Below are 57,671 nucleotides of genomic sequence, written 5' to 3' on the forward strand. Positions count from 1 at the left end.
GTTCACCAAGGCGGGCAGGAACTGGGTGTAGTAGCTGTCCAGGGCGTCCAGGCCCCGGGTGGCCAGCACCGCCAGGCCGCCGTCGGCCGGGCCGGTTCCCCTGGCGCCGTTCCGCAGGGCGCGTTCCAGGAGCCCCGAGCGCAGCTCCTCCTTGATGCCCAGGGCAGCCCGGCGGGCGGCGACGGCCTGCCCCCAGACGGCGAGCGACCGGAGGACGACGCCGGCCAGTCCCGGCACGATCTGTCCGGCCAGGATGCCTGCGCTCAAGTCCGGCTCCCCGCCGGCCAGCCCCGCCAAAACGGAGGCCACGGCTTGGCCGATGAGGACCAGCGACAGCGCCTTGAGCGCCGCCATCAGGCCGAGCCAGTACAGGGCGGAACGGGTTGCCGGACCGGAGGGGAACGTTGGCCGCACGTCAGCCCTTTGTGGTGAACGCCTTGGCGGCGACTGCGGGCAGGAAGCTGTGGGCTTCCGGTATGGAGGCGGCGCTCACCCTGCGGCGGAACACCCAGTAGGTCCACGCCTGGTAGGCGATCACCAGGGGCAGGCCGAACGCGGCGACGATGCTCATAAGGCCCAGAGTGTAGTCCGAGGAGGAAGCGTTTGAAATGGTGAGGTCAAAGGCCCCGTCCAGGGTGGACGGCAGCACCACGGGGTAGACCGCTCCGAAGATGGACACCGTGCCGAGCACCAGGAAAGCGCCCAGCGCCAGGAACGCTTTGCCTTCGGCGCCGGTGCGGGCCTGTGCCCAGGCAACCGCTGCCGCGGCAACGGCGAGCACCACCGCGGCCCAGGTCCATGGCTTGCCCTCCATGAACTGGATGCTGAGCGCCCAGGCGGCGATGGGCAGCAGCAGGACCGGAAGCAGCCGGACGAACCATTGGCGGGCACGGTGCCGGATGTCGCCGTCGGTCTTCAGTGCCAGGAAGGCCAAGGCGTGGACCAGCGAGAACCCCACGACGGCGAGCCCGCCCAGCACTGCGTAGCCGCTGAACCAGGCCAGGGGCCCGCCCTCGCGGTCGCCGTTGGCATTCAGGGGCAGGCCGGTGGTGGTGAGGGCAAGGGCAGCACCAATGCCAAAGGCTGCGAAGAACGATCCCAGGGCGATGGCCCAGTCCCAGCGGGCGCGCCAGCGGTCGGTGTCCACCTTGCCGCGGTACTCGAAGGCCACGGCACGGAAGATCAGGGCGACCAGGACCACCAGCAGGGGAAGATAGAGCGCGGAGAACAACGAGGCGTACCAAAGCGGGAAGGCAGCGAACGTGGCACCGCCGGCCGTGAGGAGCCACACTTCGTTGCCGTCCCAGACGGGACCGATGGTGTTCAGCAGCACGCGGCGTTCGGTGTTGTTGCGGGCAAAGGTCTTCATCAGCATTCCGACGCCCAGGTCGAAGCCCTCAAGGAAGAGGTACCCGGTCCACAGCACCGCAATGGCGATGAACCAGATGGTTGGCAGCAGTTCCATTCTTCGTTTCCTCTTGCTCTTCCGGTGCGCGGGTCAGTAGGCGAAGGCGAGGACGTCGTCGGCGGGCTTTCCGCCGCCCTGTCCTCCCGGTCCGGGGGTGGCGTCCTCGTTTTCGTCCGCGGGGACGTGGGCGAGTTCGGGCATCGCCGAGACCACACCGCCGCGGATGTACTTCACCAGCAGCTTCACCTCCACCACCAGCAGGACGGCGTATACCGCGGTCAGGGTGATGAGCGATGCCAGCAGTTCCCCGGCCGAGACCCCCGGGGAGACGGCGGCGGCGGTGAACATGAACACCTGGTCGATGCCGTTGGGGTCCGGGTTGGGTGCCACCACGAACGGCTGGCGGCCCATCTCGGTGAAGATCCAGCCGGCGGCGTTGGCACCGAACGGGGCCATGATGCCCAGGACGGCCAGGCGCATGAGCCACGGCGACCGGGGAACGGTGCCGCTCCGGGTGAGCCACAGCGCCACGAGGGCGGCAAGGGCGGCAAGCCCGCCGAAACCGATCATCATGCGGAAGCCCCAGTAGGTAACCTCCATGACGGGCAGGTAGTCGATTTCCTGGCCGGCGCGTTCGCCGTAGATGGGGTTGTCCGGCAGGTTGGTCCCGTACTTTTCCTGGTACTCGGGCAGCAGGGTGTTGACGCCCTTGACCTCGGTGGTGAAATCGCCCTTGGCCAGGTAGGAGAGGATGCCGGGGACTTCAATCAGGGCCACGATGTCATTGCAGTTCTGCGATCCCAGGTTGCCGATGCTGAGGACGGAGAAGCCGGTGCCGTCATGGCAGGCTGCTTCCGCCGCTGCCATCTTCATGGGCTGCTGCTCGAACATCAGCTTGCCCTGGAGATCGCCGGTGAGGGCGGTGCCGGCGAAGGAGATCATGGCCACCACCGCGCCGATCCGCAGGGACCGGATCCAGACGGTGTGGTCTGCCTTGTCACGGCCGGGAATGGTTGCGGACTCGCCCGGGACCACCTTGCCGTCGGCACCCAGGGTGTCCACGCCGTCGCGGCGCCTGCGCCAGAGGTGGTACCAGGCGATGCCCAGCAGGAAGCCGCCTGCCACGGCCAGCGCACCGAACAGGGTGTGCGGCACGGCAACCAGCGCCGTGTTGTTCGTGAAGACCGCCCAGGCGTCCGTCATGACCGGCCTGCCGTCCACCATCTCCACGCCCACGGGGTGCTGCATCCAGCTGTTGGCCACGATGATGAAGTACGCAGAGAAGACCGAGCCGATGACTGCCACCCACAGGCAGGCGAGGTGGATGCCGGGCTTGAGCTGCTTCCAGCCGAAGATCCACAGGCCCAGGAAGGTGGACTCCACGAAGAACGCCAGGAGGGCTTCAAGGGCGAGCGGAGCGCCGAAGACATCACCGACGAAGCGGCTGTACTCGCTCCAGGCCATGCCGAACTGGAATTCCTGCACGATGCCGGTGGCCACGCCCATGATGAAGTTGATGAGGAACAGCTTTCCCCAAAACTTGGTCATACGGAGGTACTCGGGCTTGCCCGTGCGGTGCCAGGCTGTCTGGATGAGGGCCACCACCAGGCCAAGGCCGATGGTCAGCGGCACCATCATGAAGTGGTAAACGGTGGTGATACCGAATTGCCAGCGTGCGATTTCCAAGGCGTCCAAGGCAGTCCCTACTGTTAGCCAACGCAGTTTTCTACGTTTCGTAGAACTTCAACTTCTACAAAGTGTAGAACAACTGCCGTGACGGTGTAAACCGACCTTTCCTTTGCAGTACGCCGGCAGGGGGTGCGGCGCGCCCCATGTTCTACCCAACGTAGAAAGTACGGCGGATTCGGGGTAAATTTGATTCCGTAGTTGAAATCGCGTGAAGTCACCGACGCCGCCAGGCGCACGGTGCGGGGAAACAAAGGAAAAGTGCAATGGCTAGTCTTGGTGAACTGGAACGGGCAGTGATGGACCTGCTCTGGGCGGGCCAGGAAGCGGCCACCGCGAACACCTTGCGGGACCGGCTCGCGCAGACGTCAGCAGGACAGGGCGGAGCAGCCGGCCACGAAGGCAAGGAACTCGCCGTCACCACCGTCCTCACGGTGCTGTCCCGGCTGGAAAAGAAGGGGCTCGTGGAGCGCGAACGCGGCATGCGGCCGCACCGCTACCAGGCCGTGTCCAGCCGCGAGGAACACACGGCTGAGCTCATGCATGAAGTCCTGGGGTCAGCGCCGGACCGTGAAGCCGTCCTGGCACGCTTCATTGGATCGGTCTCCGAAGGTGAAGCCGAAACGCTGCGCAAACTGCTTGGCCACCTCTAGCAAACCATGTTCTGGGCCTCATACCTGCTGGCGGTCCTGGCGATAATACTGGCGTGGCCAGTGCCCATCCTCCTCTCGCGCGCCCAGTGGCCCGCGCGCTCGCCGTTTACCGCCATGCTCCTGTGGCAGGCCATCGCCCTCGCCGGCGGGCTGTCCATGATCGGCGCCATGCTGGTGTACGGCCTGGAACCCATCGGGGACAACCTGATCGCCGGCCTCCGCGCGCTGGCGGGCATGGTGCTGTTCAACGCCCCCACCACGGCCCTGGGGTTCTGGCATATCTTCGCGTTGTCTGCAGCAGCGCTGCTCACCGCGCACCTTGTCTTCACCCTCCTGCTGACCTATTACAAGATTGAACGCCAGCGGCGGCGCCACCGCGAGCTGCTGGCCCTGCTGGCATCGCCGTCAGGCCAGGACGCCGCAACCCTGGTGATCAGCCACGACTCCCCCGTCGCATACTGCCTGCCCGGCGGAGCCCGCTCGGTGACGGTCTTATCGGATGGCCTGATGGCGGCCCTTGAACCGGCGGAACTGCGCGCCGTCCTGATCCACGAGAACGCCCACCTCAGCCAGCGGCACCACCTGCTCCTGTGGGCCTTCGCGGCGTGGCGGCAGGCGCTGCCGTGGCTTCCCACCACCCGGCTGGCCCAGGAATCCGTCAACTCGCTGATCGAAATGCTGGCGGACGACGTCGCGCTCAAGACCGAGAGCAAAGCCACCCTCATCAAGGCGATCGCCATTGTGGCCAGCGGGTCAGCCCCGGCCGCCGGCAGCCCCGAGATCCAACCGGCCGCCTCCGGTCTCGCCCTGTCCGGGCTTGAGGCCGGGATGGGCGGCTCCGACTCGGCCCGCACCACGGCTTCCCGCGTCAGCCGCCTGCTGTCGCCGCAGCCGCAGCTCCCGGGCGCAGTCCGCAACCTGGTCCTGGCCTGCTGCATCCTTTTGCTGGCGCTGCCCACGGCCCTGCTGATGGTTCCCGGCCTGCTGGGCTGAACCTCCCGCCGTCGTACGTCCTGCCCTTAGGCGTCGATGCGCTCCCGGTCGAGGCTGGCGGCGCCGGCGATAATGAAGTCCTTGCGCGGCGACACGTCCGAGCCCATCAGCAGGTCGAAAATCTCCTCCGCCTGCTTGGCGTTTTCGATGCCCACCTTGCGGAGCGTGCGGTGCCGCGGGTCCATGGTGGTCTCGGCCAGCTGTTCGGCGTCCATCTCGCCCAGCCCCTTATAGCGCTGGATGGGCTCCTTGTACCGCTTGCCCTCCTTGGCCAGCCGTGCCAGCAGCACGTGCAGCTCGGCCTCGGAGTAGGTGTAGATCATCTCATTGGCCTTCTGGCCCGCGTTGATCACTTCCACGCGGTGCAGCGGAGGCACCGCGGCAAAAACCCGGCCTTCGTCGATCATCGGCCGCATGTACCGGAAGAAGAGGGTCAGCAGGAGTGTCCGGATGTGCGCGCCGTCCACGTCGGCGTCGGTCATGAGGATGACTTTGCCGTAGCGGGCGGCGCTGATGTCGAAGCTGCGGCCCGAGCCGGCGCCCACCACCTGGATGAGTGCAGCGCACTCCGCGTTGGACAGCATGTCCCCCACCGAGGCTTTCTGGACGTTCAAAATCTTGCCGCGGATGGGCAGGAGCGCCTGGAAGTCGGAGGACCTGGCGAGTTTGGCGGTTCCCAGCGCCGAGTCGCCTTCCACGATGAAGAGTTCGGAGCGGTCGACGTCGTCCGTGCGGCAGTCAGCCAGCTTGGTGGGCATCGACGACGTTTCCAGCGCGTTCTTGCGCCGCTGCGTTTCCTTGTGCACGCGGGCCGAGATGCGTGACTTCATCTCGTTGACGATCTTCTCAAGCAGCAGCGCGGACTGTGCCTTGTCGTTCTTGTTGGAAGAGGTGAGCTTTGCCGAGATTTCGCGCTCCACCACCCTGGCCACGATGGCGCGCACAGCGGAGGTGCCCAGGATCTCCTTGGTCTGGCCCTCGAACTGCGGCTCCGCGAGACGGACGGTCAGGACCGCCGTCAGGCCGGCGAAGATGTCGTCCTTTTCGATTTTGTCGTTGCCGGCCTTGAGCTTGCGGGCGTTGGTCTCCACGGCTTTGCGGAAGGTCTTCACCAGGGCCTGCTCGAAACCCGACTGGTGGGTTCCGCCCTTGGGGGTGGAGATGATGTTGACGAAACTGCGGACCGTGCTCTCATAGCCAATGCCCCAGCGCAGTGCCACGTCCACCTCGCAGTCCCGTTCAACTTCGGCCAGCTGGCTGTGGCCGCGCTCGTCCAGCACGGGGACGGTCTCCTTGAACTTCCCTGAGCCGTGCAGCCGCCACACGTCGGTGACGGCTGGATCGGCGGCCAGGAAGTCGACGAACTCCGAGATGCCGCCGTCGTGGTGGAACACCTCTTCGTGCGGGCCGGCCTCGCCGGGCGTGCCGGCGATCCTGCGCTCGTCCCGGACGGTGAGCTTGAGGCCGGGGACCAGGAAGGAGGTCTGCCGGGCGCGGGCCGCGAGTTCTTCATAGGAGAACTTCGCGTCCGGGGTGAAGATTTGGCGGTCGGCCCAATAGCGGATGCGGGTACCGGTGACGCCGCGCTTGGCCTTGCCCACGACGTCGAGGACGGAGTCGTCCACGAATGGGGTGAAGGGTGCAGCAGGATCGGTCCGGGAGCCGGTGTCCTGGAAGCGCCCGGGCTCGCCGCGGCGGAAGGACATCTTGTAGGTCTTTCCCCCGCGGTCCACCTCCACGTCCAGGCGGGCGGACAGGGCGTTGACCACCGAAGCGCCGACACCATGCAGGCCGCCGGAGGCCGTGTAGGAGCCACCGCCGAACTTGCCGCCCGCGTGAAGCTTGGTGAAGACCACTTCAACGCCGGTGAGCCCGGTCTTCGGTTCCTTGTCGATCGGGATGCCGCGGCCGTCGTCGTGGATTTCCACGGAGTTGTCCGCGTGGAGGATGATCTTGATGTCGTGGCCGAACCCGGCCAGTGCTTCGTCCACTGAGTTGTCGATGATTTCCCAGAGGCAGTGCATGAGGCCTCGGGAATCGGTGGAACCGATGTACATGCCCGGGCGCTTGCGGACGGCCTCAAGGCCCTCCAGCACAGACAGGTGCCGGGCAGTGTAATCAGAACTTGGTGCCACTGGTGTTGAACTCCTTCAGGGACGGATGAAACAGGCGCCGAAAGCGCTCCCTCTAGGGTAGTCGGCCCCGGCGCGGACAGCCGCCTGCCACACCTGGCGGCCAGTGTGGACCCCGCCACTCGTGCTTTCCGGCGGCCCTCCGGGAAAAACTTGACCCAACCTTGCGGATACGCGCACAGCGAACTTGCCCCATCCTTGCGATGGTTTTGTTACGAATACTGGTTATATAGATGTACTGATCTACTAAGGAGGCCGACATGACAACAGCAGTGGCAGACCGCACACTCAATGCACTCGACCGGTGCGATCGTTGCGGAGCTCAGGCATATGTGCGGGTTGTACTCGAGTCCTCCGGCGGTGAGCTGCTGTTCTGCGGCCACCATGCGCGTGCAGTCGAGGCGACGCTCAAGCCGTTGAGCTCCGACTGGCACGATGAGACGGGCAAGCTTCACGAAAAGGCCGCCGTCGAAATCGACTAGGTGCACCAGGACCAACACAAGGATGGGATTCCTCCACTCGGAGGGGTCCCATCCTTCGTTTAACCCCTGCTGTCCGGACGGTGGCCCTTAACGCAGCAACGCGGGGTGATTCCCGCCGTCATCCGTGGATGACAGGGCGCGAATGACCCCGCGTTGCTTGGACCCGACTTAGTCCAGGTAGTCCCGCAGCACCTGCGACCGTGAGGGGTGGCGGAGCTTGGACATGGTCTTGGATTCGATCTGGCGGATGCGCTCACGCGTGACGCCGTAGACCTTGCCGATTTCGTCTAAAGTCTTCGGCTGGCCGTCGGTCAGGCCGAAGCGCATGGCCACGACGCCGGCTTCGCGTTCGGAAAGGGTGTCCAGGACCGAGTGCAGCTGCTCCTGGAGCAGCGTGAAGCTCACGGCGTCTGCCGGAACCACGGCCTCGGAGTCCTCGATCAGGTCGCCGAACTCCGAGTCGCCGTCCTCGCCCAGCGGCGTGTGGAGCGAGATGGGTTCGCGGCCGTACTTCTGGACCTCAACAACCTTCTCTGGGGTCATGTCCAGTTCCAGCGCCAGCTCTTCCGGCGTGGGTTCGCGGCCGAGGTCCTGAAGCATCTGGCGCTGGACACGGGCCAGCTTGTTGATGACTTCAACCATGTGCACCGGGATACGGATGGTGCGCGCCTGGTCGGCCATGGCACGCGTGATTGCCTGGCGGATCCACCAGGTGGCGTAGGTGGAGAACTTGAAGCCCTTGGTGTAGTCGAACTTCTCCACAGCGCGGATCAGGCCCAGGTTGCCTTCCTGGATGAGGTCCAGGAACAGCATGCCGCGGCCGGTGTAGCGCTTTGCCAGCGAGACCACAAGGCGGAGGTTGGCCTCCAGCAGGTGGTTCTTGGCGCGCTTTCCGTCATGGATGATGAATTCAAGCTCGCGCTTGTACTTCGGGTCCATGGAGCCGTCGTCAGCGGCGATCTTCTCTTCGGCAAACAGGCCGGCTTCGATCCGGAGCGCAAGGTCCACTTCCTGCTCGGCGTTGAGCAGTGCGACCTTTCCGATCTGCTTCAGGTAGTCCTTGACGGGGTCGGCCGTGGCGCCGGCGGACATGACCTGCTGCACCGGGGCGTCATCGTCGTCGGCGTCGGAGTAGACGAAGCCCTTGCCGCTGCCGGCGACAGCCTTGGCGGGATCAGCCTCGGCGTCGTCAACCACGTCAGGTCCTTCGAGGATGATGTCGTCGAGGTCCTCCTCGACGTCGTCTGCTTCGTCGGCGTCAACGTCACCGGAGGCCTTGTTGGCGGCCTCGGCAGCTGCCTTGGCACCAGGCTTGGGGCCGCGCTTCTTCGGCCCGGGCTTGCCGTCAGCCGCACCGTCACCGGCGGAAGCCTTGTTGGCTGCCCGCGTAGCTGCCCGCTTGGCGTTGGTCGCAGCCTGCTTCTCGTCTGCGGACAAGTCGTCCTGGGCGGCGGGGTCCTTCTTCGTGGAAGACGGGGTCACAGAAAACCTTTCTAGCGGTGGTCTGTGGAATCGCCATACGGGCAACACCACTATGACCCTGTCAAGTCCGTGGTGGAAACCAAGCGCCACCACGGCCGGCAGAGTCTGTTAAGACAACTGCCGGAGCGGCCGTATTGTTCCCCGAAGGGCTCAACAACAAGCACTCGATACACGGACCCAACCGGGTCTCGGCATCCATTGTCTCATGTTTTCGCCGAATCGGACCTCCCGCCCTTATGGCACGGTTAAGGACACGCCCTGCCCGCAGCCGGGTGCAACAGAGGCCTACCTCCCACCGCCGGGGTCCGTCCCGGCGGAAGCATCATCCGGGCCGAATTTCTGCCAGGCAGCGTCCTTCCGTGCTGCCCAGCCGCAGATTGCTCCGCGCCCCACCAACTCCAGCAGCAGTTCGGCGAGCCGGTAGCCCGGTTCGGTTTCCAGTGCTTCCGCCAAGTACGCGGCAGCGTAGGATCCCCGCCCACGGCACCACGCGATCCAGCCGCGGATTGTCAGTGACGCCGCCGCGGCCGGCCCGCCCAGCACAACGAGCTGTTCGAGGATCCGGTCCAGTGCCTCAAGGCGGGCCCAGTCCGGCACCGCGGGTACGACGCCCATCAGCACGTCGGCATATCCGGCGCTGGTACAGCCGGAGGCACTCCACTCCGCCGGAATGCCGCGGGTTAATTGGGGATCCGGGTCCGGCCACTGCACGGGAGGGGACACCGGGTCTGGCTGGGCTGCGTCATCGAGGATGCCGAACTGGTCTGCACCGGCCTCGGCAGCAGCTTTCCCCGCAACGGTCATGACCAGGATGGCGTCCCGCCACGCCGGAAACATCAGGGACGCACGCAAAAACCCGTCGCGCTCCGCCTCGGGGAGCCACGGCACCCCATCCCGCCGGGCCAGCAGGGCATCCCAGACGTCAAGGACGGCACGGAACTGTGCCCTGCTTCTGCGGCGGAGATCCAGCTCCGGGGCCCATGCTGCCTGCGCCTCCAGGACGGCGGCCTGGTGCAGGCTGGGAACAGGGCGGACGGCTGCAGGTCGCCGCTCCGGCGCCGGGCCGATGCTGCTGCCCCGGTAGACCATCTCGGCATTCAGCGCGCTGTCCCGGATGTCCTGCACCGGCCGGCCCGGCAGCGGGCAGCACGAAACATCCATGCACCAGGCTTCCCGCCAGTAGTCATTCCCGACGTACCACGCTTCCCGGACGGGCATTCCGGCCCGTTCGAGAACGGAGTCCAGGCCAGCGAGCAAACTGTCGTACCGGGACGGTGACAACGCGCCGCCGTTGCTGGTGAAGACCGCCAGCAACGTGCCGTCGGCGTCTTTGTCCGCCTCAAGGTAGCGCCGGACGGCCCGCAGGTACTTGGCAGGTGAGGCCAGGACCTCCGGACCCGGCAGGTCCAGCCGCAGCGTGGCCCCAAGCCTTTTGCCGTGCAGAGTCATGGCAACAAGGCTGGCGTCCGGCCAGTAGCCCAGCGAGTGGGGAATGAACCCGAGGATGTCTTCCGGCCGTGAAATTTTGAGTTGCTCTGGAGCTGTCATGGCTCCAGCATTCGCCCTCCCGGCCGTACCGGTCCGCACAAATTTTGGCTATGTGAAGATCCGGCCGGGGTGGAGGACTAGTCGCTTTCGCGGTCCGTCGGCGACGTCTGCCGCCGCCGCCTGGCGAGGTTTTCGCGGCGCTGCCGGGCAAGTGCGGCGCGGAGGGGCGGCACCACAACCCCCTGCGCGGCCATCTGGCGCCTTACCTTCCGCCGGCACACCACCAGGGCTGCGGCACCGGAACCGAGCAGCAGGAATTGTACGCTCAGGGCGATGCGGAACGGGTCCAGCCCGTAGAGGTTCCCGTTGGAGAATCCGCTGGCGTACAGCACGTCCAGCACCAGCCCGATGAGGAAGATCGCAATGAGGGCAGCGATGAATCCGCCCACGTTCACAATGCCGGTGGCCGTACCGATGCGGTGCGCCGGGTTGAAAGTCCGGGCGAAATCAAAGCCGATCATGGAACCCGGCCCGCCGATGGCAAGCGCTACCACCAGTCCCGCCAGCAGCCACAGCGGTGCCCGCCCGGGGGTCAGCAGGACGGCAGCCCAGGCCGCGGCCGTGACGCCGGCGATCAAGAGCACCATGGTGGAGCGACGCAGCGGATGCCGCGAGACAAAGCGCCCGATAAAGGGCCCCACGGCCATGCCGGCCGCCACATACAGCCCCATCAGGGCCGCTACCGTCCCGGCGTCCAGGCCCTGGCCGGAGATCAGGAAAGGATAGCCCCAGGTCATGGCAAAAACGGTGCCGCTGAACTGGATGGTGAAGTGGCTCCACATGCCCAGCCGCGTACCCGGCTGGCGCCAGGCCCGGGCCAGGGAGACTCCGGTGGCTTTCAGTCCCTGGTGGGACTGCGGACGCTCAGTGCCCGGCGGGACGTCCTTGAGGAGGAGCACCACCAGCACGGCGGCCACTGCCGACATCCCCGCCAGCATCAGGAACGCCGGAGTCCAGCCGGCGGCATGGAGGACGAACGCAAAGGGGATGACGCTCACCAGTTGGCCCAGCTGGCCGGTCATGCCTGTCAGCTGGGTGACCAGGGGCACCCGGGCAGGCGCGAACCACAATGGAATCAGGCGGATCACTGAGATGAACGTCATGGCGTCCCCCGCACCCACCAGGACCCGGCCCAGGATGCCGCCGGGAATGCTGTCCGCGAACGCGAGCTGAAGCTGGCCCAGCCCCATCAGGATGGCGCCGCCGGCGATCATGGCACGTGAGCCGAACCGGTCCACCAGGAGCCCCACGGGAATCTGGAGCCCGGCGTAGACCAGGAGCTGCAGGACCGTAAAGAACGAGATGGCCGACGCGCTGGCGTTGAACCGCTCCGTGGCCTCGAGACCCACCACGCCAAACGACGTGCGCTGCGACACGGCCACCAGGTACCCGAAGATTCCGATGGTCCAGATCAGCCAGGCGCGGGGTGCAGTCACCTCTTCATTATGCCCGCATGCCTGCCGCGGGCCCCTGCAGCTGCGCGCCGCCTCCGGCAAAGGCTTACTGCGTGGGGTTCTCCCGCGCCAGGTAGGCCTCCACGGCGGCACCCAGGACATCGCCGTCAGGGAGCTCGTCATTCTCGTCGGCAAGGAGCGAACGCCTGACGATGCCGTCGGCCTTTTCGTCGTAGCGGGTCTCCAGCCGGGACACCACCTGCTGGACATCCTCGGAAGCGTCGATCTGCTCGGCGATCTGGCGGCTGACTTCCCGCCCCGCTTCCCGGAGCCGGTCCGTGGGCAGCATGAGCGAGGTTGCAGCGCCCAGGTACTCCAGGCCGGCAACGGCGGCAGTCGGGTATTCCGCTTCCGCAAGGTAGTGCGGGACGTGAATGACGTAGCCGGCAACGTTCCGTCCGGCCTCCACCAGGCGGAGTTCCAGGATGTGGCCAACAGCGGCGGGGACCTCGACCGTCGGCTTCCACACCGAGATTCCTTCGATCAGTTCCGGCCTGTTGCCGTGCACCGTGACGCCCACGGGCCGGGTGTGCGGCACCGGCATGGGTATGGAATGGATCCAGGTGACCAGGTTGACGTCGAGCTTCTCCACGATGCCCACCACGGCACGGGCGAACCGCTCCCACTGGAGGTCCGGCTCGAAGCCTGCCAGCAGCAGGAAGGGGTTCCCCAGGCCGTCAACCAGCCGGTACAGCGCCAGCCGGGGCTCCTGGTAATCCTGCAGATGGTCCTCGACAAAGGTGAGGTGCGGCCGCCGTGACCGGTAATCGATCAGCTGGTCGGCGTCGAACACGGCCACGGGCTGGGCGTCGAGAGTGTCCAGCAGCTCGGCATTGATCTGCTTCACCACCTGCCCGGCGTCGGCGAATCCGGTGAAGCCCATCACCAGGTTCAGCCCGCGGAGATCGGGGCTGTGGAACAGCTCAATGTTGCTCGCATAGAGCGCATCAGGGTCCAGCAGGGAGCCGGAGATCCGTTCAAGCACGGCATGTTCCTTTCATAGGTGCGGGTGGACATCAATTACAACGCAGGCAGGCAGCCCGGCATTCCGCCGTCCGGTGTGGCGCACATCTCAGAAGATTCTGCCGCCGGGGCGCCAAAGGACTACGATCGGAACTGGCCTGCCGGACGGGCCTGCGTATCTTCGGATGGCGTCCCGAACGGCTGCATCCGGGCATCAATGGCAGAGCGCCTAACATGCATCCCTGCCCGTACCATCTTTCGAGAATTGAGGACTCATCCCTGTGGTCAAGAATACTGAAATCAACCTTAGTACCCTCTCCCGCGACCTTAAGAAGAGCCCCAGCGACGCAGTGGTGATCGGCGTAGGGCAGGGAACCGACGGGCCGGTCCTGCTGGACAACCCGCTGACGGCCAAGTCCGCCGAAGCCCTCACCGACTCCCTTAAAGCATTGGGCGTGACCGGCGCAGCAGACCAGCTGGTGCGCCTGCCCGGCCTTCCCGAAACCGGCGCGGGCATCCTGGTCCTTGCCGGCGTGGGCAAGGTGGCCGCCGGCGCTCCGCTGGCTGCTGAGGCGCTCCGCCGGGCAGCAGGTTCCGCCGTCCGCCAGCTGGCCGGCCTCCCCACCGTCGCCCTGGCATTCCCGACGGCGTCCGTCGCCGATGTTGCCGCGGTCGCCGAAGGTGCCGCCCTGGGCGCTTATTCGTTCACCGAGTTCCGGTCGTCCAGGGATGGGCTGAAGGACCCGGTCCGCAACGCCGTGATTTTCACCGACGTGGCCGAACAGCAGCAGCTCGCCTCAGCCCTGAAGCGGGCCGGCCTGATTGGCAAGGCCGTCAACGCCACCCGGACACTGGTCAACCAGCCGCCCAGCCACCTCTACCCTGAAACGTTTGCCGAGGCGGCGAAGGAACTGGCGAAGGGCCTGCCCGTCAAGGTGACGGTCTGGGACGAGAAGCGGCTGGAGAAGGAGGGCTTCGGCGGCATCATGGGCGTGGGCAAGGGCTCCGCCCGGCAGCCCCGCCTGGTCAAGGTTGAGTACTCCCCCGCCAGGGCGACGTCCAAAATCGCCCTGGTCGGCAAGGGAATCACGTTCGATACCGGCGGAATCTCGATCAAGCCGGCCCTCGGCATGGGCGACATGAAGAGCGACATGGCGGGCGCCGCCGTCGTGCTTAACACTGTCCTTGCACTGGCCGGCCTCGGCCTGCCGGTCAAGGCGACCGCCTGGCTCTGCATCGCCGAAAACATGCCGTCGGGCGCCGCCTCGCGGCCCGCCGATGTCCTCACCATGTTTGGCGGCAAGACCGTTGAGGTCCTGAACACAGACGCCGAAGGCCGCCTGGTGATGGCCGACGGCATCGTCGCGGCAAGCCGCGAGTGCCCGGACGCCATCATCGACGTCGCCACGCTCACCGGCGCGCAGCTGATCGCCCTGGGCAACCGGACCGCAGGCGTCATGGGATCCGACACCGTGACGGCCGCCCTCAAGGCCGCGGCCGACCGCGCAGGTGAACTCGTCTGGCCGATGCCGCTCCCCGAGGAACTGCGCCCCAGCCTGGACTCCCAGGTGGCGGACCTGGCCAACATCGGCGAACGCCACGGCGGCATGATGACCGCCGCCGTCTTCCTCCGGGAGTTCGTCGGCAAGGACAAGGACGGCGGCCAGATCCCCTGGGCGCACATCGACATCGCCGGGCCGTCCTTTAACAACGGAAGCCCCTATGGCTACACGCACAAGCAGGGAACCGGCTGCACCGTCCGCACCCTGGTGGCCTACGTGGAGGACATCCTGGCCGCTGCCGCCTGACGGGGGCCCGGCCGGCGTGCCACGCGGCTTTGTGGCACGGGGGTGATCCCTCCGCCACAAAGCCGCGTGACACTCGACACAAGCGCTCCACAAACACTGTGCCAAGGTGGAGCATGGATAAGTGGTTCGCTAAGGTGAACCACGGTAGTCACAAATGCAAGAGAGTTGCCCTGCTGACATAATCACGGCAGTGCAAGTTCCAAGACCAGATGATGCGCAGGATCGCGTCATCGTTCACGCGAGGGAGCGTTTAAGTGGCCGATCAGGCAACTGCGCAAGAATTCGACATCCTGGTACTCGGTGGCGGCAGCGGCGGATACGCCGCCGCGCTGCGGGCCGTACAGCTTGGCCTCACCGTCGGCCTCGTGGAGAAGGCAAAGCTGGGCGGCACCTGCCTCCACAACGGCTGCATCCCCACCAAGGCCCTCCTGCACTCTGCGGAGCTGGCCGACCACGCCCGTGACTCCGCCAAGTACGGCGTGAACGTCACCCTGGACAGCATCGACATCAACGCCGTCAACGCGTACAAGGACGGCATCATCGCCGGCAAGTACAAGGGCCTGCAGGGACTCATCAAGTCCAAGGGCATCACCGTCATCGAGGGTGAAGGCAAGCTCCAGGGCACCGACACCGTCGTGGTAAACGGCACCGCCTACAAGGGCAAGAACATCATCCTGGCCACGGGTTCCTACTCCCGCACCCTTCCGGGCCTGGAAATCGGCGGCAAGGTCATCACCTCTGACCAGGCCCTGACCATGGACTACATCCCCAAGAGCGCCATCATCCTGGGCGGCGGCGTCATCGGCGTCGAGTTCGCATCGGTCTGGAAGTCCTTCGGCGTGGACGTCACTATCGTGGAGGGCCTGCCCTCACTGGTTCCCAACGAGGACACCACCATCGTCAAGAACTTCGAGCGCGCCTTCAAGAAGCGCGGCATCAAGTTCTCCACCGGCGTCTTCTTCCAGGGCGTTGAGCAGAACAACGACGGCGTCAAGGTCACCCTGGTGGACGGCAAGACGTTCGAGGCGGACCTCCTCCTGGTCGCCGTGGGCCGTGGCCCCGTCACCGCCAACCTGGGCTACGAGGAAGCCGGCATCACCATCGACCGCGGCTTCGTCATCACCAACGAGCGCCTGCACACCGGTGTTGGCAACATCTACGCAGTGGGCGACATCGTCCCCGGCGTCCAGCTTGCACACCGCGGCTACCAGCAGGGCATCTTCGTGGCCGAGGAAATCGCCGGCCTGAAGCCCGTGATCGTCGAGGACATCAACATCCCCAAGGTCACCTACTCCGAGCCCGAGATCGCCACCGTGGGCTACACCGAAAAGGCCGCCAAGGAGAAGTTCGGCGACGACCAGGTGCAGACCCAGGAATACAACCTCGCCGGCAACGGCAAGAGCTCCATCCTCGGCACCTCCGGCCTGGTGAAGCTGGTCCGCCAGAAGGACGGCCCCGTCGTGGGCGTCCACATGATCGGTGCCCGCATGGGCGAGCAGGTGGGCGAAGCCCAGCTGATCGTGAACTGGGAAGCGTACCCGGAGGATGTGGCCCAGCTGCTGCACGCCCACCCCACCCAGAACGAGTCCCTGGGCGAAGCCCACCTGGCACTCGCAGGCAAGCCGCTTCACGGCTAGTTTTCCCCAGCACTATCGAGCCTGTGCACCCGGCACCAAAAACCGGGTGGACAGGCTCACAACAGGCAGCATTCAATCGCACTAAAGATCAATAAGGAGAACGGGGACGTTATGTCTGAATCCGTTAACTTGCCCGCCCTCGGTGAGAGCGTCACCGAAGGAACCGTCACCCGCTGGCTCAAGCAGGTAGGTGACCGGGTAGAGGTGGACGAGCCGCTGCTCGAAGTCTCCACCGACAAAGTAGACACTGAAATCCCCTCTCCTGTAGCTGGCGTGATTGAGGAAATCCTGGTCGCTGAAGACGAGACGGCCGAGGTGGGCGCACCCCTGGTCCGCATCGGCGACGGGTCCGGCAATGGCTCTGCCGCCCCGGCCGCAGAAGCTCCCGCCGCCGCCCCTGCTGAAGAAGCAGCGGCACCCGAAGCCCCTGCAGCACCGGCTGAAGAGGCTCCCGCCCCCGCAGCACCCGCCCAGGAGGCCCCTGCGGCCGGCGGCGGCGAAGGCCACGAGGTCACCCTCCCCGCCCTGGGTGAGAGCGTCACCGAAGGCACCGTCACCCGTTGGCTCAAGGCCGTGGGAGACACCGTTGAGGTTGACGAGCCCCTGCTGGAAGTTTCCACCGACAAGGTGGACACCGAAATCCCGTCGCCGGTTGCCGGTACGCTCCAGGAAATCCGCGTCAGCGAGGACGAGACCGCCGAGGTTGGCTCCGTCCTGGCCGTCATCGGATCCGGCGCCGCCGCTGCACCCGCCGAGGCACCCAAGGCCGCCCCCGCCCCGGAGGCACCTGCACAGGAAGCTCCCAAGGCCGAGGCGCCGAAGGCCGAAGCACCCGCAGCCGCACCGCAGGCAGCGCCCGCACCGGCAGCAGCACCTGCTCCGGCTCCCGCAGCAGCACCGGCAGCAGCCGAGGCCGCACCGGCAAACGGTGGATCCGAGTCCGGCTACGTGACTCCCCTGGTCCGCAAGCTCGCCAACCAGCACGGCGTGGACATTGCGTCCCTCTCCGGCACCGGCGTCGGCGGCCGCATCCGCAAGCAGGACGTCATGGCCGCTGCCGAAGCCAAGGCTGCCCCCGCGGCGGCACCGGCTGCAGCACCTGCCGCGTCCGCTCCTGCAGCGTCCAACGCCGCCGTCTCCTCGCTGCGCGGCACCAGCCAGAAGGCCCCGCGCATCCGCCAGGTCATCGCCCGCCGTATGCGCGAATCGCTGGAGATCTCCACCCAGCTGACCCAGGTCCACGAAGTGGACATGACCAAGGTTGCCAAGCTCCGCGCCCGCGCCAAGAACTCGTTCCAGGCCCAGAACGGCGTGAAGCTCACCTTCCTGCCGTTCATCGCCAAGGCTGTTGCCGAGGCCCTCAAGCAGCACCCCAAGCTCAACGCTGCGTACGACGAGGACAAGCAGGAAATCACGTACCACAACGCCGAGCACCTGGCGATCGCCGTCGACACTGACAAGGGCCTGCTGGTTCCGGTCATCTCCGACGCCGGCAACCTGAACCTCGCCGGCCTGGCCGGCAAGATCGCTGACGTCGCCTCCCGTACCCGCGACGGCAAGATCGGGCCGGACGAGCTGTCGGGCGGCACGTTCAGCATCACCAATATCGGCTCGGTGGGCGCCCTGTTCGACACCCCGATCATCAACCAGCCGCAGGTGGGTATCCTCGGCACCGGCGCCATCGTCAAGCGCGCCGTTGTGGTTGCTGACGAAAACGGTGACGATTCGATCGCCATCCGATCCATGATGTACCTCTCGCTGACGTACGACCACCGCCTGGTGGACGGCGCGGACGCGGGCCGATTCCTCCAGACCCTGAAGGCACGCCTTGAAGAAGGCGCCTTCGAAGCGGATCTGGGGCTGTAACAAGCAACGACGAACGGCGGCGGTGCGGGCAGCGGTGGGAAACCACCGCACGGCCCGTGCCGCCGTCGTTGTTTAAGCGTCCAGGCGCCACCGCGCCGCGAGGCAGGCGCTCCTACTACCGGCTGTAGAACAACTGGTTACACTGGTCCCATGAACATCGTCTATAACATTGTGGTTTTCCTGCATATCGTCGGCGCAGCCATGATCGTGGGCATCTGGATCGGCCAGATGAAGAAGCCCACCGTCCACCCCCGCCAGTTCGACGGCGCCATGCTGCAGCTTCTCACCGGCGTCGCCCTGATGGGGCTCATCCCGGCCCTGGACATGGACGCGAACTACGCCAAGCTGGGCATCAAGTTCGTTATCGCCCTCGCCGTCGGTGTCCTGGCCTTCATCGGACGCCGGAAGTACAAGAAGGGCGAAGCGGTCAGCCCGGGCCTGGCGCACGCTGTGGGTGGACTCGCGCTGCTCAACATCGCCATCGCCACCATCTGGAACTGACCCTTTGACAGGCGCCGTTCCTGGTCCCGGAGTCATAATCCACCAGCAGCGGACACCGGGTGCACCCTCCCGGTGAAGTCCCTAGGATGGGAAGCGGCGGGGTCCAGGCGCCTGCCTGCCCCGGTATGAATCAACTTGAGGAGTGAACATGGCAGCAACACGTTCAGCAAACGCAGTATGGAACGGCAACCTGACGGAGGGCTCCGGAACCACCAGCCTGGCCACGTCCGGCCTTGGCACCTTCGATGTCACCTGGAAGGCGCGCACTGAAGCGGCCAACGGCAAAACCAGCCCGGAGGAGCTCATCGCGGCTGCCCACGCCGCCTGCTTCTCCATGGCTTTCAGCAATGAACTTGCGAAGGCCGGCCACACTCCGGAAGAAGTCCGCACGAAGGCCGATGTGACCTTCGTTCCCGGCACGGGCATCACGGGCAGCCACCTGACCATGTCAGCGCGGGTTCCCGGCATCTCCGAGGATGAATTCCAGAAGATCGCCGCCGAAGCAAAGGTGGGTTGCCCGGTTTCCGGTGCCCTTGCCAGCATCGACATCACCCTGGACGCCACCCTGGAGTCCTGATCTGACGCAGGCCAGACAACAAAGGCCCTGCCTGTCCGGAATGTTCCGGCCAGGCAGGGCCTTTCGTTTGAGTGTCTGAAGCCCCGGGCTCCTAGCTCCCTTGCCGCCGGGCAGGCAGCGGGGCGGGACGGAGCCGGCGGTAGCCTTCCCGTGCCGGCGGCCGGTCCGTGGGCAGTTCCTGGATCATTTCCTTCAGCGCGCCGATGCCGTACTCCAGCTGCGGGTCGCGGCCGGCCGCATACGCGTGCGGCGGGAAGGCCACCTCAATGTCCGGGTCCACTCCATGGTTCTCGACGCTCCAGCCCACGCCGGCGCCGAACCACGTGGCGTAACGGGGCTGGGTGACACCCGTGCCGTCGGCCAGGGCAAACCTGTTGTCGATTCCCACCACGCCGCCCCAGGTGCGGGTTCCGATGACCGGACCGATTCCCCGCAGCTTGGACACCTGGGTGATGATGTCGCCGTCGGACCCTGCAAATTCATCCGCCAGGACGATCACCGGACCGCGCGGTGCGTGGTGCGGGTAGGTGCGTGGCTTTTCGCCCCGGGGCATGCTCCAGCCGGTGACCTTGCGGCCGATCAGTTCAGCTACGAGCTGGGACGTGTGGCCGCCCCGGTTCCGCCGGACGTCCACGATGAGGCCGTCCAGCGCGGTTTCCGTGTCCAGGTCACGGTGCAGCTGCGCCCACCCATTGGCCATCATGTCGGGAACGTGCAGGTAGCCAAAGGTGCCGTCCGATGCTTCCCGGACCGTCCGGCGGTTGGATGCCACCCATTCCTGGTACCGCAGGCGTTCTTCGTCCTTGACGGGAACGACGGCGACGCGCCGCTGGGTGCCGGCGGCACCGCCGTGCCCCGCACCGTTGAGGAGGGTCAGCTCCACGGCACGGCCGGCCGCGCCCACCAGTTGCATGGCAGGCGTGACGGCCGCGGTCAGCGGAACGCCGTCGATGGCGAGCAGGATGTCGCCGGCCTTTGCGTCCACGCCCGGCCTGGCCAAGGGCGAGGTGGCCAGCGGATCGGAGGATTCACCGGCCAGGATGCGGGTGATTTCCCAGCCCGCCGGCGTGTGCGCGAGGTCGGCACCAAGCCGGCCCTGCCCCTGGCTGCCGTTTTCGGTGACCGGGGCCGGCCGGACGTACGCGTGGGAGGTCCCCAGTTCGCCGTGCAGCTCCCACAGCAGGTCCACCAGGTCGTCGTGCGAGCCCAGCCGGTCCACCAGCGGCCGGTAACGGCGGTGGACGCCTTCCCAGTCCTGGCCCGCCATGTCTTCCGCCCAGAAGAAGTCGCGCTGCAGCCGCCAGGCTTCATCGAAGGCCTGGCCCCACACGCTGAGCGGATCCATCATGACGCGGATCCGGCCGAGGTCCACCTTGACCAGTTTTCCGGACTCCTCATCGGCCTTGGCACCGGAAGGAACAACCTGCACCTGCTTGTCGGAGACCAGCACCACCTTGGTCCGGTCCCCGGACATCCGGAAGCTGTCCAGCGATTCCACCAGCGTGGACTGCTTCTTCCGGTCCAGGTCGAACCGGACCAGGCTGGGGCGGGCATCCTTGTCTTCCTGGCTGGCTTTGCCGTCGCCGGTGACGCCCGAGAGCGCCCAGTCCAGCCACAGCAGCGCGCCGTCGGTGGCCGCGAGGGAGGTGTAGTTGCCCTGCGGCACAGGCACGCCGATTACCCGGTGGGCCAGCCCTTCCGCGTCCACCTGGACCTCCGGCACGCCGGAGGGCTCAGCTGACGTTCCCTTTGGCGTTTCGACAACGGTCCCGGCATCCGGGGCGACGGCCGGCCCGAATGGTGACGGCGTCCCGGCCGCGAGTGCCACCAGGTACGGCTTGATGGGGCTGGGGAATGACAGGTCGAAGGAGTGGCCGTCGTAGACCGGGTCAAAACTCCGGTTGGACAGGAACGCAAGGTACTTGCCGTCAGGGGTGAAGACGGGCGATTTGTCGCCGAAGCGGCCGTCAGTGACGTCCACAGGGCCGGCGTCGGGATGCTCAGGATCTGCCAGCCGGAGCCGGCTGCGGGCACCAAAGGACGTGACGGGCTCTGACCAGGCCAGCCACCGCGAGTCCGCGGACCATGCCAGGTCCGCTATTGTCCCCTCCCCGATGCTGGCCATCAGCGACATAGCGCCGGTCCGGGTGTCCGCCACGTACACCTCGCCAAAGGAGGTGCCCAAGGCTATCCAGCGGCCATCGGGGCTGGCCTCCAGCGAACTGGCGCGGGACGGTACGGGTATCGCGAAACGTGCAGCGTCGGTACCGGCGGCCGTTGCCTGCGCCTCTGCCCCTGTCCCGCCGCCCTCCGGGGCGACGTCTGCCTGCTGCGCGTCGGCCTGCAGTGCTTCTGCCTGCCGGCTGTCGCCGGACTGCCCGCCGCCGGCCTGCCGGCCGCCGGGGACAGGGGCGAAGGTGCTGCCTTCAGCAAGGACAGCAGCTCCTGCTGCGGGCACGGGCCGGGGCAACGGCGTGGCTTCCTCCGCACCGGGAGCCGCCTCCGCCGCGTCGGCGCCGGTCTGGGGTTCGACGGCGGCCGGGGCGGGCGCGGGTACGGCCCCGGAAGTGTGGGGCACCGCCGCCACAATGGCCTTGATGTGCAGTGCCTCCACGCCGTCGTGGTCAGCGATGTAGGCAATCCGCCCATCGCCGAGGGGCCTGGGCAGGCGGCCCCGGACGCCGGGCGTGGCTTCAATAATGCGTGACGGGCCATCCTTGTGCCGCAGCCAGTGGATGGTGCCGTGGGCCTCCACAGCGCTTGCCGCGCCGGTGGTGTCCGGCACCACGGCGCCCAGGTGCTTGGACGTCTTGAGAAGGGCAGGGCGCCTGGACTGCGAAGCGGAGCCCAGGGTGATGTCCAGGCGCACGGCGTCCGAGCCAAGATCGGGCAGGACCCACAGCTCACCGGCCGACTCGAAGATCACGCGCTGTCCGTCGGTGGCGGCGTGCCGGACGTAGAAGTCCTCATGGTCGGTGTGCCGGCGCAGGTCTTTTCCGCTGGGAAGGACGGAATAGAGGTTGCCGTAGCCCTCGTGGTCGGACAGGAACGCGATGCGTCCGCCCACCCACATCGGATCGGCGAGGTTGCCGTTCAGCTCCGGCACAAGCCGCTCGAACTCGCCGTTGCCGTCCGTGTCTATCCACAGCTTTCCGGCCGTGCCGCCCCGGTAGCGCTTCCACCAGGCCGGTTCGCGGGACAGTACGCTGCCCACCACCACCGGACGTTCGTCGCCCACTTCCGGGCCGAAGGCCACGGACTCCACCGGACCGAAAGGCAGCTCCTCGGCCCAGCCACCTTCCAGGGGAAGGCTGTAGGCGTACGTGTGCCGGCTTTCGGCCTGGCGGAAAGCACTGGTGACCACCACGGATCCGCCGGCGGTGAACCCCTTCACCCTGGTGGTGCTGTGCCCAAAATAGGTCAGCTGCCGGTAGCCTCCGCCGTCGACGTCCGCGGACACTACCTCCGGCGCCGTTCCCTGCACCACCGTCCACACCAGCTTCTTCCCGTCCGGGGTGAAACGGGGGTTGCGGGCGGGCAGCTGAAGCGCGGAGACACGCCAGGCACGCCCACCGCCCAGGGGCGCAATCCACACGTCGTCCTCGGCCACGAAAGTGACCAGATCACCGTGTAGATGCGGGAAACGGAAGTAGCTGGAAGAAGTCATCGTTCGATCATAGTCAACCCTCCGCCGCCCCTGCGGGACGTGCCAAAGCCCGTGGCCGTGGTGAGATGGAGCATGCGCATCGTCATCGCAGGAGCCTCAGGGCTGCTCGGCACCTCCATGTCCGCAACCTTCCGTGACGCCGGCCATGACGTCATCACCCTCGTCAGGCGGGAACCCGCCTCAGAGTCCGAAATCCGCTGGGACCCCGCCGCCGGCCAGCTCAACCCGGCAGCGCTGGCCGGGGCAGACGCGGTGGTGAACCTTTCCGGCGCCGGTATCGGGGACAGGCCCTGGACCCGCAGGCGCGTGGACGAGCTGTTCAGTTCCCGGGTCGGTGCCACGCGGACGCTCACGCAGGCGATGCACCAACTGGATGTTCCGCCGGCCACGTTCATCAGCCAATCCGGCTCGGGGTACTACGGTGATGCCGGAAACACCGTTCTGCGCGAATCCGCGCCACCGGGAGAGGGCACCCTGGCACGGATCTGCGCTGAGTGGGAAGCTGCAGCGGCCACCGCCCCGGCCGGGGTCCGCGTGGTCATTCCACGGACCGGCGTGGTCTTCAGCCGGACCGGCGGCGCCTTGGGCCGCATGCTTCCATTGCTGCGCCTGGGAGTGGGCGGGCCCTTCGGAAACGGCAGGCAGTTCTGGCCGTGGGTCACCCTGCCGGACGTGTCCGCTGCCTTCCTTTTCCTGCTCGAGTCGCAGGTCCGCGGGCCGGTCAACCTGTGCGCGCCGGAGGACGCCGACGTCAACGCCATCGTGGCAGCACTTGCCGCTGCCCTGCACCGGCCTGCGGTGCTGCGGGTCCCCTCCTTTGCGCTGCGGCTTGTGATGCGGAACCTCGCGGAAGAGCTGCTGCTGTCCAGCCAGCGCATGGAGCCGGCAGTCCTGCAGGACGCCGGCTTCCGGTGGCAGCATCCGGCGCTGGCCCAGGCCGCGCAATGGGTGGCCGGCAAGGAGGGTGCGGGGGCCAGGGGCTAGCCGGCTCCCGTTCCCTCAGCAGGTCATCAGGATCCCGGCAGGATCTCGCTGATCCGCCATGCGCCGTCCACTGAGACCAATACCAGCCGAAGGGGCTGGCCTGTGCTGGCTTCGCCTGCGGCAAGGACCGAGCCTTGGGCATCCTGCTCCTGATAGGCGGAGGTAGCGGACGTGGCACGAACCACGGCATGCGCATCCGTGGCCCCGTTTTCCGTGGCCACACCGGACAGCGAAGTGGCAAACCCGGCCAGGACAAGACCCGAGCTTCGAAGTCTTCCGGCCGTCCGGCTGTCTGCCGCCGCCGCGGGGGAACCGTCAGCGTTAACCTCGCCCAACAGGTCCAGGTTGCCGCGGCTGAAGGCATGGTCCCGCAACGCCGCCAGGCCAACCAGGGCCTGCGCGGGGTCGGCGGCCGCTGCCTGTTGCCTGGCAGCCCCGGCAGGATCGACGGCGTCGCCGGGGTGTTGGCTCTTCGCGGGTGAACCCGGATCCGCAGTGGCTCCGGGTGCAGCGTCACCGGGCGGAAAGAAGGAACTGCCACCAGCCACCGACCAACCGCCCGCGATGGCCAGGACGGCGACGGCGGGCAGGGCCACCCTCAACATCCACCGGCGGATCGGCGGGGCATCACGCAAGCGGCCGGCGTGTTTTCCCCTGCCGGCCGCGGGCTGCCGGGTATCGGGAAATGGCAGCCTGTGGGACCTTGTCCCTTTTCCCGTCCATGGAGATGTCACCACCCGCCGGCGCACGCCCTCGAACTGCTCCTTGATCCGGTTCGGCGAGGACGACGGCGGGACGTGCCTGCGCGTCAGCAGTTCCGGAATCACCGTGGGATGGACGGCGGCCGCCAAATCCAGGGGCCGGGGTGAGGCACTGCGGTAGACGGCGGTGGCCAGGGCGGACGCCGTGGGGCGAAGCCGGCGGTCCTCATTCAGCCCGGACTCCAGGGCAGCAGCCAGTTCCCTGGGCACCCCCGGGACCAGGAGGGACAGCGGCGGACGGTCAGCGGTCCGCGCGGGTGCCTCCCCGGTCAGGCAGTACCAGCCCAGGGCGGCCGCGGAGTAGACGTCGCCTTCGGGCTGCAGGCCTGCACGGACGGCATCGACGGGCGCGGGGTCCATGAAACCGGGAGTTCCGGGGCGTCCTGCACGGCCGGGATCACCGAGCATCCGGGCAATGCCGACGTCGGACAACAGGGGTTTGCCCTGGCCGGTGAACAGCACGTTGCCGGGCGAAACGTCTGAATGCGTGAACCCGTTGGCGTGCAGGTAGCCCAGGGCCTGGGCTATGGGCGTCACCACCGTGACCGTTTCCCCGACGCTGAGGCTGCCGCGGCTGCCCACCAATTGGGCAAGCGAACCGCCGGAGGCATAGTCCATCACCAGGGCTGTGCCGGCTCCCGGGACTCCTTCCACCCGGACGGCGCCGTGGGCTTTGACGAGGTGCTGGTGATCGAGGACGGAGAGGATACGGATTTCGCGTTTTACGGCATCTTCCGTCAGGCCTTCCCCGGCCCGCACCCCGCGCGAAGGCGGGCGGAAGCACTTCAGGGCATAGTCGCGGCCCGTCAGCTTTTCCGTAGCCAACCACACCGAAGCGCTGCCGCCCTGGCCCAGCAGCCGGCCCACTGCGTAGCCAGGAACACTTGGAGCCTGCACATCATCCATCCCCCATGTTTAGCCCAATCCGCCGTTGCCTGCAGAAGTTATCCACAGGCACAGTCCCTTGCCGGGCACATCCGGGGGCGATGGTGAGGTTAGACACTAAACCGGGATCGCCGGGTTCCGGGGTCTAAGCTGGATGCCATGACTCTTGAGTTTTCACAGCTGGGTCTTGCCCCCGACTTCGTCGATTACCAGCAAGCCTGGGACATCCAGCGCGAACTCCATGACAAAGTTGTCGCCGGCGAAACGCCCAGCACCGTCCTGTTGCTGGAACATGCCGCCGTCTATACGGCAGGCAAGCTCACCGAAGACCACGAGCGGCCCTTCGACGGAACGCCCGTGGTGGCTGTGGACCGTGGCGGGAAGCTCACCTGGCATGGCCCGGGGCAGTTGATCGCCTACCCCATCCTCAAGTTGAAGAACCGCGCCGGAATCCGTGACTACGTGGAGCGGCTGGAAGCCATCATGATCGCCGTCATGGACGAGTACGGCATCAAGGCCGAACGGATCAAGGGGCGCGCCGGGGTGTGGGTCAAGGCAGACGCCAAGGGCCCGGACCGCAAGATCGCCGCCATTGGAATCCGCGTCCTCAACGGGGTCACCATGCATGGCATCGCCATCAACTGCAGCAATGACCTCGCACCGTATTCGCAGATCATCGCCTGCGGCATCACCGACGCCGGTGTAACCACCATGTCGCAGGAGACCGGGCGGGACGTCCGCCCGGCCCACATCGTTGACCGCATTGTGGAAGAATTCCGCAAGCACCAAGAAGCACTCGTTTTAAGCCCCGAAGGAGCTCTACTGTGACACTGGCACCTGAAGGCCGGAAGATGCTGCGGATCGAGCAGCGCAATGCGGCCACCCCGGTGGAGCGCAAGCCGGACTGGATCAAGGCCAAGGTCCAGATGGGCCCGGAGTTCGTCGGGCTGAAGAACCTGGTGAAAAAGGAAGGCCTGCACACCGTCTGCGAAGAAGCCGGCTGCCCCAACATCTTCGAATGCTGGGAAGACAAGGAAGCCACCTTCCTGATCGGCGGCTCCGAATGCACCCGCCGCTGCGACTTCTGCCAGATCGACACCGGCAAACCCTCCCCCGTGGACCGGTTCGAACCCACCAAGGTGGCCCGCTCCGTCCAGGCCATGCAGCTGCGCTACGCCACCGTCACCGGCGTGGCCCGCGATGACCTCGAAGACGAAGGCGTCTGGCTCTACGCCGAGACCGTCCGCAAAATCCACGAACTGAACCCCGGCACCGGCGTCGAACTGCTCATCCCGGACTTCTCGGGCAAACCCGAGCACATCGCCGCGATCTGCGACTCGAAACCCGAAGTGTTCGCGCACAACGTCGAAACCGTTCCCCGCATCTTCAAGCGGATCCGCCCCGCGTTCCGGTACGACCGGTCCCTGGACGTCATCACCCAGGGCCGGAACCTGGGAATGGTCACCAAATCCAACCTGATCCTGGGCATGGGCGAAACCCGCGAGGAAATCTCCGAAGCCCTCCGCGACCTGCACGCCGCCGGCTGCGACCTGATCACCATCACCCAGTACCTGCGCCCCTCCGAACGCCACCTGCCCGTGGACCGCTGGGTCAAGCCCCAGGAATTCGTGGACCTGCAGCAGGAAGCGGACGAGATCGGCTTCCTCGGCGTCATGTCCGGGCCGCTGGTCCGCTCCTCCTACCGCGCCGGCCGGCTCTGGGCTACCGCGATGCGCAAAAAAGGACGCGACATCCCCGCCGCCCTCGCCCACATCGCCGACGGCATCCAGGACTCCGGCACCACACGCCAGGAAGCCAGCTCACTCCTGGCAGCGCATTCCTGACCCAGGCTCCCGCCACTGCACATAGCGTCCCCAAGGGCCGGCACCGGAAGATTCCGGCGTCCGGCCTTTGGGCTTAAGTCACGTAGAATTGAGGCACTATGGCGAAATCCCCTGACTCCAGCAACTCCACTCCGGCGGGCTCCAGCGCGGTGAAGCGCGGCCTCTTCTCGCGCAAGCCGAAAGAAGCCAAGGTTAAGAAGCCCAGCCGGCTCAAGCAGATCGGCGAAGTCTTCAACATGACCCGCCGGCATGACCCCATGGTGCCGTGGCTGATGCTGCTGGTCTTTCTTGGCGTTGTGGCTGTGAGCTTCCTGGTGGGCTTCTGGCTGGAAAACTGGATTACCGGCCTGATCATCGGCATTCCGCTCGGCCTGCTGGGCGCCACGCTGATCCTCTCGCGCCGTGCTGAACGTGCCGCCTTCGCGCAGATCGAAAACCAGCCGGGCGCCTCCGGCGCCGCCCTCGGGACCCTTCGCCGCGGCTGGATCACCGAGGAACAGCCGGTGGCCGTTAACCCCCGCACGCAGGACGCCGTGTTCCGTGCCATCGGCCGTCCCGGCGTCGTGCTCGTCAGTGAAGGCCCCACCCACCGGGTGAAGCCGCTGCTGGATGCGGAGCGCAAGCGCCTCGCCCGGATCCTGCCCAACGTTACGGTCCACGTCATCGAGAGCGGCCGCGGTGAAGGCCAGGTGCCGCTCAGCCAGGTTGCCAAGAAGATGGGCAAGCTGAAGAAGGAACTGACCAAGCTTGAGGTCAACGCCGTCTCAAAGCGGATCGCATCGCTGGGGAACAAGCTTCCCATCCCCAAGGGCATCGATCCCTACAAGGCCCGTCCCAACCGCGGACGCTAGACCTGACAGCGCCCCGGTACCGGCCTCCCGCCGGACGCCGGGGCGTTTTTCTTGCCCCCAGACCTCCGTCACGTTAAACATCTCCCAGGACAGGACTTCCCCATGCCCCTCAAGAACGTAGTAATCCGCGCTTTCCGGATCCTCGCGGTCGCCGAAGCGTTCAGCTGGGCTGCCCTGCTCATCGGCATGTACTTCAAGTGGATTGCCGGCACCACTGAAATCGGTGTCCAGGTGGCCGGCCCCATCCACGGTGCCCTGTTCGTGGGCTACGGCGTCGCGGCGCTGGCTCTGTGGCGCCTGCAGCGCTGGCCATTCCTGGTGGCCCTGTTCGCCGGGGTATCAGCCGTCTTCCCCTTCGCCACCATCCTGTTCGAACGCTGGGCGGGCAAGCGCGGACACCTCAACCCCGGCCCGGCCTCCGAGACCGACGCCGTCTCCGCCAGGGAGTCGAGCCGCGTCTAGCAGGCTTTCCGGCGTCGCTGCGGAACGCGCTACCGGCGGATGAGCAGCGTGTTCATCGCCTTGTCATGGAGTCCGCGCTGGTCAGGATCGAAAATCACGGCGGGGACCACGAGGCAGAGCAGCACCGCCCTCACCAGCGCAGCCAGCGGCCCGGGAACCCCGCCGCCTGGCCTCACCACCGAAATGCCCATGGCCCGGTGGCCGATGCTGTAGCCGAGGGTCCCCACCAGGAGGGTCTGTTCGACGGCGAACACGGCCAGGGTTGCCCAGGAATTTCCACCGAACGCAAAGTTGCTGATCAGCAGCGCGATGCCCCAGTCGATCATGATCGCCGCAATCCGCCGTCCCGCCCGCGCGATGGAGCCGGGACCGGATTCCGGCAGGCCCAGCCGCTCACCGGGATACTTCGAGATACCGGACGTATCCGGTCCGCTGAGCCAGGAGCCAATGTCTTTGCGATCTACCACCGTCCAAGTTTACCGGCCTCACCTTCACCGCCACGCCCGGATGGTGGATGGAGTTAGACCACAGTGTGGACTGCGGATAGCGTTGCGTTATCAGGGCATTCTGTAACCTGCCCGAAACAATGTGGACACGGACGGGAAATGCCGCGTCCATAGGCTGTTAGCAGTTTCAAGCAATACCTAAAGCAGGGAAAACCTTGAGTTCTCCCTGCTTTCGGATTGCGCTGGATCAGATGGCTTGCACGCCAGATATTTACATATGCGTTAGGAGCATAGATGTTCAAGACTGCGGACGAAGTCCTCAAGTTCATCAAGGACGAAGATATTAAATTCGTCGATATCCGCTTCACCGATCTTCCGGGCGTCCAGCAGCACTTTAACGTTCCCGCCAAGAGTGTTGACGCCGACTTCTTCATCAACGGCCAGCTCTTCGACGGCTCCTCCATCCGCGGCTTCCAGGGCATCGCCGAATCCGACATGCAGCTGATCCCGGACGTCACCACCGCGTTCCTGGACACCTTCCGCATGGAGAAGACCCTCGCGCTGAACTTCTCCATCGTCAACCCCCGCACCGGTGACCCGTACCACCGCGACCCTCGCGGCGTGGCTGAGAAGGCCGAGGCCTACCTGGCCTCCACCGGCATCGCCGACACCGCGTTCTTCGCTCCCGAGGCCGAGTTCTTCGTGTTCGACAATGTCCAGTACCAGTCCTCCCCGCAGGGCAGCTTCTACAAGATCGACTCCGAGGAAGCCCACTGGAACACCGGCCGCGAGGAAGAGGGCGGAAACCTCGGCTACAAGACCCCCGTCAAGGGCGGTTACTTCCCGGTCTCCCCCACGGACAAGCAGGCCGACCTGCGCGACGCCATGTGCGTGGCGCTGGATGAAGCCGGCCTTGAGGTCGAGCGCAGCCACCACGAAGTCGGCTCCGCCGGCCAGGCTGAGATCAACTACAAGTTCACCACCCTGACCCACGCTGCCGATGACCTGCAGAAGTTCAAGTACGTCATCAAGAACACCGCAGACGCCTGGGGCAAGTCCGTAACCTTCATGCCGAAGCCCGTCTTCGGTGACAACGGCTCGGGCATGCACTGCCACCAGTCGCTGTGGAACGGCGGCCAGCCGCTGTTCTACGACGAGAAGGGCTACGCCGGCCTGTCCGACACCGCCCGCTGGTACATCGGCGGCCTGCTGAAGCACGCTTCGGCCGTGCTGGCGTTCACGAACCCCACTGTGAACTCCTACCGCCGCCTGGTCAAGGGCTTCGAGGCCCCGGTCAACATGGTGTACTCGCAGGGCAACCGCTCCGCCGGTATCCGTATCCCGATCACGGGTACCAACCCGAAGGCCAAGCGCATCGAGTTCCGCGCTCCGGACCCCTCCTCCAACCCGTACCTGGCATTCGCTGCCCAGCTGATGGCCGGCATCGACGGCATCCGCAACCGCATCGAACCGCCGGCTCCGATCGACAAGGACCTCTACGAGCTCCCCGCCGAGGAAGCCAAGGACATCCCCAAGGCTCCGGGCACGCTCGAGGAAGCCCTTGAGGCCCTCCGCGAGGACAACGAGTTCCTGCAGGCCGGTGGCGTGTTCACCCAGGACCTCATCGACACCTGGATCGAGTACAAGTACGAGAACGAGATCCGCCCGCTGTCCCTGCGCCCGAACCCCTACGAGTTCGAGCTCTACTACGGCGTCTAGTCAGATCATGCGGCTGGAGCGGGCATAGTCCGCACACCGTCCGCAAGAATTTGCAGACAGAAAAGGCCGGCCCCAGGTTAACCCCTGGGACCGGCCTTTTTGTTGCCCGGACATGGCAAGGCCAGCTGCTCACTCCGCGAACTGCGCTGCTCCCCCAACAACACGTGAGACCCGGCTAACTGCCATAACGAAACGTATCTTCGGCGGACGCATCCACATCTGCATGAATGCAGGCCAACCCTGCGAAAATGCATGTTGATGAATCTTCTACTTGCCAGTAGCTTTGTCGAGGCGACTTCCCATTTCCCCCATTTGGGCGGACGCCAAAGAGAGGCTCCGCGGCTACCCCCAATGCCGCGGGGCCTTTCGCATACCTACTGTTCCCCCGGTCGCCCCTGCTTAACAGAGGCTCGCAGGGCATGACGCTGTGCCCGTAGCTACATAATCAAGGTTCAGTGACGAAGCTGCCCGGGCGGCCACGCTGCCGGCACCGGGTGCACAGAAGGTGGAGGCCCGGCTCCAGACGTGCTGAGACCGGGAGCCGGACCTCCTGACGAATGCCCCCCGAGACGAAGACTGTTCGAGCCTTCCCCCCAACAAGGTTGAAGAACACCGCCACCCACATACTCGACCAAACACCTGCCGAGTGCAATGCCGCGCCGCTGCCGTTACCTCATCGTGGTATCCGCAAAGCCCCGGAACATGATCCTTTGCGGCCCTGCCGCGCCTCCGTTGTATTGGCCGTGGTCCACGAATCCGGCGCGGCGGTAGGCGGCCAGGCCCGCCGGGTTCGCTTCGTTGACGGACAGTACGACGCCGGTTTCCCCGGTCCGGTGCCGGGCCGTCAGCTTTTCGGCAGTGGCCACGGCAGCGGCGGCGGCTTTGTGCCCAAGGCCCCTGCCCTGGTGCCGCCGGTCGATCAGGAACCCCCTCAGCAGCCAGGCGCTGTGGTCATCCGGCCAGCCGGCCAGGCGCGCTGCACCGCTCTGCAGGGTCAGCACACCGACGGCACGGCCGTCGGATTCAATGACATAAGGCCGCCGCGAATCCTCCGCCAGTCCTGCCAGGGCCATACGCAGGGGGTCGCCCACGAACCTTTCCTGGCCTTGACTGAGCTGCAGTTTCGCGGCCGCACCGAGCTGGATGGCACAGGCGTCAGCGTCCAGGTCCCTCAGCGAAATCAGCCAGACGCTGCTCAACGTAACACCCCTCCGACGACACGGAACAGCCCCGGCCCTTCCGGCACCGTCACTGCCCGTAGAAAACCCGTTCGAAGACCGCACGGGCGCGCCGGCTGACACGCAGGTAGTCCTCTTCCAAAGCGGCGGCATTGCCTGGTTCGTAGCCGCACCACCTGGCCACCGCTTCCAGGTCGCGGCGGGACGACGGCAGGAGGTCCGAGGCCTTGCCGTTCCAGATGACGTTCGCGGACCTGATCCTGCTGGCCAGCCGCCATGCCTGGGCCAGGAGGTCAGCATCGTCCTGCGTGAGCAGGCCCGCACAGGCAGCGGCTTCCAGGGCCGGCACGGTGGAGGTGGTCCGCAGTTCCGGCTGTTTGCCGGCGTGCTGGAGCTGGAGCAGCTGGACCAGCCACTCGACGTCGCTCAGGCCGCCGCGGCCCAGCTTAAGGTGCCGTGCGGGATCGGCACCCCGGGGCAGCCGTTCGGATTCCACCCGGGCCTTGATCCTGCGGATTTCGCGGACGTCCTGTTCCGACACCGATTCCGGGTACCGGATGGGGTCGATGAGCTGCAGGAAATCCCGGGCCAGTCCGTCGTCCCCTGCCATGGGGCGTGCACGCAGCAGCGCCTGGGCCTCCCAAATGAGCGACCAGCGGCGGTAGTACTCGGCGAAGGAGTCCAGGGACCGAACCATGGCCCCGCTCTTTCCCTCCGGGCGCAGGTCCGCGTCCATTTGCAGGACCCGTTCGGCCATGATGGCCGGTTTCAGCGGCTGGGTCAGCAGGCTGGAGATCTTGGCGACAATCCGGGACGCCTGTTCCTGCGCCTCTTCCTCGGAGTAGCCGGGCAGCGCCCGGTGCACGTACATCACATCGGCGTCGGAGCCGTAGCCGATCTCGCGGCCGCCCTGCCGTCCCATCGCCACCACCAAAACGGCGGTCTTCAGCGGCCCGTTGGCGGAGACGATGCCTTCCGCCACCCGGAGGGCGCCCAGGACTGCTGCCCTGTCGGTGTCGGCAAGGGCGGCACCCACCTGGTCCTGGTCCAGCAGCCCGGCAGAGTCCGCGACCGCAATCCGCAGGGTTTCACGCCGACGGATCAGCCGGATGAGGCGCATGGCACTTTCCGGATCGGCGTGCCTGGACATTTTGGAGGTGATCTCCTGCCACTGCGCCTCAAACGAAACCGGCACCAGGTCCTTGTCCTGGCCCAGCCAGGCTACCGATTCGGGCGACACCTCCAGCAGGTCCGCTATGAGCCGGGAATTCGAGAGCATGTGGCACAACCGCTCCGCGGCCGCGTTGGAGTCCCGGAGCATCCCCAGGTACCAGTGGGTGGTGCCCAGCGCCTCGCTGACCCGGCGGAAGGCGAGCAGCCCGGCGTCGGGGTCCACTCCTTCGGCCAGCCAGTCCAGGAGGATGGGCAGCAGTTGCCGCTGCAGCGCGGCGCGCCGGCTGACTCCCGCCGTCAGTGCTTCGATATGCCGCATGGCGCCCTGGGGGTCGCGGTAGCCGAGGGCCGCGAGCCGGCCCTGGGCGGCTTCCGGCGACAGCCTGGCGTCCTCGCTGCTGAGCTTGGCGGCCGTGTTCAGCAGCGGCCGGTAGAAGATCCGCTCATGCAGTTCGCGGACGGACCGCTTGGTCTTCTGCCAGGCGGCCATCAGTGCGTCAGGGTGGGGCCGCTCGTTCGAGAAGGGGCCCAAAACCGCCTTGGCCAACGAGCGCAGTGCGGGTTCCGCGACGGGCATAAGGTGCGTCCTGCGCAGCTGGAACAGCTGGATCCGGTGCTCCAACAGCCGCAGGTAGCGGTAGGCGTTGTCGAATGCGGCGGCGTCCGAGCGGCCGATGTAGCCGCCCGCGGACAGGGCAGCGATCGCGGAAGTGGTGTCCCGCCGCCGCAACGTCTCATCCGCCCTGCCATGGACCAGCTGCAGCAGCTGGACAGTGAACTCAACATCGCGCAGCCCGCCGCGCCCCAGCTTGATCTGCCGCTGCTCCTCCGCCGGCGGGATGTGTTCGGTCACCCGGCGCCGCATCGCCTGGACGGACTCCACGAAGCCGTCCCGGCTTGCCGAACTCCAGATCAGCGGCGCCACGGCATCCTCGTAGCGCCGCCCAAGGTCAGCGTCACCGGCGATGGTGCGGGCTTTGAGCAGGGCCTGGAATTCCCAGCTTTCGGCCCACCGCGCATAGTACGTCTCATGCGAGGCAAGGGTCCTCACCAGGGGTCCGGACTTGCCCTCGGGCCGCAAATTCGCGTCCACCTCCCACAGGCCGGGTTCGCGTGCCACGGAGGAAATGGCGCGGGAAATCCCGCTCGCCAGCGCCGTGCCAATGGTGTTGGCCTGCGCATCGTCAAGGCTCCCGCCGTCCACGACGTAGATGACGTCGACGTCGGAAATGTAGTTCAGCTCGCGCGCCCCGCATTTGCCCATGCCAATGACGGCCAGCCCGACGTCGGCCACTTCGGCGGCGCTGTACTGGTCCGCCGCTTCGGCCCGCGAGACCGCGAGGGCGGCCTCGATGGCTGCGCCGGCGAGGTCTGCGAGTTCCCCGCCCACCGCGGGCAGGAAGTCGAGCGGATCGGCGGCACACAGGTCTTTGACCGCGAGGTCCACTACTCCCCTGCGGTAGGCCGTGCGCAGCGCGGCGTAGGCCTCCGCGCCGGTGGCTGCTGCCACGGGACGGGCGGCGCGCGGATCGGCGCCTACTGCCTGCAGAAGGGTTGCGCGCAGCCCAGCAGGATCCGCGGGCAGGGGCTCCGGGCTGGCACGGACCTTGAAGGCGTCAAGGTGCTCGGGGTGCCGGATGAGGAACTCGCCCAGCGCTTCGGACGCACCCAGCACCCGGTACAGCGGTTCGCTCGTTTCCGGGTCCGCGGCCGCCAGCGTCCGCAGGTCAGGATGTTTTTCGATCAGCCGGACCAGGGACTGCAGGGCGGTGTCCGGGCTGGCGGCCATCTGCAGTCCGGTGAACAGCGTGTCCTGGTCCAGCCCCTCCAGTTCCCGGGCAGCGAGGAACCGCTCGCCCTTCTCCAGGTCGCTGAAACCGGCCGCAATAAGGCGGCGTGCCACGCTCACGCCCGCCGCCTAGAGAATGCCGAGGTTGCGCTGCAGCTCGTAGGGCGTCACCTGCAGCCGGTAGTCCTGCCACTCTGCGCGCTTGTTGCGCAGGAAGTGCTCGAAGACCTGCTCGCCCAGGATCTGCGGCATCAGCTCCGAATCCTCCATGGAACGGATTGCATCGTGCAGGCTGGCCGGAAGCGGGTCGTGGCCCATGGCGCGGCGCTCAGCCGAGCTCAGCGACCAGACGTCGTCCTCGGCAGCAGCGGGCAGGTCGTAGCCTTCCTCGATACCCTTGAGCCCGGCGCCGAGCAGCACCGCGTAGGCGAGGTACGGGTTGGCAGCCGAGTCGATGCCACGGTACTCGATCCGGGCGGACTGGCCCTTCCCCGGCTTGTACAGCGGAACACGGACCAGCGCGGAGCGGTTGTTGTGGCCCCAGCTCAGGTAGCTCGGCGCCTCGCCGCCGCCCCAGAGCCGCTTGTAGGAGTTCACGAACTGGTTGGTGACGGCCGTGAATTCGGGCGCGTGCTTGAGGATGCCAGCAATGAACTGGCGGGCGGTCTTGGACAGCTGGAACTCTGCGCCGGCCTCGTAGAAGGCGTTGGTGTCGCCCTCGAACAGGGAGAAGTGGGTGTGCATGCCGGAACCCGGGTGCGCGGTGAACGGCTTCGGCATAAAGGTGGCGTAGGTGCCCTGCTGCAGCGCCACTTCCTTGATGACGGTCCGGAAGGTCATGATGTTGTCCGCGGTCTGCAGGGCGTCGGCGTAGCGCAGGTCGATCTCGTTCTGGCCGGGTCCGCCCTCATGGTGGCTGAACTCCACGGAAATGCCCACGGACTCCAGCATGGTCACAGCGGTGCGGCGGAAGTCCTGGGCAACGCCGCCCGGGACGTGGTCGAAGTAGCCGCCCTCGTCCACCGGTACCGGTGCGCCATCGGGACCAAGGTCCTGCGACTTGAGCAGGTAGAACTCGATTTCCGGGTGGGTGTAGCAGGTGAAGCCCATGTCGGCGGCCTTGGCGAGCGTCCGCTTGAGGACGTTGCGCGGGTCCGCGGCGGAGGGCTCGCCGTCGGGCGTCAGGATGTCGCAGAACATGCGCGACGTCTGCTCCGTCTCGCCGCGCCACGGCAGGATCTGGAAGGTGGACGGATCCGGCTGCGCCAGCATGTCCGACTCGAAGACACGGGCCAGGCCCTCGATGGCAGATCCGTCGAAACCGAGCCCTTCCTCGAAGGCGCCTTCAACCTCGGCGGGCGCCAGGGCCACAGACTTGAGCGAACCCACGACGTCGGTGAACCACAGGCGCACGAAACGTACGTCGCGCTCTTCGATTGTGCGCAGGACAAACTCTTGCTGGCGGTCCATGATGGCCTCTTCTCCGGTCAACGTGCATGCTCCGGGGTCCGCAGGATGGGGGATGCCGGCAGCAGTTCACAAACACTGTACTAAGCATTCGACGCCGATGCTGGAGCCTGGGCCGTGCGTAACACAGCGTTAACACCCCAGACGCGCTTTGAGGGCCGCGCGTCAGGTGATCCCGGCCTCCCGCGGCGGCCGTCGGAGGCCTCTGTATGACGCTTATCACCCGCACGTCAGGCTTTCGGCGGTAGCTAGGACGGCGGGTACCGCATTACGCTCATGCCATGGCCTCCAGCAACAGTTCTGACTCAAGCGTGTCCGCCGACGTTCCCGCCCCCTACGGCAGCGGGCCCGGGCAGGCCGCACCCGCTTCAGGACCGAAGCCGGGCAAGGTGCGCATCCACCACCTGCAGCAGGCCAAGAAGGACGGCACGAAGTTCGCGATGCTGACGGCCTACGAGCAGTACACGGCCGAGATTTTCGACGCCGCCGGCATCGAGGTGCTCCTGGTGGGAGATTCCGCCTCCAACAACGTGTTCGGCAACGAGACCAGCCTGCCGGTCACCGTGGACGAACTGCTCCCCCTGTGCCGCGCCGTCGCCAGATCCGCCAAACGGGCCCTGGTGGTGGCCGACCTGCCCTTCGGCAGCTACGAGGTCTCCGCGGAGCAGGCCGTCTCCGCCGGTGTCCGCTTCCTCAAGGAAGGCCTGGCCCACGCCGTCAAGATCGAAGGCGGCGCGTACTACGCACCCACAGTCCGCGCCATGGTGCAGGCCGGTATCCCGGTCATGGCCCACATCGGCTTCACCCCGCAAAGCGAGCACGCCCTGGGCGGTTATCGGGTGCAGGGGCGCGGCGATGACGCCCAGCGCCTGATTGACGACGCCGTGGCCCTGGCCGACGCCGGAGCGTTCTGTGTGCTGATGGAAATGGTGCCGGCAGACACGGCGGCCGCGGTGGACGCGGCCGTCAGCGTTCCTACGGTGGGCATCGGCGCCGGCAAGGAAACCACCGGCCAGGTGCTTGTCTGGCAGGACATGGCCGGCCTCCGCGGCGGGCGGATGGCCAAGTTCGTCAAACAGTACGCAGACCTTCGCAGCACCCTGCTGGACGCTGCAACGGCGTACGGCGACGACGTCCGGTCAGGTCAGTTCCCCGGACCCGAGCACTCTTTTTAGCCCGCACGCCCGGCCCGCCACCGGCCGGACTCCTTCCCGGCCCGCACCCGAGGCGGGGCGGGACGCGTGCCTCAGTCGTCGTCGTCGTTTTTCTCCCAGGCCTCATTGCGGGCCCGGACCTTCTCGAGGGCGTGTTCGGCTTCTTCCCTGGTTTTGTAGGGGCCGATCAGCTGGCTCCAGTCCGAGAGCCGGTCCTCTTCCACCTCGTGGGTTTTGATGTTGTACCAGTACTCAGTCATCGTTGCTCCCGTTCCGGCAGGCAGGGAAGCCGCAGCGTGACGCGCGTAACTTAAAGCCCTACGCAGGTCCTCCGCGGCTTCCGGTTGTTAGGCGTTCTGTGGTGCCTTATATGATCAATCTATGCCTTCCCTTGCCTCGACTGCACCCATCGGCACCCTCACCCCCGGTACTATCGGCCCGCAGCGTCCCGTCCCGGCCTCCATCCCACGCCCGGAGTACGTCGGCAAGCCCGCCCCCGCCAAGTTCACGGGGTCCGAGGTCAAGTCCGCCGAGACCATCGAGAAGATCAGGATCGCGGGAAAGATCGCGGCCCAGGCCATCGTGGAGGTGGGCAAGCACATCCAGCCGGGCGTCACCACGGACCAGCTGGACAAGGTGGGCCACGAATTCCTGCTTGACCACAAGGCGTACCCGTCCACCCTCGGCTACCGGGGCTTCCCGAAATCACTGTGCTCCTCCCTGAACGAGGTCATCTGCCACGGCATCCCGGACAGCACGGTGGTGCAGGACGGCGACATCATCAACATCGACATCACTGCCTTCATCAACGGCGTCCACGGCGACACCAACTACACCTTCCTGGTGGGCGATGTGGACGAGGAATCCCGCCTGCTGGTGGAACGGACGCAGGAGTCGCTGAACCGCGCCATCAAAGCTGTGGCCCCTGGCCGGGAGATCAACGTCATCGGCCGCGCCATCCAGTCCTACGCCAAGCGGTTCGGCTACGGCGTGGTCCGCGACTTCACCGGACACGGCGTGGGCGAAGCCTTCCACACAGGCCTGATCATCCCCCACTACGACGCCGCCCCGGCCTACAACACGGTCATCGAGGCGGGCATGGTGTTCACCATTGAGCCAATGCTCACCCTGGGCACCGTGGAATGGGACATGTGGGCGGACGACTGGACCGTGGTCACCAAGGACCGCCGGCGCACCGCGCAGTTCGAGCACACGCTGCTCGTGACCGAATCCGGCGCCGAGATCCTCACCCTGCCCTAGCCTGATGCACTAACCAGCTTTCCGGTTCCTGACCGGACACCCATCCGGGCCGGCCGCCGGCCGCCCTTCCCTGCCCGCCCCTGCCACGAACGGAAACCCATTGGCCAAGAAGGACGAGAAGTCGCACAAGAACGCCCCGCTGATCGGCATCGACATCGGAGGCACGGGAATCAAGGGCGGCATCGTCGACCTCAAAAAGGGCAAGCTCCTGGGCGAACGCTTCCGGGTGCCCACCCCGCAGCCTGCCACGCCCGAGTCCGTGGCGGAGGCCGTGGCACTGGTGGTGGCCGAACTCTCGGCCCGTCCGGAAGCGCCCGAAGCGGGTTCACCCGTGGGCGTCACCTTCCCCGGCATCATCCAGCACGGCGTGGTGCACTCCGCAGCCAACGTGGACAAGGCCTGGCTGGACACCAACATTGACGCCCTTCTCACGGAGCGCCTCGGGCGGCCGGTTGAGGTCATCAACGACGCCGACGCCGCGGGCCTGGCGGAGGCGCGCTACGGCGCCGGCGCCGGCGTTGCCGGCACAGTCCTGGTGATCACCCTGGGAACCGGCATCGGCTCTGCCTTTATCTTTGACGGCAAACTCGTGCCCAACGCCGAACTGGGGCACCTGGAGATTGACGGCTTCGATGCGGAAACCAAAGCCTCCGCCGTGGCCCGTGAGCGCGACGGCCTGACCTGGGACGAATACAGCGTGCTGCTGCAGCGCTACTTCTCCCACGTGGAGTTCCTGTTTTCCCCCGAGCTGTTCATCGTGGGCGGCGGAATCTCCAAGCGGGCCGACGAATACCTGCCCAACCTGAAGCTGCGCACCCCGATCGTGCCGGCCGTCCTGCGCAACGAGGCAGGCATCGTGGGCGCCGCCATCGAGATTGCCCTGAAGCACAAGCTCGCAAAGTAATCCAGGAGCCGTCAGTTAAGACAGGACGCCCCCTTCCGGTACCGAAAGGGGGCGTCCTGTCTTTGGTGCCGGTGGCGGCTGCGGCTTCCCCTCCACCGCCGCCACCGGAGATTAAAGGGGGCTTTTCTCTGAACCCTTGGCGCTCTTGGCCGCTGTCCCCTTGGCGTCTTCCTCCGCCTCGTGACGCAACAGGGAGATGGCCGTTTCAAAGTCTTCAAGGGACTCAAAGGCCTGGTAAACGCTCGCGAAGCGCAGGTATGCCACCTTGTCCAGTTTCTGCAGCGGCCCGAGGATAACGAGCCCTACCTCGTGGGCGTCGATTTCCGCTGCGCCTGAGGCGCGGATCTGCTCTTCGACTTCCTGCGCCAGCAGGGCAAGGTCATCCTCGCTGACGGGGCGGCCCTGGCAGGCCTTCCGCACACCGTTGATCACTTTGCTGCGGCTGAAGGGCTCGCCAACGCCCGAACGCTTGATGACGGACAGGCTGGTGGTTTCAACGGTGGTGAACCGGCGGCCGCACTCGGGGCACTGCCGGCGCCGGCGGATGGCTGAACCGTCGTCCGCCATGCGGCTGTCAACGACGCGTGAATCAGGATTGCGGCAGAACGGACAGTACATGGCGTCCCTCTCTCGCACGGTCCCGGTGCCGGGACTTCCCAATTGGCGGCGCAGTGGTGCCGCGCCGTAGCGTCTTCCAGTTTACGGGCACATCTAGCGTAATAACAAGCCTGTAATTACTACATGTAGTGCTTAGGAGCCGGGGAAACGGGCGGTCACGGCATCGCCGTGCGCGGGCAGATCCTCCGCACGGGACAGGTTCACGATGTGGCTGCTGACTTCCTCCAGGGCGGCCCTGCTGTAGTTGACCACCTGGATGGCCCGCAGGAAAGTGTTGACGTTGAGACCGGAGGAGAAGGCCGCCGTACCGCTGGTGGGGAGCACGTGGTTTGACCCGGCGCAGTAGTCACCCAGGCTGACGGGGCTGTAGTCCCCGACGAAGATGGCACCAGCGTTCCGGATCCGCGCCGCGACGGCAGCAGCGTCCCGGGTCATGATTTCCAGGTGTTCCGCCGCGTAGGCGTCACAGGCGGCGATGCCCTGGTCCAGGTCCTCCACAAGCACCACGCCGGACTGCGGCCCGGACAGTGCTTCCTTGACCCGGGCGGAGTGCTTGGTGGACGCCGCCTGCCGGTCCAGCTCCGCGCGGACAGCGGCTGCAAGGTCCTCGGAATCGGTGATAAGCACCGACGCCGCCTGGGGATCGTGCTCGGCCTGGCTGATCAGGTCCGCCGCCACCAGCGCAGGCTGGGCGGAGGAATCGGCAAGGATGGCGATTTCGGTGGTGCCGGCCTCGGAGTCGATGCCCACCACGCCTTTCACCAGGCGTTTGGCGGTGGCCACGAAGATGTTGCCGGGGCCTGTGACGACGTCCACGGGCTCCAGCGCGGGCCCGGCCTGGGTTCCGGCCACGCCGTAGGCAAAGGCGGCGATGGCCTGGGCGCCGCCGATCGCGTACACCTCCGTGATTCCCAGGAGTGCTGCGGCGGCCAGGATGGTGGGGTGCGGCAGACCGCCGAATTCCTTTTGCGGAGGCGAAGCCAGGGCGATGGACTCCACCCCGGCTGCCAGTGCCGGAACCACATTCATGATCACCGAGGACGGGTACACGGCCAGGCCGCCCGGCACGTAGAGGCCCACGCGCGCCACCGGGACCCAGTTCTGGCTGACCACCGCGCCGTCGCCAAGTTCCACGTCGAGGTTCCGGGGGCGCTGCCCGTCGGCAAACTTCCGCGCGCGGCTGATTGACTCCTCCAGCGCCCGCCGGACCGCCGGGTCCAGCTGGTCCAGTGCAGCGGCGAGGGCTTCCTGTGGAACGAGCGGGTGGTCCTGGGTGACGCCGTCGAACCGCAGTGCCAGTTCGGCGAGGGCCTCAAAGCCCCGCTGGCGGACGTCCGAGATGATGTCGAGGACCTTTTCTTCGGCGTTGGCTACCGTCTGGCCCTGTGCCCGCGGCACGGCGGCACGCAGGCCCGCGAGCGTGAGGCTTTGCCCCCGCACGTCGACGGTGCGAAAGTTCACGGCGGCGGTGGCGGACGTGGCAGGAAACTCCGGAGTAATGGTCACCGGACTATTTTACGTGGCTGAACCGTGCCTCTTCCGAACCGGCACCGCCGTCCGGCTTCTTCCGCAGCAGGTTCAGCAGTTCCAGCACGAAGACCGCCACCGCCGTGGCAGCCGGCCACAGCAGCAGTACCGGCAGGGCGCGCAGCGAGAATTCGATGCTGGCGTTGGCGGTCGCGTCCACCGCCGGTCCCCACAGCCGGGCGGACAGCATGCCCGCCTGCCAGGCCAGGAGGTTGCCCACCAGCGCGCCGGCGAGGCCCATGAGCAGTGCAGCCTGCGGATCCGCGCGTTTTTTGTCGGTGAGGAACAGCGCCAGCAGGCAGCCGGCGAAGAGCATGAGCCCGGCAAGGGTCAGGTCACGCGGCAGCCAGACTACGGGGTTGCCCCCGCTGCCCAGGTCCGGATCCCTGGTGACCAGGTTCAGGCCGCCCGGGGCAAGGAGCCACCAGAGGATACCCGCAGGCACCCCTGCCACCGCCGGAACCGCCAGCATTGCCCACGGCAGCCGCGACGGGGTACGGCGGAAGAGTTTCATCATGCAACAAACCTTAACAAATGTTCCTGCCCGGCCATCCGGTGACGCGGTGTGTCAGGAGTTACCCGGCGCGGCCCGGGGACCATACGCTTGAAGGAAGCACCAAGCCATCCAGCTGTCAGGAGTTCCGGTGACCGACAATAGCGCGCCCTTCGAGCGGACGTTCAGGGAGATGTTCCGCCGGCATGCCGCCGGGGTTGCCATCATCACGGTGAACTATGAGGACAAGCCCTTTGGGTTCACGGCAACCTCCGTGGCCTCACTCTCCGCCAAACCTCCACGCTTCACCTTCAACATGGCCCGCAGCTCCAGGTCCTGGCCCGCGGTGGCCAACACCACCTACCTGGGCGTCCACATGCTCGGGCTCGAAAACCAGGAACTGGCCGAGCGTTTCGCCGGCACCAGCAACCGCTTCGAGGGGGACCACTGGGAGGTGGGCCCGCACGGCGTGCCCGTCCTGAAGGATGTGGCAGGGTGGCTCATCGGCGAGGTGCAGATGCGGCTGTCCTTTGAGAACAACGCCGTGGTGGTGGTGCAGGTGGTTGACGGGCAGGTGGGCGGGGACGCTTCTCCCCTGCTGTACCACGGCGGAGGCTACAGCCAGCCTGTCCCCCTCGACTACGAAATCTGACCCCCGGCAAACAGCCGACGACGGCGGGACTGGCTCCCGCCGTCGTCGGCCGTTAAGTACCCCTCCCCTGCGCCCGTTCAGGCGTCCAGGCAGGCCGGGCCAAGCAGTACCTTCAGGTCGCCGAACAAGGACGGGCTGGGATTCACGCGAAGGTGGACCGGCAGCCCCATGATCTCCGTGCGCGTATCACCCTGCAGGTGCAGGCGGACTTCCGAGTTCCCGCGGTGGGTCCGGAGCACGTCACCAAGTTCGGTCACCACAGCCTCGGTGGCCTTGTGCGTGGGCATGGTGATCACCAGCGGGCCGCCCAGGCCTTCGCTGAGGTCCGGAACGGACAGTTCCATGCAGTTGAGCGTGATCGCGCCGTCGTCGCGCTTCTGCAGGCGCCCCTTGACCACCACAATCAGGTCCTCGGCGAGGACCGAGGCAATGGGTCCGTAAACCTGGCCAAAGAACATGACTTCCATCGACGCTCCGAGGTCCTCCACCTCGGCCCGGGCGTAGGCGTTGCCGCTGGCCTTGGCGATGCGCCGGCTCAGGGACGTGATCATTCCGGCGATGGTGATGATGGCGCCGTCCTGCGGCCCGTCCTCGCCCAGCACGGACGTGATGCTCATTTCGGCGTGCTGGCTCAGCACCCCTTCGAGGCCCTGCAGCGGGTGGTCGGAAACATACAGGCCAAGCATGTCCCGTTCGAAGGAGAGCTTGTCCTTCTTCTCCCACTCCGGAAGGTCGGGGATCTCGATGCTCAGCGACGACTCGGATTCGGCTTCCTCGAAGCCGGCGAAAAGGTCGAACTGGCCAATCGCCTCATTCCGCTTCAGCGTGATGACGGAGTCGATGGCTTCTTCGTGGACCATCGCGAGGGCACGCCGGTGGTGTCCCAGCGAGTCGAAGGCACCCGATTTGATGAGCGATTCGATGGTCCGCTTGTTGCAGACCACGGCAGGGACCTTCATCAGGTAGTCCTTGAAGGACGTGAAGGCGCCCTCGCTTTCGCGCGCTGCCACCATCGCTTCAACAGCGTTGACGCCCACGTTGCGGATGGCTCCCATGCCGAAGCGGATGTCGTTGCCGACAGGGGTGAAGTTCAACGCTGACTCATTGACGTCCGGCGGGAGCACGGTGATGCCCATGCGCCGGCATTCGTTCAGGTAGATGGCCGACTTGTCCTTGTCGTCGCCCACCGACGTCAGAAGCGCGGCCATGTACTCCGGCGCGTAGTGCGCCTTGAGGTACGCGGTCCAGTAGGAAATGACGCCGTACGCGGCGGAGTGGGCCTTGTTGAAGGCGTAGTCGGAGAACGGGAGCAGGATGTCCCAGAGGGTCTTGACGGCTTCCATCGAGTAGCCGTTGTCCTGCATGCCCTGGGAGAAGCCCGCGAACTGCTTGTCCAGCTCCGATTTCTTCTTCTTGCCCATGGCCCGGCGGAGGATGTCTGCCTGGCCCAGCGAGTAGCCGGCCAGCTTCTGGGCCACGGCCATCACCTGTTCCTGGTACACGATCAGGCCGTACGTTCCGCCGAGGATTTCGGCGAGTGGTTCCTTCAGTTCCGGGTGGATGGGGATGACTTCCTGGATACCGTTCTTGCGGAGGGCGTAGTCGGTATGGGCGTTGGCGCCCATGGGCCCCGGCCGGTACAGCGCCAGGACGGCGGAGATGTCTTCAAAGTTGTCAGGCTTCATCAGCTTGAGCAGCGACCGCATGGGGCCGCCGTCGAGCTGGAAAACACCGAGTGTGTCGCCGCGTGCCAGCAGCTCATAGGATGCCGCATCATCGAGCTCAAGGTTTTCGAGGTCGAGGTCGATCCCGCGGTTCATCTTGATGTTCTCGAGGGCATCCGAAATGATCGTCAGGTTCCGGAGGCCCAGGAAGTCCATCTTGATCAGGCCAAGGCCCTCGGACGTCGGGTAGTCGAACTGGGTGATGACCTGGCCGTCCTGGAAACGGCGCATGATGGGGATGACGTCGATGATGGGGTCCGAGGACATGATCACACCGGCGGCATGCACGCCCCACTGGCGCTTCAGCCCCTCGATGCCGAGGGCGGTCTCGAATACCTTGGCAGCTTCCGGATCCGTGCTGATCAGCTGCCGGAAGTCGCCGGCCTCGCTGTAGCGCTTGGCGTCCGGGTTCTGGATGTCCGCCAGCGGAATGTCCTTGGCCATGACCGCTGGGGGCAACGCCTTGGTGAGCTGCTCGCCCATGCTGAAAGGGTACCCGAGCACGCGGGAGGAGTCCTTGAGCGCCTGCTTCGTCTTGATGGTGCCGTAGGTGACGATCATCGCCACGCGCTCGTCACCGTACTTTTTGGTGACGTAGTCGATGACCTCGGAGCGGCGACGGTCATCGAAGTCGACGTCGAAGTCGGGCATGGAGACGCGGTCGGGGTTGAGGAAGCGTTCGAAGATCAGGCCGTGCCGCAGCGGATCGAGGTCGGTGATGCGCATGGCGTACGCCACCATGGAACCTGCACCGGAACCACGGCCCGGGCCCACCCGGATGCCGTTGTTCTTGGCCCAGTTGATGAAGTCGGCCACCACCAGGAAGTAGCCCGGGAAACCCATCGAGGTGATGACGCCCAGCTCATAGTCGGCCTGCTTGCGGACCTCGTCCGGGATCCCCGCGGGGTAACGGTACTGGAGCCCCTTGTCCACCTCTTTGACCAGCCAGGACGTTTCGTCCTCACCCGGCGGGCAGGGGAAGCGGGGCATGTAGTTGGCGTCCGTGTTGAAGGACACCTCGCAGCGCTCGGCGATGAGCAGTGTGTTGTCACAGGCGTCCGGGTGATCGCGGAACAGTTCCCGCATTTCCCGCGGGGACTTCAGGTAGTAGCCGCTGCCGGAGAACGCAAAGCGCGAGCCGCCGTTGTCATAGGTGGGTTCCAGCAGCGTGGAACCGGACTGGATGGCCAGCAGGGCCTCATGGGCCTTGGCGTCGTGTTCGTGGGTGTAGTGCAGGTCGTTGGTGGCCACCAGCGGAAGGTTCAGGTCCTTGGCCAGCCGGAGAAGGTCGCCGGTGACCCGGCGCTCAATGTCCAGGCCGTGGTCCATCAGCTCACAGAAGTAGTTCTCGGCACCGAAAATGTCGCGGAACTCGGCCGCCGCTTCGAGGGCTTCCCGGTACTGGCCCAGGCGCAGGCGGGTCTGGACCTCGCCGGACGGGCATCCGGTGGTGGCGATGAGGCCCTCGGAATAGGTGTTGAGCAGCTCCCGGTCCAGCCGCGGCCACTTGCCGAAGACCGAGTCCAGCGACGCGATGGAGGAGGCACGGAACAGGTTCCGCATTCCCACGTTGTTGTAGCTCAGGAGGGTCATGTGGGTGTACGAGCCACCGCCGGAGACGTCGTCCTTGCGCTGGGATTCATCGCCCCAGCGCACGCGTTCCTTGTCCGTGCGGGCAGTGCCGGGTGTCACATAGGCTTCGACGCCGATGATCGGCTTGATGCCCTTGTCCGTGGCTTTGCGCCAGAAGTCGAAGGCGCCGAACAGGTAGCCATGGTCCGTGGTGGCGAGTGCGGGCATGCCCAGGCGCTCGGTCTCATCGAACAGCTCCCCCAGGCGGGCTGCTCCATCCAGCATGGAGTATTCGGTGTGGGTGTGCAGGTGGACAAACGAATCATTGCTGGAAGTCACCGCACTATTCTATGCGCTGGCCACCGGCGGACTGCGTCAGGCCCGGCCCGATCCCAGCACTTCCAGCGCGAACGCCAGGTCCTGCGGGTAGTGGCTGGTGACCCGCACGCGCTCCCCCGTGACAGGGTGGTCAAACCCGAGTTCGCGGGCGTGCAACCACTGCCGGGTCAGTCCCAGGGTGGCGGCCAGGCGGGGATCCGCGCCGTAGGTCAGGTCGCCGGCGCAGGGGTGGCGGAGGGCGGAGAAATGGACCCTGATCTGGTGGGTCCGCCCGGTCTCGAGGTGCACTTCCACCAGGCTGGCCTTGCCGAATGCCTCGAGGACTTCGTAATGGGTGACCGACGGCCGGCCGTCCTCGATGACGGCGAAGCGCCAGTCGTGGCCGGGGTGGCGGCCGATGGGTGCGTCGATGGTTCCGGTCAGCGGATCGGGCAGCCCCTGGACCACTGCATGGTAGACCTTGTCCACGGTCCGTTCCTTGAACGCCCGCTTCAGGGCGGTGTAGGCCCGCTCGGATTTCGCCACCACCATCACACCCGACGTGCCGACGTCGAGCCGGTGGACGATACCGGCCCGCTCGGGCGAGCCGGACGTGGAGATGCGGTACCCGGCGCCGGCCAGGCCGCCCACCACCGTGGGTCCCACCCAGCCCGGGGAGGGGTGCGCGGCAACGCCCACGGGTTTGTCGACGACGACGAAATCATCGTCGTCCAGCAGGATCTTCAGGCCTTCCACAACTTCCTCCACGACTTCCAGCGGGTCCCGCCGCTCCGGCATGCTGACCTGCAGGACGTCACCGGCCACCAGTTTGGCTGATTTGCCCAGGGCTTTGCCCCTGCTCACGACGTTGCCCTCGGCTATGAGGGTGGCCGCAAGGGAACGCGAAATTCCCAGTATGCCGGCCAGCCCGGCATCTGCGCGGGCGCCGGCGTACTCGTCGGCGACGACATACTTTTCAGGCATCGCCGGACTTTTCCCTGGCTTCTGCTGTCTGCCTGGTGCCATCCAGGGCGATGCCGCGCAGCGTGAGGATGCAGATGATGGCCACAGCGGATACGACGGCTGAATCGGCGATGTTGAAAATGGCAAAGTTGGGGAGCTGGATGAAGTCCACAACGTGGCCCATTCCGAACGACGGCTGACGGAACAGCCTGTCGGTGAGGTTGCCCAGCGCTCCGCCAAGCAGCAGGCCCAGCGACAGGGACCACCACATGGAGCCCAGCTTGCGGACCTGGAAGAGGATGGCCACGGCCACCGCTGCCATGATGATGGAGAACACCCAGGTGACATTCTCGCCGATGGAGAACGCCGCACCCGAGTTACGGATGAAGTACCAGTGCAGCAAAGGCGGAAATACCGGGATCCGTTCGCCTTCCACCATGGTGGACGTGACCCAGTATTTGGTCAGCTGGTCCAGCCCGTAGGCAAAAACCGCAAAACCGGCAAAGAGGGACAGCAGCACGGCCCTACGGGGGCGCGGTGAAGGCGGGACAGGGCGTGCAGCGCCTGCGGCAAGTTCGTCAGTCATGGTGCTTTCATTCGTTATACCGGTGTCAATGCCAAAAGCCGGTGGCCGAGGAATCCTCAGCCACCGGCTTTCAGAATACGTGCTTGACGGACTAGTTGGCTTCGCTCACTTCAGGCGTAGCAACCGAACCGCGGGCTTCGAGGTCGCGCAGCTGGCCCTCGATGTAGGCCTTCAGGCGTGAGCGGTAATCGCGCTCGAAACCGCGAAGCTGCTCCACCTTGCGCTCCAGGACGGACCGCTGCTGCTCGAGTGCACCGAGGATCTTGCGGGACTTCTCCTGGGCGTCGTTGACCAGGCTGCTGGCTTCGATCTGCGCCTCGGCGATGATCTTGTCCTTCTGCGCCTGGCCGTCGGCAACGTGGCGGTCGTGCATCTGCTGTGCCATGGCCAGCAGGCCCGCGGCTGACTCTGCAGAAGCAGTGGGGACGGCGGCCTGGCTGGGAGCAGCGGGGGCTGCGGCAACCGGAGCGGACGGCTGGACGTCCTTCTTTTTCGCTTCGGCAGCCTTGGCTTCAGCCTCTGCCTTCTCGCGTGCCTCGTCCTTGTCGGACTTGACCGGCGCGGGGACCTTCTCCACCACGGGGGCGGCAGCGGCGCTGGCGGGAACGCTGGATCCTGCTTCGGCAAGCTTCTTCCGAAGCTCGTCGTTCTCCTGGTTCAGGCGGCGGAGTTCAACGACGATTTCGTCCAGGAAGTCATCAACTTCGTCCTGGTCGTAGCCCTCGCGGAACTTGGTCGGCTGAAAGCGCTTGTTGACAACGTCTTCTGGCGTCAAAGCCATCTGGTCACCTCACTGGTCTGGTTAGTCAGTAGGCCTTCCGGCCGTCAAAACTACGGTACCTAAATTTGGTCTGCTTACTCTAATTCAACACTGCGGTGTCAAACGCGAGTTTCTTCGCTTCACAGTAACTGTTCCCGGGGGTCCAGGCTGCGCTGCTAGGTCTTATTTGATGAATCAGGCGAGTCCCCGGGTGATTCCCATCGCGATGCTGACGGCGATGAAGAGAATCAGGAATCCCAGATCGAGGGAGATGCCGCCCAGCCGAAGCGGCGGAATCAGGCGGCGCAGCACTTTCAGGGGCGGATCCGTGATGGAGTACACGGCATGCGCTGCCACCAGTGCGGCGCCCCGCGGACGCCACTCCCTGGCGAACATCTGGACCCAGTCGAACACCAGGCGAATGATGAGTGCTACGAAAAAGAACAGGAGCGCGAGATAGACAAGTCCGAAAACAATTCCCATGACTTAACTCATATCTCCATGTCCATTTGTGGATACCGCGGTGTCCTGCCGATGTTTCTTGTCTATTTCAGCACAGATGCCAGACAGGTGTCCCTGCCTGGCATCCAAATCCTGCCTGATGGTCAGCTTTGGTTGAAGAAGCTGGCCTGGGTGTCACTGGCCTTCTTGTCATCGCCGATGACCTCAACGTACGACGGCGACAGCAGGAATACCTTGTTGGTCACCCGCTCAATGCTGCCCCGCAGCCCGAAAACCAGCCCGGCGGAAAAGTCCACCAGGCGTTTCGCATCGGCCTCGCCCATGTCCGTGACATTCATGATGACCGGAATGCCGTCCCGGAAGCTCTCGCCGATAAGCTTGGCGTCGTTGTAGGACCGCGGATGGATTGTGGTGATCTGGCGGAGTCCGGTGGTCTCTTCGCGGCTTGAGGCCGCACGCTTGATGGGGGTCACTGGGGCGCGGTATTCCTCTTCGGGGGTGTAGGACGCTTCGCGGCTGACCTCGCGGACGGGTGCAGGTGCACGGCGCTCCTCGCGGTCAGCTTCCATCGTTTCGTCCTCATCCTTGGGTGTGGTCTGTTGCTCGGACTCGTAATGCTCATCGCCGTCGGCGAGCCCAAGATAGATCATTGTCTTGCGCAGAGCGCCGGCCATGGTCGACTCCTAATCGTGTCCCGTAAGCGGGCCGCCCAATGACTTGACAGCACTGGAGTCCCCCGCCCATCACTTCCAACAGGACCGACGCTACCCCACGGCGGGACGTGATCCGAGAATATCGGAACCGATTCGCAGGTGTGTCGCCCCGAACATGATGGCTGCTTCAAGGTCCTGGCTCATGCCCGCGGAAATGGCGGTGGCGGCCGGGTGGGCGGCAACCAGGCGTGCCGATACTTCGGTGAGCTTTTCGAAGGCTGGCTCCGGCGGTGCACCCAAAGGGGCAACGGCCATCACGCCCGCCAGCCGGAGGCCCTCGGCGGTTGCTATCCGGTCCGCCAACAGCGGCACGTCGGTGGGACCGGCCCCGCCGCGGTGCGTGCCGGCGTCGTCCTCCAGGCTGACCTGGATAAAGCAGTCCAGGGGCGCCAGCCCCGCGTCCTTCCGCTCAGCGGCCGCGGCCTTTGCCAATGCGTCCACCAGCTGCGGCCGGTCCACGGAATGGACGGCTGCGGCATAGCGCACCACCGACTTGGCCTTCTTGGTCTGCAGCTGGCCCACGAAATGCCAGGTCAACCCGCAGTCAGCCAGCTCGGCAGCCTTATTGGCAGCTTCCTGGTCCCTGTTCTCGCCGACGTCCGTCACTCCGAGTGCCGCAAGCCGCCGGATGTCTTCGGCAGGATGGAACTTGGTGACCACGATCAGCGTGGGCAGCCGGCCGGCGCGACCGGCTGATTCTGCTGCGGAAGCTATCCGCCGGTGGACGGCGGCGAGCCTGTCCGCGAGTTCCGCGGCCCGCGGGTCTCCCCCGGCCGATCGCCCGTCAGTCATGGCACCACACCAGCCCGGCAAAGCGCCCGGTGTCCCGGTTGCGCCGGTAGGAGTAGAGGGATTCCGTCTCCAGGGTGCAGACCCCGCTGTACGCAACCTCCACACCGGCGTTCTCCAACTGGCTCCGTGCACCGGCGGGAAGATCGAGACCGGGTGTGCCCCACGAGGTGGTGCTCCGGGTGGCGGGCACCCGCAGGGCCACCTCGTCCTGCAGGGCGGCGGGCACCTCGTAGCAGTTTCCGCAGATGGAGGGTCCCATGACGGCCTTGATGCCGGAGGCGCCGAGGGACATCATCCTGTCCACGGCTGCAGGAATCACGCCGTTGGCGATGCCGGGGCGTCCTGCATGCACGGCAGCAAGGACGGGACCGTCGGCGGACTCCCCGGCGAGCAGCACGGGAATGCAGTCCGCCACCATGACGGCCAGCGGAAGCCGGCGGGACACCATGGCGTCCGCTTCAGGGGCCCCGCTGTCCTGGTCAATCACCGCCACGGTGACGCCGTGGACCTGGTTCATGAACCGCAGGCCGTGGGGCGCCATGCCCAGGCGCTGCTCCAGCTCCTCACGGCGGCGCTTCACCTGGCCGGGATCGTCCCCCACGTGAAGCGCCAGGTTTCCGGCGCCGGTGTCAGTGAATGCGGCCGACACCCCGGGAAGGATGTCGGCGCGCCAGTGGAACAAGCCGCTGCCTACTTCAGGAAGTCGGGGACATCCAGGTCATCCGAGTGGTTGCCGGTCAGGTCCGGCTCGACGACGGACGGCAGGTCCACGTCGAATCCGGAGTCAGCGGGAATGGCGGAGGGGCGCTGCTGGCCCCAGTTGCTGAGCCCTGCCGCGCCCACACCGGCGTGGACCGGCTGGACGTTCGACTGGTGGTTCCCTGCAGAAGGCGCCTGCGCCGGAGCGGGGGCGGCCGTAGGAGCGGCGGGCCGCTGCGGGGCCGACTGCGGCTGGGACTGGTCCATGGAGGGCGAGGTGGCCTTGACGTCGTCGAACCCGGCGGCGATGACGGTGACGCGTGCTTCGTCGCCGAGGGCGTCGTCGATGACGGCGCCGAAGATGATGTTCGCCTCGGGGTGGGCCACTTCCTGCACGAGCCGGGCTGCCTCATTGATCTCGAAGAGGCCGAGATCGGACCCGCCCTGGATGGACAGCAGCACGCCGTGCGCGCCGTCAATGGAGGCCTCCAGCAGAGGGGACGCGATAGCCAGCTCGGCCGCCTTGACGGCACGGTCCTCGCCACGGGCGGAGCCGATGCCCATGAGGGCGGAGCCCGCGCCCTGCATGACCGACTTCACGTCGGCGAAGTCGAGGTTGATGAGGCCGGGCGTGGTGATGAGGTCCGTGATGCCCTGGACACCCGAGAGCAGCACCTGGTCGGCGGAGCGGAAGGCGTCCAGGACCGAGACGTTGCGGTCGCTGATGGACAGCAGGCGGTCGTTGGGGATCACGATCAGGGTATCGACTTCGTCACGGAGGGCGTCGATGCCGGCCTCTGCGGAGCCGGCGCGGCGGCGGCCTTCGAAGGTGAACGGGCGGGTCACCACACCGATGGTGAGGGCACCGAGGGAGCGTGCAATACGGGCGACGACGGGGGCGCCGCCGGTCCCGGTGCCGCCGCCTTCGCCGGCGGTCACGAACACCATGTCAGCGCCGCGAAGCACTTCTTCGATCTCGTCCGCGTGGTCTTCGGCTGCCTGCTTGCCTACCTCGGGGTTGGCACCGGCTCCCAGGCCGCGGGTCAGCTCGCGCCCGACATCGAGCTTGACGTCGGCATCGCTCATCAGAAGCGCCTGGGCATCCGTGTTGATGGCGATGAATTCAACGCCCCGGAGGCCGACCTCGATCATGCGGTTGACTGCGTTCACGCCACCGCCGCCGATGCCGACGACTTTGATGACGGCCAAGTAATTCTGCGGAGCTGCCACGTTACGTGTCCCTTGTTCGTGTCTTATTGCGAAAACTGATGGTGAGCTTGAAGCCTGCAACCTTAACCTTCGGGTTGAAGGTTATAGTTATGTCAAGTAACTCTTGTCTGTGACGGTATTTCCTCTGCTTCCCACATTCAATAACCGGGTCCGCGTGTCGGATTAATACCGGTAAAGATTGGGGTTCAGCGCGTCACAGGATGCCGGGGCACGCTCACGTCGTACACCCTGACGGGATTCTTCGGATCTGCCGGAACCTTCAGGAGTGCCTCCAGAACTTTAGCCTTAAGTTCCCTCTCCGAGGCATTGCCCCAAATGATGGTCTGGCCGTCCACGAGCTTCAGCTCCACGGCATCCACGGACTGCGCGGACGCGTTGGACAGCTTGGCCAGCACGTCGGCGGGCAGGGCGCCCAGGACCGCGGCCGTGGCGCGGAACAGGTCCTGGCCGATGGCTCCGGCACCGCCGTCGATCACGGGCAGCGACACTGACGCCGGATCGTCCGTAGCGGCCAGCTGCACCCCGTCCACATCCACCAGCTGGTACTGCTCCCCCTGCTTGACCAGTGCCACCGGGACGCGCTCCCGCACGGCAACGGCGAGGCCCGACGGCGGCCGGGCCTCAGCGGAGACCGCCTTGACCTGGACCAGCGGCTGGAGGAGCCGGCCCACTTCCTCGTCCGTGATTTGGGGCAGCGGCTTGCCGCGCAGGGGTTCCAGCGCGGCCTGCACCTGGGCAGGAGTCAGGAGCCGCGTGCCGGAAACGGAAATGGTGTCCACGGCGAGCACGGGTGAATAGACCGCCCCGGCCAACAGGCCGGCCACGACGGCGGCCACGGCGGCGAGAACCATCAGCAGGTTCCTCTTGCGGCGCTTGCCCTTGGGCTCCGGGAAAGTCAGAACGTTCGCGGCGGACTCGGCTGACGGCTCCGCCTGTTTGTCCTTGCTGCGCCCGGCGAACCGGGGTTTCCGTGGGGCTGCAGTCTTTGTGGACCTTGCAGTCTTCGGCGGCCTGGCCTGTGGTGCCTGCGCTGCATCGGGAACGCTGCGTGAAGCGGAAATAACGTCGTCGCTGCCCGTGGAGGTGCGGCCGGACGGCGGCGCCGTTCCGTTGCCCGCACCGGTTGCCGAACTCCCGCTGCGGCCGGCCGGCCGGTAGGTGGGACGGCGGGTGCTAGCCACGCAGGGCCTCAACGATCAGCGGCCCGTAGGCCGTGACATCCCCCGCCCCGGCGGTCAGCACGATGTCGCCGTCGGACGCGGCGGCCGCCAGGGCTGCCACGGCCTCTGCCGCCGGTATCATCCGTCCGCCTTCACCCAGGTGGTCGGCAATGAGCTGGCTGGTAACCCCCGGAATCGGGTCCTCGCGGGCCGGATAGATGTCCAGCACCAGGGCCGTGTCGGCGAGGCTCAGCGCCTCCGCGAAATCCCGGGCGAATTCGCGTGTCCGGGAAAACAGGTGTGGCTGGAAGAGCACGTGCACCTTGTGGCCTCCTGCCACCGAGCGGGCGGCAGTAAGGGCTGCCCGCACCTCGGTGGGGTGGTGGGCATAGTCGTCGAAAACCCGCACTCCCCTGGCCTGGCCCTTCAGTTCGAAGCGCCGGGAAGCGCCCGAAAAATGGGCCAGGGCAGCGGCGGCCTCCGCCGGTTCGACGCCCAGTTCAAGGGCCACGGCAAATGCGGCTGCGGCGTTCAGGGCGTTGTGCCGGCCCGGGACCTGCAGGGAAAGCCCAAAGCGGCCGGCCGGTCCGGACACCGCCACCTGGCCCGGGCCGTCGTCGTGCAAAACCAGCCCTGCCTCCTCACTGGTTCCGTAGAGGACCACGCGGGTGTTGCCGCGCGCCCGCGTCCGCTCCGCCAGTGCCAGGGCCCCGGCGTCGTCAGCGCAGGCAATCAGCACCCCGTCAGCGGGAAGCAGCGCCGTGAACCGGTCGAAGGACTCATACACCGCCTCGGCCGTGCCGTAGTGGTCCAGGTGGTCCGGCTCCACATTGGTGACCACGGCTATCTGCGGCCGGTAGTTGAGGAATGATCCGTCCGATTCATCCGCTTCTGCCACAAAGACGCCGGAACTCCCGTGCGCGGCATTGACGCCAAGTGATGGAACATTGGCTCCAATGGCAAATGAGGGGTCCAGGCCCGCCCCCTGCAGCAGGACGGTCACCATCGAGGTGGTGGTGGATTTTCCATGGGTTCCCGCCACGGTCACCACCAGGTCCTCCCCCATGGTGGCTGCCAGCGCCTCGGACCGGTGCAGGACCGGCAGCCCTGCCTGCTTCGCGGCGGCCAGCTCCGGGTTGTCCGACCGGATGGCCGAGCCGGCCACCACTGTCCGGGCATCACCCAGGTTGGCGGCGTCGTAGCCGACGGCGATGCGGGCGCCTGCCGCCGCCAGGTCCGCCATCACCGGCAGGTCCTTGGCGTCGGAACCGCTCACAGGGACCCCCCGGGCGACCATGATCCTTGCCACGGCGGACATCCCGACACCCCCGATGCCGATGAAGTGGACCTTGCCCAGGGATTCCAGGGCGGTGGGGTTACGGGGGGTCATGCGGATACCGCTTCCAGGACAAGACCAGCCATGCGCTGGTCAGCGTTTCGAATGCCAAGCCGGTAGGAATTGGCTTCCATGGTGGCCAGCCGGGCTTTGTCGGTGACCAGCGGAATGAGTTCCGTTGCCACCCATTCCGGGGTGAAATCCCTGTCGGCCACCAGCAGTGCGCCGCCTCCTGCGACGAGGCCTGCAGCGTTCAGGGCCTGTTCCCCGTTGCCGATGGGCAGCGGCACCAGGACGGCGGGGACTCCGACGGCGGCAACCTCACAGACCGTGGCGGCACCGGCACGGGCCAGCAGCACATCGGCAGCCGCGTAGGCCAGCTCCATGCCGTCAACGAATTCAACCTGCCGGTAACCTTCGGCATCGAGGGGCTGGCCGGCGTCGTCCAGAACGGTTTTGCCGCGCCCGGTGATGTGCAGCGTCTGGATACCGGCGGCGGCCAGTTGCCCCACGGCAGCGGCCACCGTCCGGTTGATGCTCTGCGCGCCCAGGGAGCCACCCGTGACGATCAGTGTGGGCTTTTCGGGGTCCAGTCCCAGCGCCTGGCGGGCGGAAGTCCGGGCTGTTGCCCGGTCAAGTCCGGAAATTGCGGTCCGCATGGGCATGCCCACGTGCACCGCATTCCGGAGCGGGGTGCCTTCGAAGGCAACTGCCACGCGCTTAGTCAGCCCGGCCCCCACCCTGTTCGCCAATCCGGGCCGGGCGTTGGCCTCGTGGATCACGATGGGGATGCGCCGTTTGCGGGCGGCCAGGTACATCGGCGTACAGACATAGCCGCCGACGCCTACCAGCACGTCAGCTCCTGCCTCATCCAGGATGGCGCCGGCCTGCCGGATGGCTCCCGCCAGCCGTGCGGGCAGCCGGACCAGGTCAGCGGATGGCTTCCGGGGGAACGGCACGCGGTCGATCGTGGCCAGTTCTAAGCCGGCTGCCGGGACCAGCCGGGTTTCCATTCCGTTGGGTGTTCCGACGGCGAGGAGTGCCGCGTCCGGGGATGCTGTGCGCAGCGCTGCGGCGATGGCGAGGAGCGGGCTGATGTGGCCGGCTGTTCCGCCACCCGCCAGGACGATGGAGGGGTTGTTCGGGGTCATGTCGGGTCAGGCACGCTTTCTTGCAGTCTTTTTCTTCGGGGCCGTTCCGCGGCCCTTGGCCTTGAACTTCAGCATCTTCTTCGGCCGGATGGCCGGGGCCATCTGTTCCCGGGCGAGCGACAGCACAACGCCGATGGCGCAGAGCGACATCAGCAGCGCGGAGCCGCCGTAGGAAATGAAGGGAAGCGGCACGCCGATGACGGGCATCAGGCCGGTCACCACGGACATGTTGACCGTGGCCTGCCCGAGCAGCCACACCATGATGGTTCCGGCCAGGACCCGGTGGAACATGTCCTCCTGCGCCACCACCACGCGGTAGATCGCAGCGCCGAGGATGGCAAAGAGGATGAGGACGACGACGGTCCCCACCAGGCCGAGCTCCTCGCCGATGATGGCGAAGATGAAGTCGTTGTGCGCTTCCGGGATCCAGCTGTACTTCTGCCGGCTCTGGCCCAGCCCGACACCAAACCAGCCGCCCGACGCCAGTCCGTAGAGGCCGTTGGTTGCCTGGTAGTTGGCGTCGATGCCGTCGGCGCAGGATTCCCCGGTCCACCATGAGGTGATGCGGCACATCCGGTTGGAACTGGTGACCGCCATGACGGCCGTTCCGGCCGCTGCCACAAGCCCGGCAATGCCGAACAGGTAGAGGGGTGCCCCGGCAAAGAAGAGCGCGGCAGCGGTAATCATCATGATGATCATGGCCGTTCCCAGGTCATTTCCAACCAGGACCAGCACAACGATGATGATCGCCATGGGCACGGCAGGGACCGCCACGTGCTGCCAGCGGCTGAGAAGCTTGCCCTTCCTAGCCAGCACCGTGGCCATCCAGAGCGCGAGGGCCAGCTTTGACGCCTCCGACGGCTGGAAGGTAATGCCGCCGATGTCGATCCAGTTCTTGTTGCCGTTGACCTCCGCGCCCACAAGCTGCACCAGGCCCAGGAGGACCACGGCCGCAATGATGGCGAGCCACGCGAGCCGCTTGAGCCACACCACGTTGATGCGCGACAGCGCGAACATGGTGAAGATGCCGATGCCGGCAAACATCCCCTGCTTCAGTGCGTCCCCGTAAGGCGATTTGCCGGCCGCGATGGATTCCACGCTGGATGCGGAGAGCACCATCATGATCCCAATGGCTGTCAGTGCAAGGGTGGATCCGAGGATCAGGTAGTACGTGGAGCCGT

At 66.3% G+C, this 57,671-nt stretch carries 49 protein-coding genes (2 of these 49 only partly in view); 18 read left to right on the forward strand and 31 right to left on the reverse strand.

The genetic code is table 11. The annotated features are described in order from the left end of the window. The 3 genes in view from cydD to AC5RWA_RS15560 are tightly spaced (at most 33 nt apart) and all read right to left on the reverse strand, a layout consistent with a single transcriptional unit that may run on beyond the window. Positions 1 to 414, reverse strand: partial view of a thiol reductant ABC exporter subunit CydD gene (gene cydD / locus AC5RWA_RS15550; RefSeq protein WP_494058234.1) — the beginning only. The gene continues 3,090 nt to the left of window position 1, outside the view; 414 of the gene's 3,504 nt are visible here — the first part of the coding sequence; the start codon lies at positions 412 to 414; its stop codon lies beyond the left edge, outside the window. Position 415: 1 nt separating this feature from the next. Beyond that, positions 416 to 1,465: a cytochrome d ubiquinol oxidase subunit II gene (gene cydB / locus AC5RWA_RS15555; protein WP_494058235.1), complete on the reverse strand. Its 1,050-nt coding sequence runs from the start codon at positions 1,463 to 1,465 to the stop codon at positions 416 to 418. Positions 1,466 to 1,498: 33 nt separating this feature from the next. Further along, on the reverse strand, positions 1,499 to 3,103 hold the full coding sequence (locus AC5RWA_RS15560; RefSeq protein WP_494058236.1) for a cytochrome ubiquinol oxidase subunit I: 1,605 nt from the start codon (positions 3,101 to 3,103) through the stop codon (positions 1,499 to 1,501). Between the two features lie 257 nt (positions 3,104 to 3,360). Between AC5RWA_RS15560 and AC5RWA_RS15565 the strand changes: the two genes are divergently transcribed. Then, positions 3,361 to 3,747 carry a BlaI/MecI/CopY family transcriptional regulator gene (locus AC5RWA_RS15565; RefSeq protein ID WP_079597125.1) on the forward strand — a complete coding sequence of 129 codons (387 nt, stop codon included), beginning with the start codon at positions 3,361 to 3,363 and terminating at the stop codon, positions 3,745 to 3,747. A 6-nt stretch (positions 3,748 to 3,753) separates the two neighbouring features. Continuing rightward, the gene (locus tag AC5RWA_RS15570; RefSeq protein ID WP_494058237.1) at positions 3,754 to 4,740 is read left to right on the forward strand and encodes a M56 family metallopeptidase; all 987 of its coding nucleotides are present in this window, start codon (positions 3,754 to 3,756) and stop codon (positions 4,738 to 4,740) included. Positions 4,741 to 4,766: 26 nt separating this feature from the next. Here AC5RWA_RS15570 and AC5RWA_RS15575 read toward each other — a convergent pair whose 3' ends face one another. Continuing rightward, entirely contained in the window at positions 4,767 to 6,875 is a 2,109-nt protein-coding gene (locus AC5RWA_RS15575; RefSeq protein WP_115524625.1) for a DNA gyrase/topoisomerase IV subunit B, read from the reverse strand. 257 nt (positions 6,876 to 7,132) lie between these two features. On the opposite strand from AC5RWA_RS15575, the gene AC5RWA_RS15580 reads away from it, so the two are divergent. Next, entirely contained in the window at positions 7,133 to 7,354 is a 222-nt protein-coding gene (locus AC5RWA_RS15580) for a DUF7455 domain-containing protein (protein ID WP_013600696.1), read from the forward strand. 168 nt (positions 7,355 to 7,522) lie between these two features. Here the strand turns inward: AC5RWA_RS15580 and AC5RWA_RS15585 are convergent, their stop codons facing one another. From AC5RWA_RS15585 to AC5RWA_RS15600, 4 genes are all read right to left on the reverse strand, one after another. Further along, positions 7,523 to 8,836 carry an RNA polymerase sigma factor gene (locus tag AC5RWA_RS15585; protein WP_079597129.1) on the reverse strand — a complete coding sequence of 438 codons (1,314 nt, stop codon included), beginning with the start codon at positions 8,834 to 8,836 and terminating at the stop codon, positions 7,523 to 7,525. 285 nt (positions 8,837 to 9,121) lie between these two features. After that, a complete protein-coding gene (locus tag AC5RWA_RS15590; RefSeq protein WP_494058238.1) occupies positions 9,122 to 10,384 on the reverse strand; it encodes a DUF4192 domain-containing protein in 1,263 nt (420 codons plus the stop codon). A 77-nt stretch (positions 10,385 to 10,461) separates the two neighbouring features. Further along, positions 10,462 to 11,820 (reverse strand): MFS transporter, encoded by a 1,359-nt coding sequence (locus AC5RWA_RS15595; RefSeq protein WP_494058239.1) that lies wholly within the window; start codon positions 11,818 to 11,820, stop codon positions 10,462 to 10,464. A gap of 64 nt (positions 11,821 to 11,884) precedes the next feature. Beyond that, positions 11,885 to 12,823, reverse strand: a complete 939-nt coding sequence (locus AC5RWA_RS15600) for a proteasome assembly chaperone family protein (protein WP_079597132.1) — start codon at positions 12,821 to 12,823, stop codon at positions 11,885 to 11,887. A 259-nt stretch (positions 12,824 to 13,082) separates the two neighbouring features. Here AC5RWA_RS15600 and AC5RWA_RS15605 point away from each other — a divergent pair, with 259 nt between their 5' ends. From AC5RWA_RS15605 to AC5RWA_RS15625, 5 genes are all read left to right on the forward strand, one after another. After that, positions 13,083 to 14,609 carry a leucyl aminopeptidase gene (locus AC5RWA_RS15605; RefSeq protein ID WP_494058240.1) on the forward strand — a complete coding sequence of 509 codons (1,527 nt, stop codon included), beginning with the start codon at positions 13,083 to 13,085 and terminating at the stop codon, positions 14,607 to 14,609. Between the two features lie 254 nt (positions 14,610 to 14,863). Further along, positions 14,864 to 16,246, forward strand: a complete 1,383-nt coding sequence (gene lpdA / locus AC5RWA_RS15610) for a dihydrolipoyl dehydrogenase (protein ID WP_079597134.1) — start codon at positions 14,864 to 14,866, stop codon at positions 16,244 to 16,246. Positions 16,247 to 16,357: 111 nt separating this feature from the next. Beyond that, the gene (sucB, locus tag AC5RWA_RS15615; RefSeq protein ID WP_275726274.1) at positions 16,358 to 18,112 is read left to right on the forward strand and encodes a 2-oxoglutarate dehydrogenase, E2 component, dihydrolipoamide succinyltransferase; all 1,755 of its coding nucleotides are present in this window, start codon (positions 16,358 to 16,360) and stop codon (positions 18,110 to 18,112) included. Positions 18,113 to 18,262: 150 nt separating this feature from the next. After that, complete coding sequence (locus AC5RWA_RS15620; RefSeq protein WP_079597136.1) at positions 18,263 to 18,613, forward strand: envelope stress response protein PspG; 351 nt, start codon at positions 18,263 to 18,265, stop codon at positions 18,611 to 18,613. Between the two features lie 148 nt (positions 18,614 to 18,761). Next, positions 18,762 to 19,190 (forward strand): OsmC family protein, encoded by a 429-nt coding sequence (locus AC5RWA_RS15625; protein WP_079597137.1) that lies wholly within the window; start codon positions 18,762 to 18,764, stop codon positions 19,188 to 19,190. Between the two features lie 91 nt (positions 19,191 to 19,281). Here AC5RWA_RS15625 and AC5RWA_RS15630 read toward each other — a convergent pair whose 3' ends face one another. Then, complete coding sequence (locus AC5RWA_RS15630) at positions 19,282 to 22,857, reverse strand: S41 family peptidase (RefSeq protein ID WP_494058241.1); 3,576 nt, start codon at positions 22,855 to 22,857, stop codon at positions 19,282 to 19,284. A gap of 72 nt (positions 22,858 to 22,929) precedes the next feature. On the opposite strand from AC5RWA_RS15630, the gene AC5RWA_RS15635 reads away from it, so the two are divergent. Continuing rightward, entirely contained in the window at positions 22,930 to 23,841 is a 912-nt protein-coding gene (locus AC5RWA_RS15635; RefSeq protein ID WP_494058242.1) for a TIGR01777 family oxidoreductase, read from the forward strand. Positions 23,842 to 23,867: 26 nt separating this feature from the next. Here the strand turns inward: AC5RWA_RS15635 and AC5RWA_RS15640 are convergent, their stop codons facing one another. Beyond that, positions 23,868 to 25,508 (reverse strand): serine/threonine-protein kinase, encoded by a 1,641-nt coding sequence (locus AC5RWA_RS15640; RefSeq protein ID WP_494058243.1) that lies wholly within the window; start codon positions 25,506 to 25,508, stop codon positions 23,868 to 23,870. Between the two features lie 138 nt (positions 25,509 to 25,646). Here AC5RWA_RS15640 and lipB point away from each other — a divergent pair, with 138 nt between their 5' ends. From lipB to AC5RWA_RS15660, 4 genes are all read left to right on the forward strand, one after another. Further along, positions 25,647 to 26,315: a lipoyl(octanoyl) transferase LipB gene (gene lipB / locus AC5RWA_RS15645; protein ID WP_494058244.1), complete on the forward strand. Its 669-nt coding sequence runs from the start codon at positions 25,647 to 25,649 to the stop codon at positions 26,313 to 26,315. Beyond that, positions 26,312 to 27,331, forward strand: a complete 1,020-nt coding sequence (gene lipA / locus AC5RWA_RS15650) for a lipoyl synthase (protein ID WP_275726283.1) — start codon at positions 26,312 to 26,314, stop codon at positions 27,329 to 27,331. Before lipB ends, lipA begins: the two co-directional genes overlap by 4 nt. 98 nt (positions 27,332 to 27,429) lie before the next feature. Next, complete coding sequence (locus AC5RWA_RS15655; RefSeq protein WP_079597143.1) at positions 27,430 to 28,182, forward strand: DUF4191 domain-containing protein; 753 nt, start codon at positions 27,430 to 27,432, stop codon at positions 28,180 to 28,182. A gap of 102 nt (positions 28,183 to 28,284) precedes the next feature. Beyond that, a complete protein-coding gene (locus tag AC5RWA_RS15660; protein WP_494058245.1) occupies positions 28,285 to 28,644 on the forward strand; it encodes a DUF3817 domain-containing protein in 360 nt (119 codons plus the stop codon). 29 nt (positions 28,645 to 28,673) lie between these two features. Here the strand turns inward: AC5RWA_RS15660 and AC5RWA_RS15665 are convergent, their stop codons facing one another. Then, complete coding sequence (locus AC5RWA_RS15665) at positions 28,674 to 29,111, reverse strand: RDD family protein (RefSeq protein WP_079597145.1); 438 nt, start codon at positions 29,109 to 29,111, stop codon at positions 28,674 to 28,676. Between the two features lie 273 nt (positions 29,112 to 29,384). Here AC5RWA_RS15665 and glnA (AC5RWA_RS15670) point away from each other — a divergent pair, with 273 nt between their 5' ends. Continuing rightward, positions 29,385 to 30,809 carry a type I glutamate--ammonia ligase gene (glnA, locus tag AC5RWA_RS15670; RefSeq protein ID WP_079597146.1) on the forward strand — a complete coding sequence of 475 codons (1,425 nt, stop codon included), beginning with the start codon at positions 29,385 to 29,387 and terminating at the stop codon, positions 30,807 to 30,809. A 668-nt stretch (positions 30,810 to 31,477) separates the two neighbouring features. On the opposite strand, the gene AC5RWA_RS15675 is transcribed toward glnA (AC5RWA_RS15670), so the two are convergent. The 3 genes from AC5RWA_RS15675 to glnA (AC5RWA_RS15685) are packed head-to-tail and all read right to left on the reverse strand — an operon-like array spanning position 31,478 to position 36,419. After that, entirely contained in the window at positions 31,478 to 32,008 is a 531-nt protein-coding gene (locus tag AC5RWA_RS15675; RefSeq protein ID WP_494058246.1) for a GNAT family N-acetyltransferase, read from the reverse strand. Between the two features lie 49 nt (positions 32,009 to 32,057). Further along, positions 32,058 to 35,069: a bifunctional [glutamine synthetase] adenylyltransferase/[glutamine synthetase]-adenylyl-L-tyrosine phosphorylase gene (locus AC5RWA_RS15680; protein ID WP_494058247.1), complete on the reverse strand. Its 3,012-nt coding sequence runs from the start codon at positions 35,067 to 35,069 to the stop codon at positions 32,058 to 32,060. A gap of 9 nt (positions 35,070 to 35,078) precedes the next feature. Then, positions 35,079 to 36,419, reverse strand: coding sequence for a type I glutamate--ammonia ligase (gene glnA, locus AC5RWA_RS15685; RefSeq protein WP_079597235.1), 1,341 nt, complete (start codon positions 36,417 to 36,419; stop codon positions 35,079 to 35,081). 278 nt (positions 36,420 to 36,697) lie between these two features. Here glnA (AC5RWA_RS15685) and panB point away from each other — a divergent pair, with 278 nt between their 5' ends. Then, a complete protein-coding gene (gene panB, locus AC5RWA_RS15690) occupies positions 36,698 to 37,591 on the forward strand; it encodes a 3-methyl-2-oxobutanoate hydroxymethyltransferase (RefSeq protein WP_494058248.1) in 894 nt (297 codons plus the stop codon). A gap of 71 nt (positions 37,592 to 37,662) precedes the next feature. Here the strand turns inward: panB and AC5RWA_RS15695 are convergent, their stop codons facing one another. After that, positions 37,663 to 37,830: an SPOR domain-containing protein gene (locus AC5RWA_RS15695; protein WP_115524644.1), complete on the reverse strand. Its 168-nt coding sequence runs from the start codon at positions 37,828 to 37,830 to the stop codon at positions 37,663 to 37,665. Positions 37,831 to 37,951: 121 nt separating this feature from the next. Here AC5RWA_RS15695 and map point away from each other — a divergent pair, with 121 nt between their 5' ends. Beyond that, entirely contained in the window at positions 37,952 to 38,830 is an 879-nt protein-coding gene (gene map, locus AC5RWA_RS15700; protein WP_079597150.1) for a type I methionyl aminopeptidase, read from the forward strand. 100 nt (positions 38,831 to 38,930) lie between these two features. Beyond that, positions 38,931 to 39,734: a polyphosphate--glucose phosphotransferase gene (gene ppgK / locus AC5RWA_RS15705; RefSeq protein ID WP_079597151.1), complete on the forward strand. Its 804-nt coding sequence runs from the start codon at positions 38,931 to 38,933 to the stop codon at positions 39,732 to 39,734. Between the two features lie 111 nt (positions 39,735 to 39,845). On the opposite strand, the gene nrdR is transcribed toward ppgK, so the two are convergent. From nrdR to AC5RWA_RS15720, 3 genes are all read right to left on the reverse strand, one after another. Continuing rightward, on the reverse strand, positions 39,846 to 40,352 hold the full coding sequence (gene nrdR / locus AC5RWA_RS15710) for a transcriptional regulator NrdR (RefSeq protein ID WP_079597152.1): 507 nt from the start codon (positions 40,350 to 40,352) through the stop codon (positions 39,846 to 39,848). Positions 40,353 to 40,484: 132 nt separating this feature from the next. Continuing rightward, positions 40,485 to 41,858, reverse strand: a complete 1,374-nt coding sequence (gene hisD / locus AC5RWA_RS15715; protein WP_494058249.1) for a histidinol dehydrogenase — start codon at positions 41,856 to 41,858, stop codon at positions 40,485 to 40,487. Between the two features lie 4 nt (positions 41,859 to 41,862). After that, a complete protein-coding gene (locus AC5RWA_RS15720) occupies positions 41,863 to 42,396 on the reverse strand; it encodes a hypothetical protein (RefSeq protein ID WP_494058250.1) in 534 nt (177 codons plus the stop codon). Between the two features lie 127 nt (positions 42,397 to 42,523). On the opposite strand from AC5RWA_RS15720, the gene AC5RWA_RS15725 reads away from it, so the two are divergent. Then, positions 42,524 to 43,024 (forward strand): flavin reductase family protein, encoded by a 501-nt coding sequence (locus AC5RWA_RS15725; protein ID WP_079597155.1) that lies wholly within the window; start codon positions 42,524 to 42,526, stop codon positions 43,022 to 43,024. A 77-nt stretch (positions 43,025 to 43,101) separates the two neighbouring features. Here AC5RWA_RS15725 and dnaE read toward each other — a convergent pair whose 3' ends face one another. The 13 genes from dnaE to ftsW form a co-directional block, all read right to left on the reverse strand. After that, complete coding sequence (gene dnaE, locus AC5RWA_RS15730) at positions 43,102 to 46,659, reverse strand: DNA polymerase III subunit alpha (protein WP_079597156.1); 3,558 nt, start codon at positions 46,657 to 46,659, stop codon at positions 43,102 to 43,104. A 36-nt stretch (positions 46,660 to 46,695) separates the two neighbouring features. Then, a complete protein-coding gene (locus AC5RWA_RS15735; protein ID WP_079597157.1) occupies positions 46,696 to 47,622 on the reverse strand; it encodes an RluA family pseudouridine synthase in 927 nt (308 codons plus the stop codon). After that, entirely contained in the window at positions 47,615 to 48,187 is a 573-nt protein-coding gene (lspA, locus tag AC5RWA_RS15740) for a signal peptidase II (protein WP_275724733.1), read from the reverse strand. The genes AC5RWA_RS15735 and lspA overlap by 8 nt, the downstream gene beginning before the upstream one ends. 91 nt (positions 48,188 to 48,278) lie before the next feature. Continuing rightward, positions 48,279 to 48,968 (reverse strand): DivIVA domain-containing protein, encoded by a 690-nt coding sequence (locus AC5RWA_RS15745; RefSeq protein ID WP_494058251.1) that lies wholly within the window; start codon positions 48,966 to 48,968, stop codon positions 48,279 to 48,281. A 174-nt stretch (positions 48,969 to 49,142) separates the two neighbouring features. Beyond that, positions 49,143 to 49,430 carry a YggT family protein gene (locus AC5RWA_RS15750; RefSeq protein WP_079597160.1) on the reverse strand — a complete coding sequence of 96 codons (288 nt, stop codon included), beginning with the start codon at positions 49,428 to 49,430 and terminating at the stop codon, positions 49,143 to 49,145. A gap of 122 nt (positions 49,431 to 49,552) precedes the next feature. Beyond that, a complete protein-coding gene (locus AC5RWA_RS15755; RefSeq protein ID WP_079597161.1) occupies positions 49,553 to 50,083 on the reverse strand; it encodes a cell division protein SepF in 531 nt (176 codons plus the stop codon). A gap of 90 nt (positions 50,084 to 50,173) precedes the next feature. Next, a complete protein-coding gene (locus AC5RWA_RS15760; RefSeq protein ID WP_494058252.1) occupies positions 50,174 to 50,914 on the reverse strand; it encodes a YggS family pyridoxal phosphate-dependent enzyme in 741 nt (246 codons plus the stop codon). Continuing rightward, positions 50,907 to 51,596 carry a purine nucleoside phosphorylase YfiH/LACC1 family protein gene (locus AC5RWA_RS15765; RefSeq protein ID WP_494058253.1) on the reverse strand — a complete coding sequence of 230 codons (690 nt, stop codon included), beginning with the start codon at positions 51,594 to 51,596 and terminating at the stop codon, positions 50,907 to 50,909. The genes AC5RWA_RS15760 and AC5RWA_RS15765 overlap by 8 nt, the downstream gene beginning before the upstream one ends. A gap of 8 nt (positions 51,597 to 51,604) precedes the next feature. Further along, a complete protein-coding gene (gene ftsZ, locus AC5RWA_RS15770) occupies positions 51,605 to 52,843 on the reverse strand; it encodes a cell division protein FtsZ (RefSeq protein WP_079597164.1) in 1,239 nt (412 codons plus the stop codon). A gap of 185 nt (positions 52,844 to 53,028) precedes the next feature. Beyond that, on the reverse strand, positions 53,029 to 54,024 hold the full coding sequence (locus AC5RWA_RS15775; protein ID WP_494058254.1) for a cell division protein FtsQ/DivIB: 996 nt from the start codon (positions 54,022 to 54,024) through the stop codon (positions 53,029 to 53,031). Next, positions 54,017 to 55,393 (reverse strand): UDP-N-acetylmuramate--L-alanine ligase, encoded by a 1,377-nt coding sequence (murC, locus tag AC5RWA_RS15780; protein WP_494058255.1) that lies wholly within the window; start codon positions 55,391 to 55,393, stop codon positions 54,017 to 54,019. Before murC ends, AC5RWA_RS15775 begins: the two co-directional genes overlap by 8 nt. Continuing rightward, positions 55,390 to 56,490, reverse strand: coding sequence for an undecaprenyldiphospho-muramoylpentapeptide beta-N-acetylglucosaminyltransferase (murG, locus tag AC5RWA_RS15785; RefSeq protein WP_494058256.1), 1,101 nt, complete (start codon positions 56,488 to 56,490; stop codon positions 55,390 to 55,392). Before murG ends, murC begins: the two co-directional genes overlap by 4 nt. A gap of 6 nt (positions 56,491 to 56,496) precedes the next feature. Continuing rightward, a protein-coding gene (gene ftsW / locus AC5RWA_RS15790) for a putative lipid II flippase FtsW (protein WP_494058257.1) crosses the window boundary here: on the reverse strand, positions 56,497 to 57,671 show its 3' portion. It continues 166 nt past the right edge of the window; 1,175 of the gene's 1,341 nt are visible here — the last part of the coding sequence; the start codon falls outside the window, past its right edge; the stop codon is at positions 56,497 to 56,499.

This window comes from Arthrobacter sp. 210 2, assembly GCF_059093025.1.

Coding starts and splice junctions, on each gene's coding strand:
- AC5RWA_RS15660 (WP_494058245.1), top strand. CDS start 28,285: ATGCCCCTCAAGAACGTAGTAATCCGCGCTTTCCGGATCCTCGCGGTC.
- map (WP_079597150.1), top strand. CDS start 37,952: ATGCCTTCCCTTGCCTCGACTGCACCCATCGGCACCCTCACCCCCGGT.
- murC (WP_494058255.1), bottom strand. CDS start 55,393: ATGACCCCCCGTAACCCCACCGCCCTGGAATCCCTGGGCAAGGTCCAC.
- AC5RWA_RS15760 (WP_494058252.1), bottom strand. CDS start 50,914: ATGACTGACGGGCGATCGGCCGGGGGAGACCCGCGGGCCGCGGAACTC.
- lspA (WP_275724733.1), bottom strand. CDS start 48,187: ATGACTGACGAACTTGCCGCAGGCGCTGCACGCCCTGTCCCGCCTTCA.
- AC5RWA_RS15635 (WP_494058242.1), top strand. CDS start 22,930: ATGCGCATCGTCATCGCAGGAGCCTCAGGGCTGCTCGGCACCTCCATG.
- AC5RWA_RS15755 (WP_079597161.1), bottom strand. CDS start 50,083: ATGGCCGGCGCTCTGCGCAAGACAATGATCTATCTTGGGCTCGCCGAC.
- AC5RWA_RS15640 (WP_494058243.1), bottom strand. CDS start 25,508: ATGGATGATGTGCAGGCTCCAAGTGTTCCTGGCTACGCAGTGGGCCGG.
- lipB (WP_494058244.1), top strand. CDS start 25,647: ATGACTCTTGAGTTTTCACAGCTGGGTCTTGCCCCCGACTTCGTCGAT.
- AC5RWA_RS15620 (WP_079597136.1), top strand. CDS start 18,263: ATGAACATCGTCTATAACATTGTGGTTTTCCTGCATATCGTCGGCGCA.
- AC5RWA_RS15695 (WP_115524644.1), bottom strand. CDS start 37,830: ATGACTGAGTACTGGTACAACATCAAAACCCACGAGGTGGAAGAGGAC.
- panB (WP_494058248.1), top strand. CDS start 36,698: ATGGCCTCCAGCAACAGTTCTGACTCAAGCGTGTCCGCCGACGTTCCC.
- AC5RWA_RS15580 (WP_013600696.1), top strand. CDS start 7,133: ATGACAACAGCAGTGGCAGACCGCACACTCAATGCACTCGACCGGTGC.
- cydB (WP_494058235.1), bottom strand. CDS start 1,465: ATGGAACTGCTGCCAACCATCTGGTTCATCGCCATTGCGGTGCTGTGG.
- AC5RWA_RS15655 (WP_079597143.1), top strand. CDS start 27,430: ATGGCGAAATCCCCTGACTCCAGCAACTCCACTCCGGCGGGCTCCAGC.
- glnA (WP_079597235.1), bottom strand. CDS start 36,419: ATGGACCGCCAGCAAGAGTTTGTCCTGCGCACAATCGAAGAGCGCGAC.
- AC5RWA_RS15720 (WP_494058250.1), bottom strand. CDS start 42,396: ATGATGAAACTCTTCCGCCGTACCCCGTCGCGGCTGCCGTGGGCAATG.
- AC5RWA_RS15735 (WP_079597157.1), bottom strand. CDS start 47,622: ATGCCTGAAAAGTATGTCGTCGCCGACGAGTACGCCGGCGCCCGCGCA.
- AC5RWA_RS15745 (WP_494058251.1), bottom strand. CDS start 48,968: ATGGCTTTGACGCCAGAAGACGTTGTCAACAAGCGCTTTCAGCCGACC.
- AC5RWA_RS15630 (WP_494058241.1), bottom strand. CDS start 22,857: ATGACTTCTTCCAGCTACTTCCGTTTCCCGCATCTACACGGTGATCTG.
- glnA (WP_079597146.1), top strand. CDS start 29,385: ATGTTCAAGACTGCGGACGAAGTCCTCAAGTTCATCAAGGACGAAGAT.
- AC5RWA_RS15625 (WP_079597137.1), top strand. CDS start 18,762: ATGGCAGCAACACGTTCAGCAAACGCAGTATGGAACGGCAACCTGACG.
- AC5RWA_RS15750 (WP_079597160.1), bottom strand. CDS start 49,430: ATGGGAATTGTTTTCGGACTTGTCTATCTCGCGCTCCTGTTCTTTTTC.
- nrdR (WP_079597152.1), bottom strand. CDS start 40,352: ATGTACTGTCCGTTCTGCCGCAATCCTGATTCACGCGTCGTTGACAGC.
- AC5RWA_RS15590 (WP_494058238.1), bottom strand. CDS start 10,384: ATGACAGCTCCAGAGCAACTCAAAATTTCACGGCCGGAAGACATCCTC.
- sucB (WP_275726274.1), top strand. CDS start 16,358: ATGTCTGAATCCGTTAACTTGCCCGCCCTCGGTGAGAGCGTCACCGAA.
- murG (WP_494058256.1), bottom strand. CDS start 56,490: ATGACCCCGAACAACCCCTCCATCGTCCTGGCGGGTGGCGGAACAGCC.
- AC5RWA_RS15565 (WP_079597125.1), top strand. CDS start 3,361: ATGGCTAGTCTTGGTGAACTGGAACGGGCAGTGATGGACCTGCTCTGG.
- AC5RWA_RS15570 (WP_494058237.1), top strand. CDS start 3,754: ATGTTCTGGGCCTCATACCTGCTGGCGGTCCTGGCGATAATACTGGCG.